At 76.2% G+C, this 57,671-nt stretch carries 26 protein-coding genes and 5 pseudogenes (1 of these 31 running past the window's edge); 17 read left to right on the top strand and 14 right to left on the bottom strand.

Going from position 1 to position 57,671, the window contains the following annotated elements:
- From ACH4SE_RS15950 to ACH4SE_RS15935, 4 genes and pseudogenes are all read left to right on the top strand, one after another.
- Positions 1 to 725: the 3' portion of a hypothetical protein gene (locus ACH4SE_RS15950; protein ID WP_398543971.1), read on the top strand. The gene continues 106 nt to the left of window position 1, outside the view; the window shows 725 of its 831 coding nt (coding positions 107–831); its start codon lies beyond the left edge, outside the window; the stop codon is at positions 723 to 725.
- Between the two features lie 533 nt (positions 726 to 1,258).
- Complete coding sequence (locus ACH4SE_RS15945) at positions 1,259 to 2,221, top strand: threonine/serine dehydratase (protein WP_398543970.1); 963 nt, start codon at positions 1,259 to 1,261, stop codon at positions 2,219 to 2,221.
- Positions 2,222 to 2,663: 442 nt separating this feature from the next.
- Positions 2,664 to 3,725, top strand: a pseudogene (locus tag ACH4SE_RS15940) (silent information regulator protein Sir2); the annotation flags it as partial.
- Between the two features lie 751 nt (positions 3,726 to 4,476).
- Positions 4,477 to 4,671 (top strand): DUF6191 domain-containing protein, encoded by a 195-nt coding sequence (locus tag ACH4SE_RS15935; protein WP_398543969.1) that lies wholly within the window; start codon positions 4,477 to 4,479, stop codon positions 4,669 to 4,671.
- Positions 4,672 to 4,679: 8 nt separating this feature from the next.
- On the opposite strand, the gene ACH4SE_RS15930 is transcribed toward ACH4SE_RS15935, so the two are convergent.
- Positions 4,680 to 5,576, bottom strand: a complete 897-nt coding sequence (locus ACH4SE_RS15930) for an SMP-30/gluconolactonase/LRE family protein (RefSeq protein WP_398543968.1) — start codon at positions 5,574 to 5,576, stop codon at positions 4,680 to 4,682.
- A 201-nt stretch (positions 5,577 to 5,777) separates the two neighbouring features.
- On the opposite strand from ACH4SE_RS15930, the gene ACH4SE_RS15925 reads away from it, so the two are divergent.
- Entirely contained in the window at positions 5,778 to 6,839 is a 1,062-nt protein-coding gene (locus tag ACH4SE_RS15925; RefSeq protein ID WP_398543967.1) for an NAD-dependent epimerase/dehydratase family protein, read from the top strand.
- Positions 6,840 to 7,544: 705 nt separating this feature from the next.
- Here ACH4SE_RS15925 and ACH4SE_RS15920 read toward each other — a convergent pair.
- Both ACH4SE_RS15920 and ACH4SE_RS15915 read right to left on the bottom strand, forming a co-directional pair.
- The gene (locus tag ACH4SE_RS15920; protein ID WP_398543966.1) at positions 7,545 to 8,663 is read right to left on the bottom strand and encodes a sensor histidine kinase; all 1,119 of its coding nucleotides are present in this window, start codon (positions 8,661 to 8,663) and stop codon (positions 7,545 to 7,547) included.
- Positions 8,664 to 8,929: 266 nt separating this feature from the next.
- Positions 8,930 to 9,652 (bottom strand): annotated as a pseudogene (locus tag ACH4SE_RS15915) (response regulator transcription factor); the annotation flags it as partial.
- A gap of 229 nt (positions 9,653 to 9,881) precedes the next feature.
- Here ACH4SE_RS15915 and ACH4SE_RS15910 point away from each other — a divergent pair.
- The 3 genes and pseudogenes from ACH4SE_RS15910 to ACH4SE_RS15900 form a co-directional block, all read left to right on the top strand.
- Positions 9,882 to 10,532: pseudogene (locus ACH4SE_RS15910) on the top strand (glycosyltransferase family 2 protein); the annotation flags it as partial.
- A gap of 356 nt (positions 10,533 to 10,888) precedes the next feature.
- A pseudogene (locus ACH4SE_RS15905) lies at positions 10,889 to 11,494 on the top strand (DUF2064 domain-containing protein); the annotation flags it as partial.
- 266 nt (positions 11,495 to 11,760) lie between these two features.
- The gene (locus ACH4SE_RS15900; RefSeq protein WP_398543965.1) at positions 11,761 to 12,426 is read left to right on the top strand and encodes a methyltransferase domain-containing protein; all 666 of its coding nucleotides are present in this window, start codon (positions 11,761 to 11,763) and stop codon (positions 12,424 to 12,426) included.
- A 468-nt stretch (positions 12,427 to 12,894) separates the two neighbouring features.
- Here the strand turns inward: ACH4SE_RS15900 and ACH4SE_RS15895 are convergent, their stop codons facing one another.
- Positions 12,895 to 13,344 carry a hypothetical protein gene (locus ACH4SE_RS15895; protein ID WP_398543964.1) on the bottom strand — a complete coding sequence of 150 codons (450 nt, stop codon included), beginning with the start codon at positions 13,342 to 13,344 and terminating at the stop codon, positions 12,895 to 12,897.
- Positions 13,345 to 13,511: 167 nt separating this feature from the next.
- Positions 13,512 to 14,699, bottom strand: a complete 1,188-nt coding sequence (locus tag ACH4SE_RS15890) for a molybdopterin-dependent oxidoreductase (protein ID WP_398543963.1) — start codon at positions 14,697 to 14,699, stop codon at positions 13,512 to 13,514.
- 608 nt (positions 14,700 to 15,307) lie between these two features.
- Between ACH4SE_RS15890 and ACH4SE_RS15885 the strand changes: the two are divergent.
- Positions 15,308 to 16,093, top strand: a pseudogene (locus ACH4SE_RS15885) (glycosyltransferase 87 family protein); the annotation flags it as partial.
- Between the two features lie 217 nt (positions 16,094 to 16,310).
- Here the strand turns inward: ACH4SE_RS15885 and ACH4SE_RS15880 are convergent.
- The 7 genes from ACH4SE_RS15880 to ACH4SE_RS15850 all read right to left on the bottom strand — a co-directional run bounded on the left by ACH4SE_RS15880 (position 16,311) and on the right by ACH4SE_RS15850 (position 25,722).
- Complete coding sequence (locus tag ACH4SE_RS15880; RefSeq protein ID WP_398543962.1) at positions 16,311 to 16,910, bottom strand: GTP-binding protein; 600 nt, start codon at positions 16,908 to 16,910, stop codon at positions 16,311 to 16,313.
- Positions 16,891 to 17,262 (bottom strand): DUF742 domain-containing protein, encoded by a 372-nt coding sequence (locus ACH4SE_RS15875; RefSeq protein WP_398543961.1) that lies wholly within the window; start codon positions 17,260 to 17,262, stop codon positions 16,891 to 16,893. The genes ACH4SE_RS15880 and ACH4SE_RS15875 overlap by 20 nt, the downstream gene beginning before the upstream one ends.
- Complete coding sequence (locus tag ACH4SE_RS15870; RefSeq protein WP_398543960.1) at positions 17,255 to 17,686, bottom strand: roadblock/LC7 domain-containing protein; 432 nt, start codon at positions 17,684 to 17,686, stop codon at positions 17,255 to 17,257. Before ACH4SE_RS15870 ends, ACH4SE_RS15875 begins: the two co-directional genes overlap by 8 nt.
- Complete coding sequence (locus ACH4SE_RS15865) at positions 17,679 to 20,564, bottom strand: nitrate- and nitrite sensing domain-containing protein (protein ID WP_398543959.1); 2,886 nt, start codon at positions 20,562 to 20,564, stop codon at positions 17,679 to 17,681. The genes ACH4SE_RS15870 and ACH4SE_RS15865 overlap by 8 nt, the downstream gene beginning before the upstream one ends.
- Positions 20,565 to 20,904: 340 nt before the next feature.
- Positions 20,905 to 22,089: an NAD(P)/FAD-dependent oxidoreductase gene (locus tag ACH4SE_RS15860; protein WP_398543958.1), complete on the bottom strand. Its 1,185-nt coding sequence runs from the start codon at positions 22,087 to 22,089 to the stop codon at positions 20,905 to 20,907.
- A gap of 142 nt (positions 22,090 to 22,231) precedes the next feature.
- Positions 22,232 to 23,770: an amino acid adenylation domain-containing protein gene (locus ACH4SE_RS15855; RefSeq protein WP_398543957.1), complete on the bottom strand. Its 1,539-nt coding sequence runs from the start codon at positions 23,768 to 23,770 to the stop codon at positions 22,232 to 22,234.
- Positions 23,767 to 25,722 (bottom strand): beta-ketoacyl synthase N-terminal-like domain-containing protein, encoded by a 1,956-nt coding sequence (locus ACH4SE_RS15850; protein WP_398543956.1) that lies wholly within the window; start codon positions 25,720 to 25,722, stop codon positions 23,767 to 23,769. Before ACH4SE_RS15850 ends, ACH4SE_RS15855 begins: the two co-directional genes overlap by 4 nt.
- A gap of 695 nt (positions 25,723 to 26,417) precedes the next feature.
- On the opposite strand from ACH4SE_RS15850, the gene ACH4SE_RS15845 reads away from it, so the two are divergent.
- Positions 26,418 to 27,386 carry a GAF domain-containing protein gene (locus tag ACH4SE_RS15845; RefSeq protein WP_398543955.1) on the top strand — a complete coding sequence of 323 codons (969 nt, stop codon included), beginning with the start codon at positions 26,418 to 26,420 and terminating at the stop codon, positions 27,384 to 27,386.
- Positions 27,387 to 27,492: 106 nt separating this feature from the next.
- Here ACH4SE_RS15845 and ACH4SE_RS15840 read toward each other — a convergent pair whose 3' ends face one another.
- Entirely contained in the window at positions 27,493 to 29,589 is a 2,097-nt protein-coding gene (locus ACH4SE_RS15840; protein ID WP_398543954.1) for an acyl-CoA dehydrogenase family protein, read from the bottom strand.
- Positions 29,590 to 29,774: 185 nt separating this feature from the next.
- Between ACH4SE_RS15840 and ACH4SE_RS15835 the strand changes: the two genes are divergently transcribed.
- The 5 genes from ACH4SE_RS15835 (at position 29,775) to ACH4SE_RS15815 (ending at position 35,069) form a co-directional block, all read left to right on the top strand.
- Complete coding sequence (locus ACH4SE_RS15835) at positions 29,775 to 30,509, top strand: thioesterase II family protein (protein ID WP_398543953.1); 735 nt, start codon at positions 29,775 to 29,777, stop codon at positions 30,507 to 30,509.
- Positions 30,510 to 30,787: 278 nt separating this feature from the next.
- A complete protein-coding gene (locus tag ACH4SE_RS15830; RefSeq protein ID WP_398543952.1) occupies positions 30,788 to 31,924 on the top strand; it encodes an acyl-CoA dehydrogenase family protein in 1,137 nt (378 codons plus the stop codon).
- The gene (locus ACH4SE_RS15825; protein WP_398543951.1) at positions 31,921 to 33,402 is read left to right on the top strand and encodes an amino acid adenylation domain-containing protein; all 1,482 of its coding nucleotides are present in this window, start codon (positions 31,921 to 31,923) and stop codon (positions 33,400 to 33,402) included. The genes ACH4SE_RS15830 and ACH4SE_RS15825 overlap by 4 nt, the downstream gene beginning before the upstream one ends.
- 42 nt (positions 33,403 to 33,444) lie before the next feature.
- Entirely contained in the window at positions 33,445 to 33,717 is a 273-nt protein-coding gene (locus tag ACH4SE_RS15820) for an acyl carrier protein (RefSeq protein WP_398543950.1), read from the top strand.
- 5 nt (positions 33,718 to 33,722) lie between these two features.
- Positions 33,723 to 35,069: an NAD(P)/FAD-dependent oxidoreductase gene (locus tag ACH4SE_RS15815; RefSeq protein ID WP_398543949.1), complete on the top strand. Its 1,347-nt coding sequence runs from the start codon at positions 33,723 to 33,725 to the stop codon at positions 35,067 to 35,069.
- 15 nt (positions 35,070 to 35,084) lie between these two features.
- Here the strand turns inward: ACH4SE_RS15815 and ACH4SE_RS15810 are convergent, their stop codons facing one another.
- The gene (locus tag ACH4SE_RS15810) at positions 35,085 to 35,798 is read right to left on the bottom strand and encodes a 4'-phosphopantetheinyl transferase family protein (protein ID WP_398543948.1); all 714 of its coding nucleotides are present in this window, start codon (positions 35,796 to 35,798) and stop codon (positions 35,085 to 35,087) included.
- A gap of 76 nt (positions 35,799 to 35,874) precedes the next feature.
- Here ACH4SE_RS15810 and ACH4SE_RS15805 point away from each other — a divergent pair, with 76 nt between their 5' ends.
- Both ACH4SE_RS15805 and ACH4SE_RS15800 read left to right on the top strand, forming a co-directional pair.
- Complete coding sequence (locus tag ACH4SE_RS15805) at positions 35,875 to 50,901, top strand: SDR family NAD(P)-dependent oxidoreductase (protein WP_398543947.1); 15,027 nt, start codon at positions 35,875 to 35,877, stop codon at positions 50,899 to 50,901.
- Positions 50,902 to 50,908: 7 nt separating this feature from the next.
- On the top strand, positions 50,909 to 57,529 hold the full coding sequence (locus tag ACH4SE_RS15800) for an SDR family NAD(P)-dependent oxidoreductase (protein ID WP_398543946.1): 6,621 nt from the start codon (positions 50,909 to 50,911) through the stop codon (positions 57,527 to 57,529).
- Positions 57,530 to 57,671 lie beyond the last annotated feature (142 nt).

Genomic DNA, 57,671 nt, shown 5'->3' with positions numbered 1-57,671 from the left:
CGCACGGCAGCTGCGCCGACGCCCGCGGCACGCTGCTGTTCTGCGAGGACTTCGAGGCCCTGCCGCGCGGCGCCACCACCGGGCACGGCTGGGGGGTGAACGCGCAGAACGGCACCGTGGCCGTGGAGCGGGACACCGCGCACGGCCGGGACCACCGGCCCGGCCAGGTGCTGCACGTGCACACCGAGGGCAACGGGCACGCGTTCGTCGAGGTCGGCGGCCTGTCGGCGCCCGGCAACAGCTTCTACGGCCGGATGCGGGTCCGTGTCGACGCGCTCCCGTCAGCCCCCGACTGGGCCCACTTCACGCTCGTGGAGGCCACCGGCACGGGCGACGGCAGCGTGGTCCGCCCCGTCGGCGGCCAGTACGTGCCCACCGTGGACGGCGGTACGGACCTGTGGGGCGTCGGCTCCGACGGCGGGCCGACCGGCGACTGGACGGACTGGCAGGAGACCTCCCCCGCCCGGGCCGGCCGCTGGACCTGCGTCGAATGGCGGCTCGACGCGTCCGACAACCAGGTCTCCGTCTGGTTCGACGGCCGTCCCCACCCCGACCTCACCGTCGACACCACCGACCACGGCGGCAACCCGGTGGACTTCGTCCTCCCCCGCGTCGACACCGTCCGCATGGGCTGGCAGCTCTACCAGCCCGGCCCCACCCCGTCCTCCTATGACCTCCGCCTGGACGACCTGGCCCTGTCCACCCACCGCCTGGGGTGCGTGTAGCCACGACCCGCCCGCGGGGCGCGGCAATTCGGTGGAGCCCGGCTCCCGCGCGGCGCTAGCGTGGTGACGGCCGTGCGGGACCGCTTCCGGCAAGGAGAAGCCGTTGTACACCTCGTGAGACACCCCTGGCGCTGAACCCGTCGCGCGTCGCGCCTTCGCGCCGCGCTGCCTTTCGCTGCGGTCTCTCATGGAAACGGTGTGTCCCTGTGTCCACGATCCCCTCGGCGGGTGTGCCCGCCCGCCTGCTGAACCTCCTTCGCTGCTGCCCCGCTTGCGCCTCCGTCGGACGCAAGCGCCGGGATCCCGGCGGCCGGCCGGCGTGGCAGTCGCCGTACGGGCCGGCCCCGCACCGGGCGCCCCGTGACCGCTGGGTGCGGGCGGCGGTGCCGGGCGCCTCCCGGCCCGCGGTGCGGCGCGGGCACGTGTGCGGCCGGTGCGACTGAGGACGGCGGCCACCGGATCCGCCCGGACGGGGCGGGGTGAACGGGCCGGCCCGTTCACCCCGGACGGGCGGGCGCCTACGCTGCCGTGGCATGCGGCAGACACGTCTCGACCTCGGCCGGATCCGGGCGGCCCGGGCGGTCATCGATCCCGTCTTCCTCGACACCCCGCTCTACCGCTGTGACGCGCTGGAGCCCGTCCTGGGGTGCGCGGTGAGCGTCAAGCTCGAAACGGCGAATCCGGTGCGCAGCTTCAAGGGACGCGGTACGGAGCTGGTCGCGAGCACGCTCGCGGGGGAGGGGGCGCGGGCCGCGGTGTGCGCCAGTGCGGGGAATCTCGGGCAGGCCCTCGCCTGGTCCGGCGGGCGCCGGGGGCTGGACGTCACCGTGGTCGCGTCCCGCTTCGCGACCGCGGCGAAGCTGGACCGCATCCGCGCGCTGGGCGCCGCGCTCGAACTCGTCGACGGCGACCACGAGATGGCGCGCGAGCGTGCCGCGGACATCGCGCGCGTGGAGGGCGTACGGCTCGTCGAGGACAGCCTCGACGTCGCGACGTGCGAGGGCGCGGCGACCATCGGCCTGGAACTGGCCGCCCACGCCGAGCCGTTCGACGCCGTCCTGGTCGCGCTCGGCGGCGGGGCGATGGCCACCGGCGTCGGTCACGTGCTGAAGTCCCTGGCGCCCGGCACCGAGGTGATCTGCGTGCAGCCGCTGGGCGCACCGGCGCTGACGCTGTCGTGGCGGCAGCGGCGCGTCGTCACCACCCGCACGGCCGTCACCGTCGCCGACGGCGTCGCGGGACGTTTCCCCCTCGCGGAGGTCCTGGACGACCTCCTCCTCGTCGCCGACGACGCCGTGCTGGTCCGCGAGGCGTCGATCGTCGCCGGCGTGCGGGCGCTCTTCGAGCACGCCGGCCTGGTCGTCGAGCCTTCCGCCGCGCTCGGCGTCGCGGCGGTCCTGGAGGATCCCGGCCGCTTCGCCGGCCGGCACGTGGCCGTGATCGTGTGCGGCGGCAACGTCGACATGGCCGCCTACCGCGGCTGGGTGGGCGTCTAGCCGCCCGTACGCACGGGGGCCGCCACCGCCGCGGCCCCGGTCCTCCGCGCTCCGCCTCCTCCTGGCGCCGTAGCCGCCGGGTCCGTTGACGAGGCAGCAAGCGCTTGCTACGTTGTCAGCCGCTCACCGCGCTTGCGCGGCAACGGGCAGGCAGGCACTGCCTTTTCGCGCGCAACCTGCGTTAGTAATCGCTTTCATGCACGCTGATCCGAGCTGCCCGCGTACGTTCCGGGCGGCTCACCCCCCACGCACCTTTCGGACGAGAGGTATCAGCACCGTGAAACACACCAGCACATCCCCCACCGGCGCCCCCCGTGCGCGTGACGTCCGCACCAGGGCCGCGGCCGGGGTCGCCGCCGCGGGCCTCGCGGCAGCGGGGCTGCTCGCCCTGCACCCCGGCGTGTCCCAGGCGGCGCCGGCGCAGCCGCAGCTCAACGCCAACGCGCTGTACGTCGCCCCGGGCGGCACCGACAGCGCCGCCGGCACGCAGTCGGCGCCGACCACCCTCACGTCGGCGATCAGCCGGATCACCGCGGGCGGCACCATCTACATGCGCGGCGGGACGTACAGCTACGCGCAGACCGTCACCATCGCCGACGGCAACAACGGCTCCGCCGGCGCCCTCAAGGAGCTGTCGGCCTACCCCGGCGAGAAGCCGGTGCTGGACTTCTCCGCGCAGAGCGAGGACCCCGCCAACCGCGGGCTCCAGCTCATGGCGTCGTACTGGCACGTCTACGGGCTCACCGTGCAGCGCGCCGGGGACAACGGCATCTACGTCGGCGGCAGCAACAACGTCATCGAGCGCACGGTGACGGCCTTCAACCGCGACTCCGGCCTCCAGCTCGGCCGGATCGCGTCCACCACCCCGCAGAGCAAGTGGCCGTCGAACAACCTCGTCATCAGCGCGGAGTCGCACGACAACGCCGACAGCGACGGCGAGGACGCGGACGGTTTCGCCTCCAAGCTCACCACCGGCACGGGCAACGTCTTCCGCTACGACGTGTCGCACAACAACATCGACGACGGCTGGGACCTCTACACCAAGACCGACACCGGCCCCATCGGCCCGGTCACGATCGAGGACTCGCTCAGCTACGACAACGGCACCCTCTCCAACGGCGGCCAGGCCGGCAGCGGAGACCGCAACGGCTTCAAGCTGGGCGGCGAGGACATCCCCGTCGACCACGTCGTGCTGCGCAACATCGCCTACCACAACGGCCACCACGGCTTCACGTACAACAGCAACCCGGGCCACATGACGGTCACGGGCAACGTGAGCATCGACAACACCGAGCGCAACTACTCCTTCGACGCGGGCACCTCGGTCTTCCGGAGCAACACCTCCTGCCGCAGTGGCAGCGGCAGCAACGACAAGACCGTGGGCGACGCCGACAGCTCCAACCAGTTCTGGAGCGGCACCAACGGCTCGCGCTGCTCCTCCTACGACGGCGCCCTCACCTGGTCCTTCGCCTCCGACGGCTCCCTCGTCGTGACCTTCGGCGGCCAGACCCCGCCCACCACCACCCCGCCGACGACGCCTCCCACCACGCCGCCGACGACGCCCCCGACCACCCCGCCGACCACGCCGCCGACGACCCCGCCCACCGGCGGCACGCTGCTCAGCGACGACTTCGAGGACGGCGACGCGAGCGGCTGGACCACCACCGGCGGCTCGTGGGCGGTCCGCTCGGCCGGCTCGCACGTCCTCACCCAGTCCACCGTGGCCGGCACCGCGGTCGCGCTGGCCGGCTCGCCGGGCTGGACGGCGCAGAGCGTGCAGGCCTCCGTCAAGCCCACCCTCTTCGACGGCTCCGGCGAGTACGTCGCCGTCGTGGCCCGCGCGCAGGACGCCTCCGACTACTACGCGCTCGTGCTGCGCGACGCGAACAAGGCCGAGATCCGCCGCGTCTCGGGCGGTACGGCCAAGGTGCTGGCCAGTGTCTCCTTCACCGTCGACACCGGCACCGCGTACACCGTGCGGCTGTCGGCCCAGGGCGGCACGCTCACCGGTTACGTCAACGGCGCGGCCGTGGTGAGCGCGAGCGACAGCACGTACGCGTCCGGGAAGGCCGGCCTGAGCACGTACCAGGGCACCGCCGACTTCGACAACGTCGTGGTCACCTCAGAGTAGCCGCACGGTCGCACCGCGTACGGGTGGCCGGGCCGCGGGAGTTGCGGCCCGGCCGTCCGCGCGTGCGGGGGCGTAGCCTGAGGTGGACAGCGCCTGCTGCCGGCCGGCCCGCGGGAGGTTCCGCATGTTCAACATCCTGGACGACCTGTTCGCCCCGTCCCGCAAGCACACCGACGACGAGCGCAACCGCCTGGAGCTGTTCCGCGACGAGGAGGGCAACGGCGACCCCGCCCGCGGCCCGATAGACCTCTCGTCCGGCAAGGTCGTGGTGCGCGCCCCGCGCACCTCCCCGGAGGAAGCCCCGGCGGGCGGGGCGTAACCGCGTGGTCACGCAGCGGCGAAGTGGTGCGCGGGAAGTCCCGGCACCGCCACCTCGCGGTACAACACCGCGCCGGACAGCGGCCGGCGCGCCAGCTGCCCGCCGCTCAGCCCGCGGGTGGCGGACGTGACGAACATCGTCCGCAGGTCCGGCCCGCCGAAGGCGATGCTCGTCGGCCGCCGCACGGGCAGGTCGACGCGTTCGCGCACGGTGCCGTCCGGTGCGAAACGCGTGACGTGGCTGCCGTCCCAGAAGGCGCACCACACGTCGCCGGCCGCGTCCACCCGCAGCCCGTCCGGGACCCCGTCCAGCGCGGTGGTGTCGGCGAGGACCTCGCGGGTGCCGAGCGCGCCGGTCGCGGCGTCGAAGGCGTAGCGGTACACGCGGTCGCGGCCGGAGTCGACGACGTACATCCACCGGCCGTCCGGCGACCAGTCGATGCCGTTGGCGCACCGGAATCCGCCGTCGGCCGTGCGGTAGGTGCCGTCGCCGTCCAGGACGTGCAGCCGCCCGTCCGGGCCCGAGGCGTCGTCCTCCAGGGTGCCGGACCAGAAGCGCCCCGCCGGGTCGACGGCGCCGTCGTTGAAGCGGCACGACGGGCGGTCCGGCTCGGGGTCGGCCAGCAGCCGCAGGGCGCCGGTACGCAGGTCCAGCAGGTGCCAGCCCGTACGCAGGGCCGCGACCAGCACGTCCGGTTCCGCGGTCAGCCCGAGGCAGCCCACGTCGGCGCCCACCCGCGTCACCCGCGCGGCACCGGCGCCCTCGGTCCGGCTCAGCACCTCGCCCGCGACGATGTCCACCCAGTGCAGCGTGCGGACGCGCGCGTCCCACAACGGCCCCTCGCCCAGCCGGTGCCGTCCGTCCGAGAAGACGCCGACCCCGCCGGGCCCCGCGGTGCTGCTCACGAGACGGCTCCCCTCCGCCGGGCACGATCGCGCCGGTAGTCCGGACAACGGCGTACGCTATCCGACCCGTTCGCTGCGGCGTCCCGCGGCCCCGGCCGGGGACGGACCTGACCTGCCCCGGCCGGGGGCGGATCTGACGGAAGGCTTACGGGCGGGCGCCGGGCGGCCCGGAGCGCGGGGCGGGCGCCTAGCGTCGCCGGTATGCGCGTCCTCGTCACCGGCGGAGCCGGGTTCATCGGCTCCCATATCGTCACCGCCCTCGCGGCGGAGGGCCACGAGCCGCTCGTGCTCGACGCCCTGCTGCCCGCCGTCCACCCCCGCAGGCCCGAGATCCCCGCGGGCGCGGCGTTCCGGCACGGCGACGTCCGCGACGCCGACCAGGTACGGGCCGCGCTGCGCGGCGTCGACGCCGTCTGCCACCAGGCCGCCATGGTCGGCCTCGGCTCGGGCGTCCACGACGCCCCCGCGTACGTCTCCTGCAACGACCTCGGCACCGCCGTCCTGCTGGCCGGCATGGCCGAGGCGGGCGTACGGCGGCTGCTCCTCGCCGGGTCCATGGTCGTGTACGGCGAAGGCCGCTACACCTGCCCCGAGCACGGGCCCGTCCGCGCCGCGCCGCGCCGGGCGGCGGACCTCGACGCCGGCCGCTTTGAACCGCCCTGCCCGCGGTGCGGTGCGCCGCTGCTGCCCGGCCTGGTCGCGGAGGACGCGCCCGTCGACCCGCGCAACGTCTACGCGGCGACGAAACTCGCGCAGGAGCACCTCGCCGGTTCCTGGGCCCGCGCCACCGGGGGCCGGGCGGTCGCCCTGCGCTACCACAACGTGTACGGGCCCGGCATGCCGCGCGACACCCCCTACGCGGGTGTCGCGTCCTTCTTCCGCTCCGCGCTGGCCCGCGGCCGGGCGCCGCGCGTCTACGAGGACGGCGGCCAGCGGCGGGACTTCGTCCACGTCACGGATGTCGCGCGGGCCAACGTCGCCGCGCTCGCGGCGCTCGACGACCGCCCGGCCGGTGCGTGCACCCCGTACAACATCGGCAGCGGCTCGCCCCGAACGGTGGGCGAACTCGCCGCCGCCCTCGCCTCCGCGGCCGGCGGGCCGCCCCCGCTGACCACCGGCGAGTACCGGCTCGGCGACGTCCGCCACATCACGGCGGACTCCGCCGCCGCCCGCCGCGACCTCGCGTGGGCCCCGCGGGTCGCCTTCGCGGCGGGCGTCTCCGCATTCGCCGCGGCCGCGCCCCGGGAGCCGGCCGGCGGATGAGCCTGCCCGCCGGGAGCGGAGGAGGAGGTCGCCGCGGGGCGCCTCCGGCGCGGGCCTTGGCCGGCGCTGGCGGTGCGAGGGCGCGGTGTGCGCGGCGGGTGGGCGGACGCGCGGTTCGCCGCGGGGCGCGGCGCTGCGGGGCGCGGCCTGCGGTGGGGGCGCGCGGGGCCCCGTGTCGCTTCGGGGGCGTTGACCCCCTAGTGGGCGGGCGCGGGGTTCGCCGCGGGGCGCGGCGCTGCGGGGCGCGGCCTGCGGTGGGGGCGCGCGGTCCCTGTATCGCTTCGGGGGCGTTGACGGCCCTGGTGGGCGGTCGCGGGGTTCGCCGCGGGGAGCGGCGCTGCGGGGCGCGGCCTGCGGCGGGCCCGGCCGGGTCCCTGTGTCGCTTCGGGGGCGTTGACGGCCCTGGTGGACGGGCGCGGGGTTCGCCGCGGGGCGCGGCACTGCGGGGCGCGGCCTGCGGCGGGGGCGCGCGGGGCCCCGTGTCGCTTCGGGGGCGTTGACGGCCCTGGTGGGCGGGCGCGGGGTTCGCCGCAAGCCGCGGCACCGCGGGGCGCGCGGGTCCCCGGGTTCCTCCGGGACGGGACGGCCATGGTCGCGGGGCACCGGCGCTGGGAGGCACACGGGACCCACCGCAGGGGCTGTCCGGGGCGGGCGGCGGCGCGGGGCGTCCCGGTCCTCCGGGGCGTGCCCGCGGGGGCCGGCCGGTCAGGCGAGCGGGGGGCCCAGGGGGAGGGCGACGTCGAAGCGGCAGCCGCCGGGGACGTTGTGCACGTCGGCGCGGCCCGCGTGCGCCTCGACGATGCCGCGGACGATCGCCAGGCCCAGGCCCGCCCCGGACGGCGGGGTCCTGGCGGGGCTGCCCCGCCACCCCGTGTCGAAGACCCGCGGCAGGTCCTGCTCGGGAATCCCCCCGCACGCGTCCGTCACGGACAGCAGCGCCGTTCCGTCCCGGTGGCTCACGGACACCGCCACGGTGCCGTCCGGCGGCGTGTGCCGGATCGCGTTGCTCAGCAGATTCGCCAGCACCCGCGTCATCTCCTTGCCGTCCACCTCGACCGGCACATGGGCGATGCGGTCGCCCACCAGCCGCACACCGCGCTCGCGCGCCAGCGGATCCGCGCCCAGCATCGCGTCCGCGGCGAGGTCGCGCAGCGACACCCGGCTCGGGGTGAGCGTGAGGGCGCCCGCGTGGATGCGGGACAGCTCGAAGAGGTCGCCGACCATGCCGTTGAGCCGCTCGACCTCGGTGCGGATCTGCCGGTGGTAGCGGGCCGGGTCGTCCGCCATGCCGTCCTCCAGCGCCTCGGCCATCGCACGCAGGCCGGCGAGCGGGGTGCGCAGGTCGTGCGAGATCCACGCGACGAGCTCGCGGCGCGACACCTCCAGGGCGCGCTCCCGCTCGCGCGAGGCGGCGAGCCGGTCGCTGGTGGCGGCCAGTTCGCGGGTGAGCGCGGCGAGTTCCGCGGTGGCCGGGACGGGCGGGGCGGCGAAGCTGCCGCCGTCCCCGAAGGCGCGGGCGGCGAGCGTCAGCGCCCGGCTGCGGGCGACCACCCAGCGGCCCATGAGCAGCGCGGTCGCGAGCGACACGACCGCGGCCATGGCCGCGACGAGCGTGACGACCCGCAGGTCGTGCGGCGACAGGAACATCGCCTGCGCCACGGCCAGCGTGCCGCCCAGCATCGTCGTGACGGCGACGACCGCGACGACCGCGAGCGACACGGCGACGGAGCGGTGCCGTACGAGCCGCAGCGCGACCGCTCCCGAGAGCCCGGCGCATGCGGCGCCGCCCAGCGCGAAGAGGGCGATGAGCGCGATGTCCTTCACGACGCCGTCCCCTCGGCGCGGGACCCCTCGGCGCGGGGCGGCCCGGGTACGGCGGGCGGCGCCGCCTCGCCGCCCGGGGCGGAGGCGGGCGTCCGGTCTCCGCCGGCCCGTGCGGCGCCGTCGCCGGCGGGGTCCGGGGCGTACCGGTTCGCCGCCGGCTGTCCGAGCGGGTCGGCGGGGGTCAGGGGGCCCTCCCGGCCGTCGGCAGCCGGGGGCCCCGGGGGCAGAAGGGTCGCGGGGAGGGTTCGCCCGGTGGGCGCCTCCGCCTCCGGGCCGGGCCCGTCCGGGGGGTCGAACCGGTAGCCCACGCCCCACACCGTGCGGATCAGGCGGGGGGACGCCGGGTCGTCCTCGATCTTGGCGCGGAGGCGGCGGACGTGCACGGTCACCGTGGACAGGTCGCCGAATTCCCAGCCCCACACCACCCGCATCAGCTCCTCGCGGCTGTGGGCGCGGCCGGGGTGGGCCAGGAACCAGGCGAGCAGGTCGAACTCGCGGAGGGTGAGGGTCAGTTCGGCCGGGCCCTTCGCGGCCCGCCGGGCCCCCGTGTCGACGGTGAGCCCGGCCGCGCGCAGTACCCCCGCGGGGCCCGCCGGGCCGGTCGGGCCGGTACGGGCGCGACGGAGCACGGAGTCCACCCGCAGCACCAGCTCGCGCGGGCTGAAGGGCTTCGTGACGTAGTCGTCCGCGCCCATTTCGAGGCCGGCGATACGGTCCTCCTCGTCGCCCCGCGCGGTCAGCATGATCACCGGCAGCGGGCGCTCGGCCCGCAGCCGCCGGCACACCTCCAGGCCGTCGATGCCCGGCAGCATCAGGTCAAGGACGACGAGATCCACCGCCCCGGCGGCGGCCTCGGCGAGGGCGGCGGGGCCGTCCGGGACGTGCACGGCGGTGTGGCCGGCCCGGCGCAGGTAGCCGGTGACGACCTCCGCGACGGTCGGGTCGTCGTCGACGACCAGGATCCGGGCGGGTGCTGCTGGCGTACTCATGCCCTCCAGCCTCGCACCGGGGCGCCCGGGGCGGCCGCCCCGGGAGGGCCGGGCCGCCCGGTGTCCGTGTTTCGTAAGGAGTCCGTGTCCGCTATGTCCGCCGGGAGTTCCTACGGTGGCTGGCGTGACATCTCATCGCCTGGACGACGCCCCGGGCCTCGCGCCCGCGCCCGCGGCCGCCACGGACGCTGCCACGGACGCCGCTGCGGACACTCCTGCGGGCGTCGCCGTGGACGTCGTCCTTCCCTGTCTCGACGAGGCCGGGGCGCTGCCCTGGGTCCTCGCCCGTATCCCCGCCGGCTGGCGCGCCCTCGTGGTCGACAACGGCTCGCGCGACGGATCGCCGGAGATCGCCCGCCGCCTGGGCGCGGTCGTCGTCCCGGAGCCGAGACGCGGCTACGGCGCCGCCTGCGACGCCGGGCTGCGCGCCGCGACCGCCGACATCGTGTGCTTCTGCGACTGCGACGCGAGCCTCGACCCCGGCCTGCTCACCGGCTTCGTCCGGGAGGTCGCCGGCGGCGAGGCCGATCTCGTGCTCGGCCGTCGCCGCCCGGCGGCCAGGGGTGCCTGGCCCGTTCACGCCCGCGCGGCCAACCTCGCCCTCTCCGTCCTCCTCCACCGCCGCACGGGCCTGCGGCTGCACGACCTCGGCCCGCTGCGCGCCGCCCGCCGCGACGCCCTCCTCGCCCTCGCGCTGACGGACCGCCGCAGCGGCTACCCCCTCCAGACGGTGGTCCGCGCCGCCGACGCGGGCTGGCGCGTACGCGAGCGCGACGTCCCCTACCTCACCCGCGAGGGCCGGTCCAAGGTGACCGGCACCTGGCGTGGCACCTGGCACGCCGTACGCGACATGCGCGCGGTCCTGGCGGAGCCCCCGCACACGGCCTGCCCGCCGCTCCCTCGGCAGGCGGCCGCGGACGCGCACCGCACCGGGACGGCGGCGCCGCGGACCGGGGCGGACGGGACGCCGCCGGGCCTCACGGCCCCCGGGACGCCGGGCGGTCACGTGGGCGGCGGCGCCGGACCGGCCGGGGTGGCCGCGTCTGCCGGGCCGGAGGCGGGGCGTGGGGCGGCGGTCGGTGGCGGGCGGCGGGAAGGCGGCAGCGGGAGTGAGGGTGTGTCGGCCGGGTCCGGGCCCGGGGCATCGGGGGCCGCGCGCGCGGTGACCGGCGGGGCGCGGGAGGAGGGCGGCGGCGCGGCGCGGGCGGGTCGTGGTGCGGGGGGAGGGGGCGGGCGGTGACGGATCTCGTGGTGATCGCCAAGGAACCCGTCGCCGGGCGGGTGAAGACGCGGCTCACACCGGACTTCTCGGCCGGTGAGGCCGCGGCACTCGCGGCGGCCGCTCTCGCCGACACCTTCGCCGCGGTGGCGGCGACTCCGGCGCGGCGGCGGGTGCTGGTGCTCGACGGGCGGCCGGGACCGTGGGTGCCGGACGGCTTCGCCGTCGTCCCGCAGTGCGCGGGCGGGCTGGACGCACGGCTGGCCGCGGCCTTCGACGCGTGTGCCGGGCCCGCGCTGCTGATCGGCATGGACACCCCGCAGGTGACGCCCGCGCTGCTGCGTACGGGCACGGACTTCGGGGCGTACGACGCGTGGTTCGGCCCCGCCGCGGACGGCGGCTTCTGGGCCCTGGGCCTCGCCGCCCCCGACCCCGCGCTGCTGCTCGGCGTACCGATGTCCGTGGGGTGGACCGGCGCGGTACTGGAAGCGCGCCTCCGCACGGCGGGCCTGCGAACCGGCCGCCTCCCGGTTCTGCGGGACGTCGACACGGCCGCGGACGCCGCGGCGGTCGCGGCCCTGTGCCCTGACGGCCACTTCGCCGCGCTGCACGCCCGGTTGACGGGAAGCCGGCTCACGCCCCCGGGCCCCGCGCCGGCCCCACCCCCGCGAGCCGCGGGTGCCGGGGCGGACGCGGGCGCGCCTCCCGCGGGTCCGGCGGGGGAGGGGTGCGGTGGGGTGGTGGACTCCGGGCTCTTTCCGGACGGTTCGGTTGCTGCGGTGGACGGCTGCGTTCCCTCGGGGCGGCCGGGGGCGGGCGGCCCCGCGGGGCGCCGGGCGCCGGGTGCGCCGGACGGCAGCCGGTGGTGAGCGTGGGGGAAGGCGTTGCCGTGGGGGCGCGGCGCGCGGTGGCCGGCGGCGCCTGGGGCGAGGACGCGTACGAGCGGGCGCTGCGGGCGGGCGGGGGGCCGTTGTTCCTGCGGCGGGGGGACGGGTGGCTGCTGCCGCTGGAGGTCGAACGGTGGCTCGCGGACGCGGACGCCGCCGACGAGAGCGTGCTGCGGCGCTGCCGGGGTGCCGTCCTGGACATCGGGTGCGGCCCCGGACGGCTGGTGGCGGCGCTGGCGGGGCGGGGCCGCCCGGTCCTGGGGGTGGACGTCAGCTCCGCGGCCGTGCGCCGGACGGTGCTGCGCGGCGGGGCCGCGCTCTGCCGCTCCGTCTTCCACCCGCTGCCGGGTGAGGGCCGCTGGGCGACCGCCCTGCTGCTGGACGGCAACATCGGCATCGGCGGCGACCCCGCGGCACTGCTCGCCCGCGTCGCCGAACTCCTCGCGCCCGGCGGCCGGCTGGTCGCCGAGGCCGCCCCGGTGGAGGTGGACGAGCGCTGCGAGGTCCGCCTCGACGGCGGACGCGGCGACCTGGGCGCCCCCTTCCCCTGGGCCCGCCTGGGCCCCGCCGCCCTGTGCCGTACGGCCCACGCCGCCGGCTGGACCACGGCCCGCACCTGGCGCACGGCGGACCGCCACTTCGCCGAACTCCGCCCGCCGGGGGCCTGAGCGCCGTTCCGCGGCCCCCGGCGGGCGTGCGGCGACAGCCACCACACCTCGCGGCGTGGTCGGGCTCGTCCGCACATGGCCCCGGCGCCCGGCGCCCGCCGTCCGGGCCGGGTCCACGCGGGCGCCCGGGGCCACCGCCCGGATCCGCGTGCCGCGCGCGGCGAGCTTGCGGCCCCCGTCCTCGGCGGCGTCGGTGTCGGCGCGGCCCGGCGGCCCGGCGGCCCGGTGGAGGACAGCGGGAGACAGGGCGGCGCGGGGCGCCCGGCCCACTTGCCCGCGGCCCCCCGCGGCGAGGAGGGCGGCGGGCCCGTTCCCCGCGCGGCGGCGGCCGGTGGCGGGGTGCGCGGGGTTCGGGGCGCACCGTCGGTACGGCGGGTGACCGGTGTCCGGGCTGCCGTGCCGAACCCCGGTGACGGCACGGCGTTTTCCGCGCGGCGCGGCGGCGAGGGACCCCCGGCGCCGGCGGGGTCAGGGTTGGCGGGGTGGCTCGCCGTTTCTGCGGGCCGCCCGGCGGGCGCGCAGGGTCGCCGTGGCCGCCGCCGCGAGGGCCGTCAGCGCCGTCACCGCCAGCAGCGCGAGCACATTGCGCCCGTAGGGCAGCGGCAGCACCGAGGGGTTCGCCGGGTGCCCGGGGCGGAGCAGCGCCGGGAGGGCCACCAGCAGCAGGGCGCCGCCGGTGAGCAGTGCGCCGCGGACCGCCGTCCGCGCGGGCAGCCGCGCCACGAGCACGCCCGCCGCCAGGACGAGCGGGGCGATCACGGCGTCGTGCAGCAGCGCGGCGCCGGCCAGCCACTCCAGGACGGGGTAGGGGTCGCGGAGTTGCGCGAGGTGCCAGCCGCCGACGGCGAGCAGGAGGAGGCCGGGGACCGCCAGCCCGGCGCGCACCCGGGACAGGCCGGGGCGGTGGGCGCCCGGCAACCGCCCCGGCCGTCCCCGACGCCTCCGCGCTCCGGCGGCGTACCGGGCGAGGGCGACGGCCCCGGTCCCGCGGCGCCGGGGCGCCGGGCGCCGGGTGCCGGGCGCGTCCCCGGGGGGTGCGGCCGCGGGTGGTACGGGGTGGCCGCCGCGGGCCGGGCGGCGCGGTCTCACCGGACCTCCAGCCGCGCGACCCACTTCGTCTGGAGGACTCCGGGGCGGTTCGGGGCGATGATGCGGGCCGGGTAGCCGTGGTCCGGGGCGAGGGGGGCGCCGTTCAGGCGCAGGGCGAGCAGGGTCAGCGGGTCCCACGCGTAGGGGGCGCCCATGTCCATGACGCGGTAGGCGCCGTGCCGTTCCAGCGAGACGACCCGCACCGCGGAACCCGGCGGGGCGCCGGCGCGGCGCAGCAGGTCCCGGATGCGGACGCCCTCCCAGTGGGCGTTCACGCTCCAGCCCTCGACGCAGGCGATGGGCAGCCGTGCCGCGGACTGCGGGAGGGCGGCCAGTTCGGGCAGCGTCAGCCGCAACGGCGTGGCCCCGCCGGTCACTTCGAGGTGCCAGCCGCGTAGGGCCGCGGGCGTCACCCCGGCGGCCGCGGCGGTCCTGTTGACGGGCAGGCGCTGCGGTCCGTGGCCCGGGTGGCGGGGCGCCAGCAGGTCCAGCGGGGCGAGCGGGGTGAACGACTGGCCGGCGGTCGTCAGCGTCACCGCGCCCACGGCCACGCCCAGGCCGGCGAGCAGGGCCCGGCGGTCGGGGCCGTCGCGCTCCTCGCCGGGCAGCGCCAGGGTGCCGGGGGAGCGGCGGGTCCAGTGCGCGGCGATCTGCGGCGCCTTCGCCGCCAGGTGCAGCAGCAGCGCACCGGCCAGCACGTAGGCCACCGCGTAGTGCACGGGCACGAAGGAGAAGGGCCAGGGGTACCACTGGACGGTGTTCAGCAGCCCGCTGAAGACCTCCAGCATCGCGGCCGCCACCAGCACGGCGACGGAGAGCCGTTCCAGCGCGTGGGGCACCGAGCGCACGGGCGGCCACGCGAAGAGCCGCGGGTAGACCGTCCACAGCTTCGCGAGCAGCAGCGGTATCGCGGCGGTTCCGGTGGCGACGTGCAGGCCCTGCGTGACGCGGTAGCCCCACACGGGGCGGGCCGGCAGGCGGCCGAAGAGCCAGCCGGGCGGGTGCTGGAGGAAGTGGCTGACCAGGCCGGTGACGAAGCACACCAGCAGCGCGCCCCCCAGCCACCGGCCGATCGCGGTGGCCGTCCGGGGGTCGTGCAGCCGCCCGGTGAAGGCGGGCAGCGGGGTGTCGCGCAGCCGGGAGAACGGGGTGCGCGGCCGCGGGGTTCGGGTCGTCGTCCTCATGCCGCCATGCAACCCCCGCGCGGTGGCCCGCGGGCCGGACGGACACCTTACGAATCGCGGACGCCCGCCCCTGTCCCCCGCTCACGGGGCCCGCGCGGTGCCACGGTGATCAGGTGACCACCCCCGCCGACACCCCACGCCCCGAGCCCGCGGCCCCTGCCCCGGCCCGTCCGGCCCCCGGCCCGGACGGCGCCGCGACGACCGCGCGCACCCCGGCCGCGACCCCCGCCCCCGGCGGGACGGAGCCCGCGGCGCGGCGTTCCGCCGTCCGCGGCCGCATCCTCCTCGTCCTCCTGCCGCTCGCCGCGCTCTGCGCGGGGGTCGTCTGGACGCTGCGGGCCGGGGGTACCGGGTACGCCAACGGGAGCACGCTCCTGACGTGGCGTTACGCGGCCTGCTGGGGGCTCTTCTGTGTCGCGTCGGCCGCTCTGCGGGCCGTGCCGCGGCACCGCGCGGCGGCGCTCGTGCTCGCCGGGGGAGTGGCTGTCGCGCTCGCCGGGACGGTCGCGCCGCCGCGGACGAGTACGGACCTCTACCGCTACGCGTGGGACGGGCGGGTGCAGGCGGCCGGGATCTCGCCCTACGACCACGCGCCCGCCGATCCCGCCATGGGCGCCCTGCGGGACGGCTGGCTCTTCCCGGCGCGGGCGCACTGCGGGGAGCGCGGGCTGGCGAAGCTGCCCGGCGGGGGGTGCACGCGGATCAACCGGCCGCGGGTGCACACGGTCTACCCGCCCACGGCCGAGCTGTACTTCCTCGCGGTGCACGCCGTGTCCCCGCACGGCGTGCGCTACAAGGCGCTCCAGGCCGGCGGCGCGGGGCTGTCGGTGGTGACCACGGTGCTGCTGCTGCGCGTCCTGCGGCGGCGCGGCGATCCGCGCCTGGCGGCGTACTGGGCGTGGTGCCCGGCGGTGCCGGTGGAGGCGGTGAACAACGCGCACGCCGACGTGCTCGCCGCTGCGCTGTCCGTCGCGGCGCTCGGCCTCGCGGTGCGGCGCCGCGGTGCGGGCGCGGGCGTGCTGGGCGCGGCGATCGCCGCGAAGCTGCTCCCGGCGGTGCTGCTGCCCGGCGCGCTGTCGGGTGTGCGCCGGTGGCGGGACGCGGCGCTGACGGTGGGCGCGGCGGCGGGCGTGACGGCCGCGCTGTACGTGCCGTACCTCGCGGTGTCGCGCTCCTCCGTGCTGGGCTACCTCGGCGGCTACGCGCAGGAGGAGGGCTACGACGACGCGGCCGCGGGCCACCGCTACGCGCTGCTGCGGCTGGTGCTGCCGGACGCGTGGGCGCTGCCCGCGGTCGCGGTGGTCATGGCGGTGGTGGCCGCCCGTGCCGTACGCCGCGGGGATCCGGCGCGGCCGTGGCGGGGGGCGCTGACCGTCACGGGCACGGCGTTCCTGCTCATGACGCCCGGCTACTCGTGGTACGCGCTGCTGGTGGTCGCGCTCGTGGCGCTGGACGGGCGCTGGGAGTGGCTGGGCGTGGCGGTCGCGGGGGCGGCCGCGTACCTGCTGACGGCGCACTTTTCCGACACGTGCGCGTACGCCTACGGGGCCGCCGCCGTGCTGGCGGCGGCCGGGGCGGCGGCGCGGCGGGCGGCGCGCCGGAACGGGGGGTTCAGGCGCCCGGGCCCTGGGCGGGCAGGCGGGCGGCGGCCTGGTCGCGGGCCGCTTCCAGGACCGCGAGCAGCAGCTCCTTGCTGGAGGAGCGGTTACGCACGTCGCACAGCACGACGGGCGTCGTGGGGTCCAGGTCCAGCGCGGTGCGTACCTGCTCGCTGGAGCAGTCGCGCCGGCCGTTGAAGCAGTTGACGCCGATCGCGAAGGGGATGTCGCGCGACTCGAAGAAGTCGATCGCGGCGAACGACGCCTCCAGCCGCCGGGTGTCCGCGAGGACGACGGCCGCCAGCGCGCCGGTGGCCAGGTCGTCCCACATGAACCAGAAGCGGTCCTGCCCGGGTGTGCCGAACAGGTAGAGGACCAGCTCGGGGGCGATGGTGATGCGCCCGAAGTCCATGGCGACGGTGGTCGACACCTTGCCCTCGATGCCGGACAGGTCGTCCACGCCGAGGCTGACCGTCGTCATGCGTTCCTCGGTCTCCAGCGGAGGCACCTCGCTGACCGAGCCCACCAGGGTCGTCTTGCCGGCACCGAAGCCGCCCGCTATGAGGATCTTCAGTGCGGTCGGCATGACCGGTTCAGAGCCGACGGATAGCATTCATCACCTTTTCAATGATTTCCACGCTGGGTCGGTCCTCCTGCCCTGGCGGGGCCTGGACCAGGATGAGCGAGGCGTGCAGGAGATCCCCGCAGAGGATCTTCACCACGCTCACCGGCAGGTCGAGGTGCGCGGCGATCTCGGCTATCGCCACCGCGCGGTTGCGGCAGAGCTCCAGGATCTGCACCGATTCCGGTTCCAGGTGCCCCTGGCCGGGATCGTCCACATACCGCGCGGCGACCAGCGTGATCAGTGAGAAGTTGTGCCTACTGTGCCGGGTGCGCCCACCGGTGATGGCATAAGGCCGCAGGTGGCGTCCCGTCTCCTCGTCGTGCCACCGTGGCTCACGCATCCTGGACGAGACCGCCGGGCTGGCTCGGTACCCGAGGCGCTGCGCTCAGGTACTGGCCGACCTGCTTGACGAGGGTGCCCATCTCGAAGGCCATCACCCCGACGTCCACACTCTCCGACGCGATCGCCGCCAGGCGGGCGCCGCGGCCCGCCGCGGTGACGAAGAGGAAGGCCCGCTCCATCTGGATGACCGTCTGCTGCACCTCGCCGCCCTGGAAGTGGCGCGCCACCCCGCGGGCGAGGCTGTGCATGCCGGAACCGACCGCCGACAGGTGCTCCGCGTCGTCCCGGCGCAGGTCCTTGGACTTCCCGATGAGCAGACCGTCCCCGGACAGCACGATGGCGCAGCGGATTTCCGGAACGCGGTCCACGAGCGTGTCGAGGAGCCAGTCCAGTTGAGGTCCGGGCTGTACGTGCTCAGTCATTGAAGTCTCCCTCCCATTGGCCGGCACCCGAATCCCATTGGTTGCCACCCGACCTCCACGAATCCTCCGGCGGCCTGGCCGCGCCGCCCGGCTCGCTCGCCTCGGGCGTCCTCGCCCGCTGCAGTCCCTGCTGTATCGCGATCATCGCGCGCGCCGACGCCTCCGGCGAGATGCCGCCCGGCTGGCCGTCGCCGCCGCGCTGACCGCCGCCGGCACCGTTGCCGACGCCGTTGCCCTCCATCTCCGTGGCCTCCCTGCGCAGTTGCTGGGCCAGGCTCGCACCCCGGGTCCGCTGCGGCAGCACCGGGGGGGTCGTCAGATGGCGGTGCGGGTCGCTGGCGCCGCCCGGCGCCGCCGCGGCGGCCTGGGGCCGCACGGGAGGAGCGGGAACGGGTCCGGTGCTCGGGCTCAGGCCCGCGCCCCGGCCGCCCGCGAGTCCTCCCGCGGGGGTGGCCATGGGCGGTGCGGCGGGCGGCGCCGCGTACTGGCCGCCGCGCGGCGCCCCGGCCGGGTAGCCGCCGCGGTCCGGGCCGCCGGGCGCGTCGTTGCGCACGGCGCTGCCCCGGATCGTCTCCGGCCGCTGCTGGGGCATCGGCTGGGGCATCGGCTGCGGCTGGGGCTGGGGTTCGGTCCGCCGCGGCTCGCTGCGGTACGGCTGCGTCGGGTGCTCCTGGCCCGCCGACTGGCGGTGCGCCGGGTGCTCCTCGGGTGCCACCCAGCCGGTGGCCGCGGGGCCGGTGGCGGGGGTGCCGGCGGATATGCCGGGCGCGGGGAACTCCGCGGTGGCCGGCAGCAGTCCGGCGCCGCCGTACTCGGGGAAGCCGCTGTGGTCGGGGATCCGGGTGTGGGTGAGCGGCATGCCGTCGTCGCGCGCGCCCACCGCGACCGCGCCGACCAGGTCGCCCGGCGCCGACGGGCCGGAGGCGCCCGCCGAGCTGCCGACGGCCGGGGTGGCCGGCTCGCGGCGGCCGGCGTCCATGGCCATCATGCCGCTCGCGCTGGCCGCCGACTTCAGCTGCTCCAGGACCGGCGAATCCAGCTCCTCCAGCAGCGCGCTCGGCAGCAGGACGACGACCATCGTGCCGCCGTACACCGAGTCGCGCAGCTCGACCTTGATGCCGTGCCGCTCGGCGAGCCGGGCGACGACGAAGTGGCCGAGCCGCGGGTCCTCGCTGAGCGCCCGCATGTCGAGCTTGGGCGGGTGCGCGAGCAGCGCGTTGGCGTGGTCGATGACGTCCTGCGGCATGCCCAGGCCGTGGTCCTCGATGTGCACGACCAGGCCTTTGGCCACCTGTGTGGCGCTCACCGACACCTGGGTGTCCGGCGGGGAGAAGGCGGTGCCGTTCTCGATCAGCTCGGCCAGCAGGTGGGTGACGTCGGCGACGGCCCGTCCGGCGAGGGCCATCGGCCGCTCGGCGGGCAGGTTCTTCACCCGGACCCTGGTGTACTGCTCGGTCTCCGCGACGGCGCTGCGCAGCACGTCGATGATGGAGACCGGGGTGGTCATCCGCCGGTTGGGCGGCGAACCGCTCAGGATCACCAGGCTCTCGGCGTGCCGCCGGACGCGGGTCGCGAGGTGGTCGACCGCGAAGATGTCCTTCAGCAGGTCGGAGTCCTCGTGCTTGCGCTCCAGGTCGTCCAGCAGCGAGATCAGCCGGTGGATGAGGCTCTGGGTGCGGCGTATGAGCTGGCCGAAGACCTTCTCGCCGCCCTCCCGGCCGAGGGACTGCCGCAGCATGTGGTCGGCGGCGACCCGGCCCAGCCGGTCGATGGACGCGGCGAGCTTCTGCACCTCCTCGGCGGAGTCCGGGCCCTGCGGCGGCTGCATGGCCGTCGGGTCCAGCCGCTCGCCGGCCTCGATCCGGGCCATGAGCCGCGGCAGCCACTGCCGGGACAGCTCGTCGGCGTGCGTCTGGAGCACGGCCAGCCGCCGGGCCAGCACCTTGCGGTCGCGCAGCGACAGGTACGCGCCGCCGGCCAGCGCCGCGAGGGTCGCCAGCGAGCCGAGCAGCAGGCCCAGCAGGGCGTTGTCGGCGCGGTGCGAGGCGGCGTCGGACAGGTCGCCCAGGGCGTCCGTGGTGAGCGTCTGGAGGTTGCCGGACACGGTGGTCGCGGCGGTGGTCCAGGCGGAGACGGAGCCGGGCAGCGCGCTGCCGTGGGAGGCGGCGACGGCGTCCTCGATCTGGGTGAGCGAGGTGAAGCTGACGCTCTCGGTGATCCGTGCGTAGCTCGCGGCGTCGCCGGCCGGCAGGTCGGCCGCGTTCATACCGGCGCGCAGCGCGCGCTGAACGGCCAGGGCGTCGGTGAACTGCTGCCGGGTGGCGGCGTCCAGCTTGCCGGTGGGCGCCGCGGCGGACAGCAGCGCGTCCTCGCGGGCGAGCATCTCGGCGATCTGCGCGACCGAGGCGGTGGGGGCCGCGCCACGCGCGAAGTCCCCGTCGTCGCTGCGCAGCGAGGCGTTGAGCAGGCTGATGCCGTCGGAGACCGTGCTGGTGAAGTACTGGAAGGCGTCGGCCGTCGACAGGGTCTTGCCGTCGATCGAGTTGCGGCGCTCGGGCAGGAAGACCAGGGCGTCGTCGAGGGCCTTCGCGGACGCGCGGCTCGCGCTGTCGAGTGCGGAGGGTGACGTCCGGCGGTACTCCTGGACCGCCGTGTCGGTCCGCGTGCGCGCGTCGTCGAGGTCCTTGCGGGCCGCGTCGGTGTGCCCCGCCTGCCAGATCGCCGTGAAGCGGCGCTCGGCCTGGAGCCGCGCGAGCACGGTCTGGGCGGGGCGGGCGACGGCGGACGCGCGGTCCGCCTCGGAGCTGAACTGGCTGTGCCCGTCGACGAGTCCGGTCGCGACATACCCCCACAGTCCGCACAGGCAGACGGCGGGCACGACCAGAGGCAGGGCGAACGAGAATCGCGAAGATCTACGCGGGGCGGACCGGTGACGCGTCAACCGGTCGCGGGAGCCTGGCATCTGATTCCTCGTACGGCAGCGGAGCGCTGGTGTTCTTCGGGGGGTTATGCAAGAAAAATGCCGAATCTTTCCGGCGCGGCACCTTGACTCACCGTCACCGAAGTGGGCTAACGCGGTGACCCTACCAGGATCATGGCGGAGCGTCAGCGTCTGCCTCTGGCAACTACCGGATGACCGAAACCCTCCATCCCGATGTTCGAACAGGGCGGCAAAGCCCCGTGCCGCCCGCTATGAGCAGTCACAGGGGTCCCACCCGTCACAGCAGTGACAGAAGTCTAGGCGTGTACAGCGCGCTCGCGGAGACGATTCCGGCGACCATGTCGAAGTAGATGGAGGTCAGTTCGGCGTCGGTCTGCACCGCCCGGAGCAGCGACATCCGCTGCTCGTGCGGGGCCAGCTGCGCCACCGCGAGCGTCGCCTCGTACCCGGGGGTGAGAGTTTCGTCACGCTCGGAGCCGAACTCCCTTAGGGCGGCGTCGAGTTGAGCCGGATCGCCGGTGAGCTTCCCGGCCACGTGCCGCACCAGCGACTCGGCCTGGAGGAAGGCGTCGCTGATGCCACGCGCGGTGATCGAGTCCTTGTGGTGCCCGGCGTCCCCCACCAGCGCCCAGCCGGCGCCGGCCGCCTGCCGGAAGTAGTTCTGCTGGTCCCCGGTGCCCCGCAGCCGCTCGGCCGGCTCCCGGCCGCCCAGCCGCTCGTGCAGCGCGGGCGCGGTCGTGCGCACGTGCTCCCGGTAGTGCCGCATCGCGTCGGTGCGCACCTCGGTGAAGCGCGGCTGCGGGAAGTAGGCGAGGACGAGCGTGAGGCCGTCGTTGGTGGGCACCGCGGCCGTCCAGCTGCCCGGCGCCTCGTAGAGCTCCAGATCGGCCGGGACCCCGTCGAAGTACGTGTAGTACGCGCAGGTGAGCAGCGGGTCGGCGACGGTGAGGGGGGCCCCGGCCAGCCGGGCGACGGTCGAGCGCATGCCGTCCGCGCCGACCACCAGCGGGGCCTGCTCGGTGAACGGCACCTCGCCGTGACGCCCCTCGACGCCGGTCACGCGCCCGGCCGCGTCCCGCAGCAGGCCCGTCACCCGGCAGTCCTCGCGCAGCTCGACGCCCGCCGCGACGGCCGCGCGCGCGAGGATCGCGTCCAGCACGTAGCGGCGCGGGGCGTACCCCGCGCGCTGGCCGTCCACGCCGCGCGCGCAGCCCTCCAGGTGGATGTCGGCGATCTCGTAGACCACGTTCTCCAGCGGCGGGCAGCCTGTCGCGCGCACCTCGTCCAGCAGCCCCCAGCGGGCCAGCGCGGCGACGCCCGGCTGGTGCAGCAGGTGGGTGGACAGGGTGTCGGTACCGGTCTGCCCCTTGTCGAGGAGCAGCACCCGGTAACCGGCGCGGGCCAGCAGCATGGCGGTGGGCGCGCCGGCACAGCGCGCGCCCACCACGATGGCGTCGAACATGGTGCCTCATCACAGACGTCGGAACGGGGGACGTGGTCTTGCCCGGACTCGGCCCGCCGACGGCACTGTCGGCGGGCCCTTCTTCCCATGACGTCGCCAGGACCTCCTGGCGGCTGCCGGCGGCGTCCGCGCCGCCGGCCGCTCAGCCGGTGCGCCCCAGCGCGGCGCCCAGCGCCCGGCGGTCGATCTTGCCGTTGGCGTTGAGCGGCAGGCTGTCCAGCACCGAGATGCGGCGCGGCAGCATGTACGGCGGCAGCTGGCCGGTGAGCCCGGCGTACAGCGCGTCCGAGCCGAGCCCGGTGCCCGTGACGGCCGCGTGCAGCTCCGGCTCGCCGTCCTCGGTGGGCAGCGCCAGCACCACGGCCTCGCGCACCCCCGGCTGCCGCCGCAGCACCGCCTCCACCTCGCCCAGCTCGATGCGGTGCCCGCGGACCTTGACCTGGTGGTCGACACGGCCCAGGTGGACCAGCACGCCGTTCTGCACCGCGACCCGGTCGCCGGTGCGGTACCAGTGCCGGCCGGTCAGCTCCCCGCCGGTGAAGGGTTCCTGGCCGGGCGTGAGGAAGCGGCCCGGGTTGTTGCCGGGGTCCTGGTAGCCGGGGAAGCGCAGGTCGCCGCGGACGCACAGCTCGCCGCTGTCGGCGGGGGAGCCGTCCTCGTCGAGCAGCACGAAGTCCAGGCCCCGGTGGATCGTGCCGATGGGGGCCGTGCCGTTCGGGGTCCGCGGCCAGTCGGCGGGGTCGGCCGGAAGCTCGTAGGAGGTGCAGGAGATGGTCAGCTCGGTCGGACCGTACAGCACCTCGATGCGGCTGTCCGGGGCCGCCGCCTTCCACTCGCGGGCGGCCGCCAGCGGCAGCGCCTCGCCGCCGAAGATGCTCCACCGCAGCGTGGGCATGCTGCCCGGGCCGAGGGTGCCGAGCCGGGAGGCGAAGGTGATGAGCGAGGGCACCGAGAACCAGTGCGTGAGCCGCAGGTTGTTGACGGTGCGCGCGGGCGACAGCAGCTGCCCGCGGGCGGGCACCACGAGCGTGCCGCCGTCCTGCCAGGCCACGAACAGGTCGTGCACGGAGCCGTCGAAGGTCAGCTCGAAGGTCTGCGACAGCCGGCTGCCCGGCCCGATCCCGTACCGCCCGGCGAAGCGGTCGAGGTAGCCGGCGATGTTGCGGTGCAGGATCGGCACGCCCTTGGGGGCGCCCGTCGAGCCCGAGGTGTAGATGAGGTACGCCACGTCGTCCGGGCCCGCGGGCAGCGCGGGAAGGTCCGGGGCCGGCTCCTTGGCGAGCACCTCCAGCTCGCCGGGCCCGATGCGGGTCACCGGCACGCCGGGATCGGTGCCGTCCGCCGACGGGTCGGCCACCACCACGTCCAGGTCCGCGGCGGCCGCGATCTGCCCCGTCCGCGCCTGCGGGTGCTCCGGGTTGAGCGGCACCACGGTGGCGCCCAGCCGCAGCGCGGCCAGGTACCCGGCGTAGGCCGTCACCGAGCGGCCGGCGAGGAGGCCGACGCGGCGCGGCGCGGTGCCCCCGGCGTGCGCGACCAGGTGGGCGGCGAGGCGCTCGGCCAGGTCGCGCAGCTCGCCGTAGCTCAGCCGGTCCTCGCCCACCTCCAGCGCGGTGACGTCGTATCCGAACTCCGCCGCGGAGCGGGCGAAGCGGTCGTACGCGGTCCGTTCCCCGCTCATCTGGCCCCGGCCTCCAGCCCACGGGTCCACTGCCGCAGCTCGCCGACGGTGCGCAGCCGGCCGAACTCGTCCGGGTCGACCTCCCGGCTGGAGCGCTTGGACAGCTCGACGAGGATGCGCAGCCGGGCGAGCGAGTCGATGCCGATCTCGTTGAGCGTCGAGCCGTCGTCGAAGACGGTCCTGGCGTGCTCGCGCAGCATCCACGCCGCCAGGTCACCGCCGCCGCTGCCGCCCGCGCTGTGCTCCTCGCCGGGCCAGTAGCGCTGCGTCTGCCAGGGGTAGTGGGGGAGCGGGACGTAGCGGCCCGGTGTGCCGAAGACCTTCTGCCAGTCCAGCTCCTCGCCCCAGCGGTAGCGCTCGGCGAGCCCGGACAGCGGCTGGCCGCCCAGTCCCGGCAGCCCGGACAGCGCCGCCGTCATCTGCTCGTGGGTGGACCCGACGACGGCCATCCGGTGCTCCAGGTGCTGGCGGCGGACGGCGGCGCTGAAGCAGATGTCGCGCAGCGCGTGGCGCGAGCCCTCGCCCCACGGCGCGAGGTAGTCGGCGTAGGAGCGGGCCAGCGCCGTGAGCGCCTCCGGGCTACGCGCGGAGAGCACCAGGAGGTAGGGCGCGCCGGGCATCGGCTCGGGGGGCGCGGGCGTGGCGGCCGGCTCCATCTGGCGCAGCACCACGTGGGCGTTGAGCGCCGAGGAGCCCTGGCCGGAGACGCCCGCGACGGCCGGGCGGCCGCGGTCCGGCAGCTCGCGCAGCGAGACCGGCACCTCCAGCGGCAGGCTCGCCCAGTCGACGCGCGGATTGGGGGTGCTCATGTTGAGGCTCGCGGGCACCTGGCCGTGCTCCAGGCACAGCACCGCCTTGATGAGCCCGGCCAGCCCGCCGGCCGCCTCGGCGTGCCCGATGTTGGTCTTGAGCGAGCCGACCAGCAGCGGCCGCTCGGGGGGCCGCCCCTCGCCGAGGACCTGCCCGAGCGCGGTCAGCTCCAGCGGGTCGAGGGCGGGCGAGCCCGAGCCGTGCGCCTCGACGAAGTCGACGTCGCAGGGGGCGATCCCGGCGTCCTCGTAGGCCCAGCGCAGCACCGCCTGCTGGCCCTCCAGCGAGGGGTTGAGGACGCTGTCGCTGGTGCGGCCGTCGTTGCCGACCGCGCTGCCGCTGATGACGGCCCGGATGCGGTCGCCGTCGGCGAGCGCGTCGCCGAGCCGCTTGAGGACGACCACCGCGACGGCGTCGCTCGGCGCGTGGCCGTCGGCCCCGGCGTCGCCGAACTTGCTGCGGCCGTCCCCGGACATCGCGCCGGCCTGGCTCATCACGAGGCCCTCGTCGGGGCGCAGCGCGAGGTTGACGGCGGCGGCGAGCGCGAGCGGCGTCTCGCCGGAGCGCAGGCTCTGGACCGCCTGGTGCACCGCGACCAGCGCGGAGGAGCACGCGGTGTCCACCACCACGCTCGGCCCGCGGAAGTCGAAGACGTAGCTCAGCCGGGCCGGCAGCAGGGAGCGGAAGTTGTGGAGCTGGGCGGCCGTCGCCGCCTGCGGCCCCTGGCGCAGGGCGTTCTCCAGGTAGTCCGCGCGCGCGTTGCCGACGAAGACGCCCGTCCGGGATCCGGCGAGCAGGTCGGGGCGCTGGCCGGCGTCCTCCAGCGCCTCGTACGCGGTCATGAGCAGCAGCCGCTGCTGCGGGTCGAGTTCGACGGCCTCGGTGGTGGACATGTTGAAGAATCCGGCGTCGAAGTCGGCGACGTCGCCGAGGTATCCGGCCCGGCGGCTGGAGATCCGGCCGGGCTGCGGGACCGCCGAGTGCAGCGCGTCGACGTCATACCGGTCGGGTGGTGTCTCGCCGGTGGCGTCCACCTCGTTGCGCAGCAGTGCCCACAGTGCGTCCGTCCCCGTGGCACCCGGGAGGCGGCAGGACATACCGATGACTGCCACGGACCGCGCGTCCACGTCCGACCTGATCATGGGGAAACTCCTTCAATGCTTCGCCACCATCTGTGTGGGGTGACGGAGTTGACCTTGCCTTAGGGCCTCGGAGCGACTGAACGCGGCCTTACCGCCGCCGGGCGGCGGTGACGCCGCCGTCCGCCGGCCCGCATAAGGCCCAGGCGCACGGTGCGGAGTCCGGGGGGACATCGCGTATGCCCGGCTGGCCGAAAAGGTCCTGACCCTGTCTCCGACGGGAGGCCCACAGCTCGGACCACACCTGCCCCACCCCACCGTGCCCTTTCTAGCTGGAAATCGGACATATGGCTCGCGACGGCCTGTGGCGACAGCCGCCTCAGTCCACCCCCGTCAGCGGATCCGGAACGCTGCCGTCCAGGCCCGCCGGTGCGCGGTCACCGCATGATTGTCGTACGTAGCCTCGCATCTGCTCGGTTGTCGCTCAAGGAATGGCGGGAAGTGATCGGCGAAGGTTGAAACCTGCAAGTGTTTGGACATACTCCAGAGTTGGGCATATGCGCCCGGCCCGCTGGTCGGGGGCACAGTCACCCGACGGCAGTATCCGGTCACGCTGGGTGCCCGGTACGGTCGACTGGGGCACGTGATGCGGACAATATCGGAAGGGGTGATCCGTCGGCGCGGCTCTTCTGCTTTGATCTGGTGCCATGGATCCCTTGTCCTCCGATCAGGCCCGACTCGCGGGCGAGCAGCGGAAGTTGAGACTGCAGATTCTCGGCCTAAACACCGTCGACGCGGAGGCCACCTTCGACCGCGTCGCCAGGCTGGCGGCCACGTTCACGCAGTCGCCCCTGGCCATGGTCAACTTCATCAACGACGAACAGCAGATGTTCCGCGGGATGTACGTCCCGAACGGCGCCGACGACGAGGCCCCCGGTCAGGGCGGCATCGTCTTCGACCTGAGCAACATGGCGCGGGAGGCCCCCGGCGACTACGGCTTCTGCCCGCACGTGGTGGCGCAGGGCTCCCAGCTCGCCCTGGAAGACGTCTTCGACTACCCGCGGTTCAAGGGCAACCCGCTGGTCAACGACATGGGCGTGCGCTCCTACCTGGGCACCCCGCTGGTCGACAACACCGGCATGATCCTCGGCACGGTCTGCGTCGCCGACACCAAGCCGCGCGCGTGGGACCGCAAGCTGCGCGCCGGCATGCAGGAGCTGTCCGAGACGCTGCTGTCGGAGTTCAAGCTGCGCGACAGCCTGCTCGCCCAGCAGCAGGAGCTCTTCGCGGTCTTCGACGGCGCGCCCTTCCCGATCATGCTCACCGAGGGCGCCGAGCACCTGCTGCGCTACGCCAACGGCCGGCAGGGCGCCGCCTTCGGCATGGTCCCGCAGTTCAGCCCCGGCCGGCAGGTGCTGCCCGGACTGGACTCCGTGGGCGTGTTCAACGCGATGGACGAGGCCTTCCGCTCGGGCTCGCCCACGATGATCAACCAGGCGTCCGTCATGACGTACGACGACCCGGCGCCGCAGACCTTCAACTTCCTGTGCACGCCCGTGCGGACGTCCCCCGGCGCGTCCATCAGCGGCGTCCTGACGGTCGCGATGAACACCACCGGGCAGGCGCACACCGGCCCCGAGCAGCAGGCGTTCGCGGCCAACGTGCAGGAGCGTTTCGAGCGGCTGGGCGCCGGCGGTCTGCCGGGCGCCCCCAGCTACGGCATGTGAGCCGGCGCCCCGCCCCGCCGCGTGCGGCGGGTGCGGCCGCGTCACCGGCGTGTGACGCGGCCGCGGGGCGCCCGGGGCGGGCCCGGGGGACAGGGATGAGCCCGCCTCAGCTCAGGCCGAGACTGCGGGCGATGAGCCCGCGCTGCACGTCGTTGGTCCCGCCGCCCAGGAACGCCAGGACGGCCACCCGCAGCCCCTCCTCGACGGCGCCCGCGCCCGGGGCGTCCGGCGCGCTGAGGGCCGCGGCGGGGCCGAGGACGTCCAGGCCGTCCCGGCCGACGCGCTCCACCGTCTCCGCGGCGAGCACGCCGGCCAGCGCCGACGCCAGCCGGGCGGTGTGCACCGCGCCTGTCTCGGCCTTCTCCGCCGCGTCGGCGAGCAGCACCTGCACCGCCTGCACCGAGGCCGCCATCGCGTCCAGCAGCGCCCGCCGCTGCGATCCGGGCGGGCCCACCGTCCCCTCGGGGTCGGCGCGGACGGCGGCCAGCACCTCGTCGAGCTGGCGGCGTGACATTCCGGCCAGTTCACTTGCGAGCAGCAACCGTTCGTGGGCGAGCGTGTCCGTGATGACCTGCCAGCCGCGGTTGACGGGACCCACCCGCGCGCTGTCGTCCACCCGGACGTCCTCGAACCGCACCGTGCTGCACACCTGTCCGGACAGCGCCTGGTGCGGCTCCGTCCTGATCCCCGGGGCCGCCATCGGGACCATGAACATGCTGATGCCGGCGAGCGGCAGCGCGGCCTGCGGATCGGTGCGCACGGCCAGCCAGATGTACTCCGCCGTGTGGGCGTTGCCGATCCACGACTTCGTGCCGTTGATCACCCAGCCGTCGCCGTCCCGTACCGCGGTCGTGGTGAGCGCGGCCAGGTCCGAGCCCGCCTCGGGCTCGCTGTAGCCCAGGCAGAAGGTCAGCCGGCCCTCCCGGATACGGGGCAGGTGCTCGGCCTTCTGCTCGGGCGTGCCGTACTTCACCAGCGGCGCGCCGACCACCGAGACGGCGGCCACCGGCACCCCCACCGGCAGCTGGTGGTAGGCGATCTCGTTCTGCAGCGCCATCTGCTCGGAGACCCCGGCGTCGCGCCCGCCGTCCGCGGCCGGCCAGACCATGCCGAGCCACTGCCGCGCGGCCAGCTCCGCCACCAGCGCCGGGTCCTCGCCCTTGGTCAGCAGCCCGCCGGCGCCGCGGTTCGCGGCGCAGAAGGCGCGGACCTGCTCGCGCATCCGGGCCGCCCGCGCGTTCGTGTCGGCCGCGGGCAGCGCCGAACCGGCCGCCAGCATGTCGGCGGCGGTGCCGTACGGCGGCGGCAGGGCGGGCAGCAGCGCGATGTCGGCGTGCACCCGGCGGAAGAGCCAGGCGGCCTCGTCCTCCTCGAAGTAGGCGTTCGCACCGAGGTTGTGGTGGGCGTGCACCTGGGCGCGCGGGGCGCAGCCGGCCGCGTGGTGCACCGCCAGCTCGGTGGCCAGCGCGGCGTCGCCGTCGCCCGCCGCGTGCCGCCGCACCGCGTCCGCGAGGAGCAGCTCGCCCGCGGTGAGCTCGATCTCGCGGGCCGCCGCGCGCTGCTGGACCGCGCCGAAGCCGCCGATGGCCCGGCCGAACTGGCGGCGGACCTTGGCGTGCGCCAGGGAGCGGTCGTGGGTGCGCCGGGCCGCGGCCGTCGCCCGTAGCGCCAGCGCCAGCCGCAGCAGCGAGAACGCCCGCGCGGCCGCCTCGGGGGCCACGTCCACGACCGCCTCCGGTTCCCCCAGCCGCAGCCGCGCCCAGGGGGGAACGGCCAGGCCGGGCAGCGGCACCGCGAAGTCGACCGGCCGTACGGCCGCCGGGCCGCCGCCCCGCGGCAGCACCAGGACGTGCGTGGCGGCCGTCCCGGCCTCGGCGAAGGGCACCTCCACCGTGTCCGGGCCGCCCGCCGCGACCAGGATCCGCACCTCGCCGGCGGCGATGCCGTCCGCGATCCGCGGCGCCGGCGCGAGCAGCCCGGCGGCGGCGAAGGCATCCATGACCGGCAGCGGGCAGCCGGCCGCGCCCGTGGCGCGGACCAGGGCCGCGGCTCCGGTGACGCCACCACCGCCGGGCCCGTGCGGGCCGAACCAGCCGCCGTCCGCGGCCAGTTCCCACAACCGGGCCAGCGCGGCGCCCTCCGCCCGGTCCGGGAAATGCCACTGCCGGGTCAGTAGTCCGGTGATTTCTTCCGTGCCGACCATTCGCCCGTCCCGCCTGCGCCAGTCCGCTGCCGTGGAATTCCGACCGTAGGGACGGCGCCGGTGCCGGGCAATGCGGGGCCGGGAAAATAGGGGCCGGATAGGGGTCCGCGGCATTAATACGGCGGATAGGGTCTCAGCAGGCCGGAGAATCGGCTGTTTTGTGATGCGCGGGAAAGGTGAGGGCAGTGACAGATATCGACAGCGGCAGCTGGGTCCGCAGCTACCGCCCGGCGTCCGGCGGCGTGCGCCTGTTCTGCTTCCCGCACGCGGGCGGCTCCGCCAGCTACTTCTACCCCTGGTCGCGGTCGCTGCGGGACGTCGAGGTGCTGGCCCTGCAGTACCCCGGCCGCCAGGACCGCGGCGCCGAGCCGTACCTCCGCAACGTCCCCGAGCTGGCCGACCGCATCCACGAGGCGCTGGCCCCGCAGCTCGACGAGCCCTACGCCTTCTTCGGCCACAGCATGGGCGCCGTCCTCGCCTTCGAGGTCGCCGCCCGGGTCGCGCGGGACGGGCTGCCGGGGCCGGTGCACCTGTTCGCCTCCGGCCGCCGGGCGCCCTCCCGGACGCGGTACGAGGACCTGCACCGGGCGAGCACGGCCACGCTGGTCGCGGAGATGCGCGCGCTGGGCGGCACCGACCCCCGCGTGCTGGCCGACCCGGACCTGCTGGAACTCGTGCTGCCGACCGTCCGCGCCGACTACACCGCCGTCGAGACCTACCGCTACGCTCCCACGCCGCCGCTGAGCTGCGACGTCACGGTGCTGATCGGTGACACCGACCCCAAGGTGAACCTCGACGACGCCCAGGCCTGGGCGCAGCACACCCGCGGCCGCTTCTGCCTGCGCACCTTCCCGGGCGGCCACTTCTACCTGGAGGAGTGCCAGGCCGGGGTGCTCGACGTGATCACGTCGGCGCTCTGAGGGCCGCCCGCCGGCCGCGCGGGTCCACGCGCGGGAGCCGCGGTCCCGTCGCCGGACGCTACGGGGAACATTCTGCCGCGGCCACCCCTAGCCTACCCCTAGCCGGGTCCTCCCCTTTAAGGGTGCGGTAAGGGTTGGGATTCCTGCCATTGGAAACTAGCGTTGCCGGGTGTGTCGGACCAGAAATACACAAGTCGCGGCACCTTCATTTTTCTGGGTACGGCAATCGAGGTGGGATTGAATTGGCGACTGAATACGCACCGGAAAACGCCTGACCGATGGACTTCGAGCTGTCACCGACTCAAGTCGAGCGCCGCGCCGCCATCACCGCCGCCGTCGCCAAGCGCCTGGCCGGGCACACGACGACCACGGATCCGGAGCAGGTGCGCCTGGCGTGGAAGAACATCGCCGGCAGCGGCCTGACCGGGCTGTGCCTGCCCCCCGAGTACGGCGGGTCGGGCCTCGGCGCGCTGGACACCGCGCTGGCCCTGGAGGCGTTCGGCGCGGCCTGCTCCGACATGGGCCTGGTCTTCGGTATCGCCGCGCACCTGCTGTCGTGCGCCGTGCCCGTCTGGGAGTTCGGGTCCGAGGGCGCCCGGGAGCTGCTCGCGGGCATGGCCGCGGGCGACGTGATCGCCGGCAACGCCATGACCGAGGACGAGGCGGGCTCCGACGTCGGCCGCATCCGGACCACCGCCACGCCCGCGGACGGCGGCTACGTGCTCGACGGGCAGAAGTCCTTCGTCAGCAACGCGCCCGTAGCGGACGTCTTCGTCACCTACGCCGTCACCGACCCGGCGGCGGGCTTCCTGGGCATCTCCGCCTTCGCCGTGCCGCGCGACCTCGCCGGCATCACCGTCGGGGAGCCGCTGCCGAAGATGGGCCTGGACGGCTGCCTCGCGGCGCGGGTGACCTTCGACGGCTGCTTCGTCCCGGAGCGCTACCGGCTCGGGGCCGAGGGCAGCGGCGGGGCGATCTTCCAGCACTCCATGGCGTGGGAGCGCGGCTGCCTGTTCGCCGCGTACCTCGGCCTGATGGAGCGCCAGCTCGCCGATTGCGTACGGCACACCACCGAGCGGCGGCAGTTCGGGCGGAAGATCGCCGGCTTCCAGGCCGTCTCGCACCGTGTCGCCCGCATGCGGCAGCGGCTGGAGAGCGCGCGGCTGCTGCTCTACCGCGCCTGCTGGCTGCTCGACGCGGGCCGCACCGACGTCACGGCCATCGCGATGGCGAAGACCGCCGTGTCCGAGGCCGCGGTCGCCAACAGCCTCGACGCGGTGCAGCTGTTCGGCTCGGCCGGCTACCTCGCCGGCGCCGGGATCGACCAGCAGCTGCGTGACTGCCTGCCCACCACGATCTTCTCCGGGACGACCGAGATCCAGCTCGAACTCATCGCGAGGGAGACCGGGTTGTGACCCTCCACCAGCTCGTGGTCGACGCCGCCGCGCGCCGGCCCGGCGCCCTCGCCGTGGCCGGCCCGGACGGCGGCCTCACCTACGCCGAACTCGACGCGGCCGCCGACGCGATGGCCGCCCGGCTCGCCCGGCAGGGCGTCCGGCGCGGCGACCGGGTCGTGCTGTGGGCGGCCAAGAGCCCCGCGGTGGTCGCCGCGATGCAGGCGGTGCTGCGGCTCGGCGCCGCGTACGTACCCGTCGACGGCAGCAGCCCCGTGCACCGGGTCGCCACCATCGCCCGGGACTGCGCGGCGCGGGCGGTCGTGACGACCGCCGACCGGATATCGCGGCTGTCCGGCGAACTGGAGCCCGGCGTCGCCGTCGACGACCTCGACGCGCCCCTGGACCCCGCGCCCCCCGTCAACACCGCGACGGAGCCCGGCGACCTGGCGTACATCCTCTACACCTCCGGCTCCACCGGCACCCCCAAGGGCGTGTGCCTGACCCACCGCAACGCGCTGGCCTTCGTCGAATGGGCCCACGAGGTACTGCGACCGGACGGCGACGACCGGTTCGCCAACCACGCCCCCTTCGCCTTCGACCTGTCGGTGCTCGACCTCTACGTCGCCTTCCGCGCCGGCGCCTCGGTCCACCTCGTGCCGGCGGAGCTGTCCTTCGCCCCGGCCCAGCTCGTCGACCACCTGCACGCCCAGGGCATCACCGTCTGGTACTCGGTGCCCTCCGCGCTCGCGGTGATGATGCGCTACGGCGGGCTGCTCGACCGCCCCGCCCCCGAGGCGCTGCACACCGTGCTCTTCGCGGGCGAGCCCTTCCCGATCGGCCAGCTGCGCGACCTGGCCGCCTGGACCGGCGCGCGGCTGATGAACCTCTACGGGCCGACCGAGACCAACGTGTGCACCTTCCACGAGGTCACCAAGGCCGACCTCGACCGCGACCGGCCCGTCCCCATCGGCATCCCCGCGAGCGGCGACCGGGTCCGGGCGGTCCGCGACGACGGCAGCACGGCCGGCGTCGGCGAGGAGGGCGAGCTCGTCGTGGACGGCCCGACGGTGATGGCCGGCTACTGGGGCCACCCGCCGCAGGAGGGCACCTACCGCACCGGCGACCTGGTGCGGGTCCTGCCCGGCGGGGCCTTCGACTACGTCGGGCGGCGCGACCACATGGTCAAGATCCGCGGCCACCGCGTCGAACTCGGCGAGGTCGAGGCCGTACTGGAGAACCACCCGGACGTCGCGGAGGCCGCCGCGGTCGCGGCCGGCGAAGGCGTCGACACCCGGCTGGTGGTCTTCGCGGCCCCGCAGCCGGGCAGCGAACTCGGCGCCCTCGCCCTGCGCCGCCATCTCTCCCAGCACCTGCCGCGCTACATGGTCGCGGACGAGGTGCGGATCCTGACGCCGCTGCCCAGGAACGGCAACGGCAAGATCGACCGCCCGGCGCTGGTGACGCGCGCCGGACGGCCGGAGGCGAAGAACCCATGAACCCGTGCACCACGACCACCTCCCGGCGGAAGGGACGGCGCAATGACACCCGATGAGGTCAAGCAGCGCATTACGGCCTTCATCAGCGAGACCTTTCTCGACGGCGACCCGAAGAACGAGTTGACCGAGTCCACCCCGCTCCTGGAGTGGGAGGTCCTCAACTCGATGAACAGCGCGCTCCTGCTGAACTTCCTGCGCGAGGAGCTGCGCGTGGACGTACCGCTGTCGTCGATCAACGCGGCGAACTTCCGAGACATCGCCGCCATCACCAAGCTCGTGTCCGGCCTGCTGCCCGCCCAGACGGAAGGTGTCTGAGAACGATGAGTACCGACTACGACGTCGTGATCGTCGGCGGTGGCCCCGCCGGCTCCAGTGCCGCGTCCTACCTCGCCAAGGCCGGGATGTCGGTCGCCGTGTTCGAGGGCGCCAACTTCCCCCGTCCGCACGTGGGCGAGTCGCTCGTGCCGGCCACCACCCGGGTGCTGCTGGAGACCGGCGCCATGCCGAAGATCGAGGCGGCGGGCTTCCCGCGCAAGTACGGCGCCGCGTGGACGTCCTCCATGCCGCGCAACGTCAGCGGCGCGGCCACGACCACCTTCACCCACGAACTGGGCACCGCCGACATCCTGTTCAGCGAGCGCGACCAGGAGGGCGTGGACCGCGATTACACCTTCCACGTCGACCGCAGCAAGTTCGACCTCATCCTGCTCAAGCACGCCGAGAGCCTGGGCGCCAAGGTCTTCCAGGGCGTGCGCGCGATGCGGGTGGACTTCTCCGACCCCGACCAGGTCTCGCTGGCCGTCAAGGTGGGCCCCAAGGAGATCGACGTCACCGCGAAGATGGTGATCGACGCCTCCGGCCGGCAGACCCTGCTCGGCCGCCAGCTCGGGCTCAAGGAGCCCGACCCGGTCTTCGACCAGTACGCCATCCACGGCTGGTTCGAGGGACTGGACCGCTCCGCGGTCGCCAACAGCCCCGAGAAGGTCGACTACATCTACATCCACTTCCTGCCGATCAGCGACACCTGGGTCTGGCAGATCCCGATCACCGACACCGTCACCAGCATCGGCGTCGTGACGCAGAAGTCGCAGTTCGCCAAGGCCAACATGGACCGCGAGAAGTTCTTCTGGAGCTTCCTGGAGAGCCGTCCGGACCTCTACGAGGCCCTCCAGAAGACCACCCAGGTCAAGGACTTCACCGTCGAGGCCGACTACAGCTACGCGATGACGGAGCTGACCGGCGACCGCTTCGTGCTGCTCGGCGACGCCGCGCGGTTCGTCGACCCGATCTTCTCCAGCGGTGTCAGCGTCGCGCTCAACAGCGCCCGGCTGGCCTGCGCGGACATCGTCAAGGCCAACGAGACCGGCGACTTCTCCAAGGCGGCCTTCGAGGGCTACGAGAAGAAGATCCGCAGCGGCGTGCGCAACTGGTACCAGTTCATCTCGGTCTACTACCGGCTGAACATCCTCTTCACCACCTTCGTGGCCGACCCCCGCTACCGGCTGGACGTCGTCCGGCTGCTCCAGGGCGACGTCTACGACGGCGACGAGCCGGAGGTGCTGCGCGTCATGCGGGAGACGGTCATCGCCGTCGAGAACGACCCGACGCACCTGTGGCACTCGTACCTGGGCACCCTGCGCGCACCGGTCCTCGCACCGACGGTGTAGCCGCCGGTACCCGGTTCAGCCCCGCGGCTCCACCGCCCGGCCCCCGCCAGGGGGCCGGTCCGGGCCCGCGGGGAGCGCGAGCGTGCGGGCCACCGCCCGTACGCCGGGCGCCCGCACCGCGACCGAGGCGAGTACGTCGTCCGGCGCGGGCAGATCGGCCAGCGACCACGCGGACAGGTCACCGCACCCCTCGGGAAGGGACACCACAGCGCCATGGGCCGTCGTGACGATGCCGCGCAGGTGCGTGGCCAGTCCGCTGCCGAGGGCCTTGGCCACCGCCTCCTTGCGGGTCCAGAAGCGCAGCAGCTGCGCGTCCCGCCGCTCCGGCGGCAGCCCGTCCACGGCCTCGCGCTCGCCGGCCGCGAGCGCGGTCCGGGCGAGGGCCCCGCGGTCGGGCAGCGGCCGCAGCCGCTCGACGTCCACACCGACCGGGGCGTCCCACGCAAGCGCGGCCGCGACCACGCCGTCGGCGTGGCTGAGGCTCACGTGCAGGCCGCCGGGATCGACGACCAGCGGGCGCCCCCGCGGGTCGCGCTCCCAGGCCTGCTGCTCCGGCGGACATGACGTGTACGCCGCGACGAGCTGCCGGCCGACGCGATGCGCGGCGGCGCGCGTCCCGCGGTAGACCGCGGCGCGCTCCTGCAGACCGTCCGGCGGCCCGCCGGGCGGATCGCCCGCCGCCACCCAGACGACGACGTAGCCGGACCCCGCGAGGTGCGGCTCACCCATCGGTCGCCCCCTTCGGTATCCCCCGGGGATCCGATGCCGAATTGCGGATGATCATTGTAGAGCAAGGAATTCTTCAATGGCTGAACGACCGCTGACGAGCCCGACCACTCCGCAGGCCGAACCGATCGCCGTCGTCGGCATCGGCTGCCGCTATCCCGGCGGGGTCCGCGACTTCGACTCCTTCGGCGCCACCCTGAGGGCCGCGAGCCCCGTCTTCACCGAGGTCCCCGCGACCCGCTGGAGCCGCGAGGCCGCGCGCCAGGACGAAGGCACCACCCACCGGGGCGGCTTCCTGGAGGACATCGACCGCTTCGACGCCGCCTACTTCGGGATCGCGCCCCGCGAGGCGGGCGCGATGGACCCCCAGCAGCGGCTGCTGCTCGAAGTGGCGTGGGAGGCGATGAGCGACTCCGGGCGCCCCGCCGACGCCTGGCGCGGCACCCGTACCGGGGCGTACTTCGGCCTCTTCGCCCACGACTACGCGACGCTGCACAGCAAGACGCTCGGCGTCCAGGGCATCGGCCCGCACTACGGCAGCGGCAACGAGTTCAGCTTCGCGGCCGGCCGGCTCGCCTACACCTTCGACCTGCGCGGGCCCATGGCCTCGCTCAGCGTCGCGTGCTCCTCCTCGCTGCTGGCGGTGCACCTGGCGAGCCAGAGCCTGCGCTCGGGCGAGACCGACGTCGTGCTGGCCGGCGGCGCCAACCTCATGATGTCGCCCGAACTGACCGTCTTCATGAACCGCATCGGCGCGATCTCGCCGACCGGCCGCTGCCGCCCCTTCGCGGCCGACGCCGACGGCATCCTGCGCTCGGAGGGCTGCGGCGTCGTCGTCCTCAAGCGGCTGTCCGACGCACTCGCCGACAAGGACCGGATCTACGCCGTCCTGCGCGCCTCCGGCGCCAACCACGACGGCCGCAGCCTCGGCATCACCGCCCCCAACGGCGCCGCCCAGGCCGAACTGCTGCGCTCCACCCTCGGCACCGCCGGGCTCGCCGCCTCCGACCTCGACTACGTGGAGGCGCACGGCACCGGCACCCCGCTCGGCGACCAGGTCGAGCTGATGGCGCTGAACGAGGTCTACGGGCGCGAGCGCGAGCCGGGCCTGCGGCCCCTCTACGTCGGCTCCAACAAGGGCGTCTTCGGCCACACCGACGGCGCCGCCGGCGTCGCGGGCCTGCTCAAGGGCCTGTGGGTGATCGGCTCCCAGGAGGTGCCCGCCCAGCCCGACCCCGGCCGGCTCACCTCCGCCGTGCCGTGGGACCGCGGCGCCATGGCGGTGCCCGTCAGCCCCGTCGACCTCGCCGGCACCGGCCGCCCGCTGCGGGTCGGCGTCAGCTCGTCCGGGCTCAGCGGCACCAACGTCCACGTCATCGCCGAGGGCGTCGCCCCCGCGGCCGCCCCGCCGGAGGCCCCCGCGGGCCCGTACGTCCTGCTCGCCTCCGCCTTCCACGAGGAGGGCCTCGCCGGGCAGCTCGCCGGGATGCGCGAGCGGCTCGCCGCCGAGGGGGACCGGCCCGGCGACCTGCTCGCCTCCGCCGCGACCCGGCGCACCCACGAGCGGCACCGCTTCGCCGCCGTCGCGTCGACCCCGCAGGAGCTGCTGGCGGCGCTGGCCGAGGCCGACGCCGACGCCGACGCCGACGCCGACAACGCCGGCACCGCAGCCGGGGCCGAGGGTGCCTGCACCGGCACCGCCGACCACGAGAACGCCCCCGAGCCGGTCTTCGTCTACTCCGGCCAGGGCGCCCAGTGGGCGGGCATGGCCGTCGACCTCTACGAGGCCTCGCCCGTCGTCCGGGACGTCCTCGACGAGTACGACGCCCTGATCCGGCAGGACCTGCCCTGGTCGCTCGTCGAGGAGCTGCGGCGCACCGAGGGCAGCCGCCTCGACCGCACCGACTACGCCCAGCCCGCGCTGCTCGCCGTCCAGTCGGCGGTCACGGAGTGGCTCGCCTCGGCCGGGATCCGGCCCGCGGCCGTCCTCGGCCACAGCGTCGGGGAGATCGCCGCCGCGCACGCCGCCGGGGTGCTCACCCGCGGCGAGGCCGTCACGCTGGCCGTCCGGCGCGGGCAGATCCTCCAGGAGACGGCGGGCCGCGGCGCGATGCTCGCCGTCCGCGCCGGCCAGGAGGCAGCGCAGGCCCTGCTGGCCGAGACCGGGCTGCCGGTCGTCGTCGCCGCCGTCAACGGCCCCGAGGCGGTCGTCCTCAGCGGGCCCGCGGACGCCGTCGACCAGGCCGCCGCCGCCGCCGAGGCACGCGGCCTGCGGTGCAAGAGGCTGGCCGGCGGCTACGCCTTCCACAGCCCCGTGGTCGCCGGGTGCGGTCCGCTGCTGCGGGACGCGCTCGCCGGTCTGGCGCCCGCCGCGCCCGCCGTGCGGCTGCTGTCCAGCGTGCTGCCCGGCGAGGACGGCGTCACCTTCGACGCCGCCTACTGGGAGCGCAACCTCACCGACGCCGTGCTGCTGTGGCCCGCCGTCGACGCGCTGCTCGCCGAGGGCGAGCGGGCCCTCGTCGAGATCGGCCCGCACCCCACCCTGACCCGCCAGCTCACCGACGCCGTACGCCACCGGCGCCGCCGCGGGCCGGTCGCCGCGACGCTGCGCCGCGCGGAGGACGGGCTCCTCGCCCTGCACCGCACGGCGGCCCGGCTGCACGTCGCCGGCGTCGAGGTGGACTGGTCCCGCCTGACCGGCACCCCCGGGCGCTACCGCACCCTGCCCGCGCCCTCGTGGGGCGGCGGCCGCCACTGGCTCCCTGGCGTCGAGCCCGGCGACCAGGGCGGGCCGGCGGCCGGGGTCCCGGCCCAGGTACGGCTGAGCCTGCTGGACGACACCGGGCGCGTCATCGGCGAGATGCTCGCCCACCCCGCGAACGGCGCCGCCGCGGACGTCGGCCCGGTGAACGGGCGGGCCCACGCCAACGGCGCGGGCCACGTGGACGGAGCGCCCGGGGCGACCGGCGCGGGCGGCGGAGTCCCGGCGGACGCAGCCGTCCCCGACGGAACCGACAACGGCGCCGCCCCCGCTCCCGGCGGGCGGGCGCGGGGGAACGGCGGGCTGCTGCGGCGCGTCGAGGAGCACGTCGCCGCGGTGCTCGGCTTCGCCGAGGGGGAGAAGCCCGCCCGCAGGCGCGGGCTGTTCGACCAGGGGCTCGACTCCCTCACCGCCGTCGAACTGCGCGACCGGCTCGCCGCCGACTTCGGCGTCGAGCTGCCCACCACCATCGTCTTCGAGCAGCCGACCGTCGAGGCGCTGACGGCGTACCTGGCCGCGGCCGCCCCCCAGGACGACCCCGCGCAGGACGCCGCCCCGGCGGCCCCCGGCGGCGGCGCCGAGACGGACGACGGCGCGGTCGCCGTCGTCGGCATGGCGTGCCGGCTGCCCGGCGCGAATTCGCCCGAGCAGTTCTGGGCGATGCTCACCGAGGGCCGCGACGCCGTCCGCGACCTGCCCGCCGCGCGCCGCGCCGACCCGATGTGGGCCGAGGTCACGCCGGATGTGCCGCTGCGCGGCGGCTTCCTCGACGACGTCACCGGTTTCGACGCTCCCTTCTTCCGCGTCTCGCCGCGCGAGGCGAAGGCGCTCGACCCGCAGCACCGGCTGCTGCTGGAGGTCGCCTGGGAGGCGATGGAGGACGCGGGCACGCCGCCCGCCGCGCAGGCCGGCAAGGACGTCGGCGTCTACTTCGGCCTCAACACCGCCGACTACCAGCAGCTGCTGACACGCGACATGGCCGACGTCGACCACTTCTACGGCACCGGTACGACCTTCGCCGCGGCCGTGGGCCGGCTGTCGTACTTCCTCGGGCTGAGCGGCCCGAGCATCGCCGTGGACACCGCGTGCTCCTCCTCGCTGACCGCCGTGCACCTGGCCTGCCAGGGCCTGCGCGAGGGGGACTGCGAGGTCGCCGTCGTCGGCGGCGCCAACGTCATCGCCGCGCCCACCGTGTCGGTGTCCATGGCGGGCGCGGGCGCGCTGGCCCCGGACGGGCGCTGCAAGACCTTCGACGAGGCCGCGGACGGCTACGGCCGCGGCGAGGGCGCGGCCGCGCTCGTGCTCAAGCCGCTGTCCGCCGCCCGGCGCGACGGCGACCGCGTCTACGCCGTGATCCGCGGCTCGGCCGTCAACCAGGACGGCGCCAGCGGCGGGATGACGGTGCCCAACGCCTCCGCGCAGGTCGCCGTCATCCGGCGCGCGGTGCAGGCCGCGGGCTGGGCGCCGCGCGACGTGGACTACGTCGAGGCGCACGGCACCGGCACCCCGCTGGGTGACCCGATCGAGGTGCGCGCGCTCGCCGAGGCGCTCGGTTCCGGGCGCGGCAGCGACGAGAACCTGCTGATCGGCGCCGCCAAGGCGAGCGTCGGGCACCTGGAGGCCGCCGCCGGTGTCACCGGCCTGCTCAAGGTCGTGCTCGCCGTGCACCGCGGCGAGCTGCCGCCCCAGCCGCTGAACCGGCCCTCCTCGCACATCGACTGGGACACCCTCCCGGTCTCCGTCGTGACCTCGCGCCGCGCCTGGCCCGAGCGCGACCACCCGCGGCGCGCGGGCGTCAGCGCCTTCGGCTTCACCGGCAGCAACGCGCACGTCGTCGTCGAGCAGCCGCCCGCGGCTCCGGCGCCCGCCCCGCTGCCGCCGCGCCGCGCCCCGTACGTCCTGATGGTCACCGCGGCGGCCGAACCCGCGCTGCGGCAGGCCGCCGGGCGCCTCGCCGCCCGGCTGCGGGCGGCCCCCGCGGAGGTCGACGACATCGTCTTCACCTCCGCCCACCGCCGCTCCTGGCTCGGCCACCGCCTCGCCGTGACCGGCCGGGACGCGGAGGCGCTGGCCGCCGCCCTGGAGACCGCCGCCCGCGGCGGCAGCACGCCCGCCGCCCGGACCGGCCAGGTGCCGGACGGTGTGGAGCGCGCCACCGGCTTCTTCTACGGGGCCGAGCCGCCGTCCGCGGCCCTGCGCGAGCAGCTCGCCGCGATACCGGACTACGCCGACGCGCTGCGCTCCTGCGCCGAGCGGCTGGCCGTACTGACCGGCGCGCAGGTCGACCCGTTCGGCGAGCCGCCCGCGGCGCTGCCGGCCGCGTACCTGCTGTGCCACCACGTCGCCGCCGCCCGGATGTGGGCGGCCGTCGGGCTCGCCACCGACGCCGTGACCGGCCAGGGCGCGGGCGAGCTGGGTGCCGCCTGGGCCGCGGGCCGGCTCGGCCTCGACGACGCGCTGCGGCTGTCCGCCGGGCAGGAGTCCGGCGCCCCGCTGCGCCCCGCCCGCGTCCCCGAACTCCCCGCCGACGGCGAGGCCCCCGCCGCCAAGCCCGGCGACCTCGCCGCCCGCGCCCGCCGCGGGGCGCCCGCCGCCCTGTCGGCGACCCTGGCCGGCGACCTGGCGGCCGAGGGCGTGGACGTCCTCCTCGACGTCCTGCCGCGCGACCTGCCGGAAGAACTGGCCGCGCTCGCCGCGCCCGTCGGGGCCGGCGACCCGCTGGAGCGGCTCGCGGCGACCGCGGCCGCGCTGTTCGCGGCCGGCGCCGTGCCCGCCCCGGCGGCCTCCGCACGGCCGCCGGTGAGCCTGCCCGCCTACCCGTGGCAGCACGAGCGGCACTGGTACCGCGAGGCCGCCGAACTCCCCGGCGGCCGGCCGCGCGTCCCCTGGGTGCTGTCCGCGGCGAGCGCGACCGGCCTGCGGGCCCGCGCCACCGCCCTCGCCGGGACCGCGGCCGCCCCGGGCACCGACCCGGCGGCCGTGGGCGCGGCGCTCGCCGCGCTGCCCGGCGGCACGCACCGCGCCGTCGTGCTGGCCGCCGACGCCAAGGGCTTCGGCGACGGGCTCGCCGCCCTCACCGAGGGCCGCACCTGCGCGCAGCTCCACCAGGGCTCGGCGGGAGCGGCGAAGATCGCCCTGGTCTTCCCCGGCCAGGGCGCCCAGTGGCCCGGGATGGCGCGCGAACTGATGGCCGCCGAGCCCGCGTTCGCCGCGCAGATGCGCGAATGCGCCGAGGCCCTGGCGGAGTTCACCGACTGGTCGCTCGCCGACGTCGTCGCCGGGGAGCCCGGCGCCGCGTCGCTCGACCGCGTCGACGTCGTGCAGCCCGCCCTGTTCGCCGTGATGGTCTCGCTCGCCGCGCTCTGGCGTGCCTACGGGGTCGAACCCGCCGCCGTCGTCGGCCACTCGCAGGGCGAGATCGCCGCCGCCTACGTGGCCGGGGCGCTGTCGCTGCGGGACGCCGCCCGGGTGGTGGCGCTGCGCAGCGCCGAGCTGGCGCACATGTCCGGGCAGGGCGGCATGGCCTCGGTCGCGCTCGGCGAGGACGCGGTCACCGCGATCCTTGAGCGCTTCGCCGGCCGCCTGTCGGTCGCCGCGATCAACGGCCCGGCCAGCACGGTGGTCGCGGGCGACGTGGACGCGCTGGAGGAGATGGCCGGCGTGTGCGAGCGCGGCGGCATCCGCTTCCGCCGGGTCGACGTCGACTACGCCTCGCACTCGCCGCACGTGGAGCAGATCCGCGACCGGCTCGGCGAGGTCCTCGCGGGCATCACGCCCCGGCCGGCGCGCGTGCCGTTCTACTCCTCCGCCACCGGCGGGCTGCTCGACACCGCCCAGCTCGGCTCGGACTACTGGTACTACAGCCTGCGCGAGCGCGTCCGCTTCCAGGAGGCGGTCGGCGCGCTGCTCGCCGACGGGCACACCCTGCTCGTCGAGGCCAGCCCGCACCCGGTCCTCACCCCCGCGGTCGAGGAGACCGCCGAGCAGGCGGGCGGCGGCGCGCGCGCCCTGGGCACGCTGCGCCGCGACGACGGCGGCACCGGCCGCTTCCACGCCGCCCTCGCCGACGCCTACGCGCTGGGCGCGCCCGTCGACTGGCGGCCCGCCTTCGCCGGGCGCGAGCCGGAGCCCACCGACGTCCCGGACCTCGCGGGCCGTGAACTCGACGCCTGGCGCTACCGCGTCGAATGGCAGCCCGCCGCCGCACCGGCAGGCGCCGCGCCCGCCGGCCGCTGGCTGGTCCTGGCCCCCGCGGAAGGCGACGGGCAGGCGCTCGCCCAGGCCGTCGGCCCGGTCCTCGCCGCGGGCGGCGCGGACGTCGTCCCGCTCGTCCTGGACGCGGCGCGCGACGGCCGCGAGCACCTCGCAGAGCTGCTGCGCGGCGCGGACGCCGCGCAGGCCGCGGGCGTGCTGTCGCTGCTCGCGCTGGACGGGCGCCCGCACACCGCCTCCGCCGACGTGCCGTCCGGCACGGCCGCGACGCTCGCCCTCGTGCAGGCGCTCGGCGACGCCGCCGCCGACGTGCCCGTGTGGTGCGTCACCACCGGCGCGGTGGCCGCCGAGGGCGGCGACCTGACCGCGCCCGAGCAGGCCCAGGTGTGGGGCATGGCCCGGGTCGCGGGCCTGGAGGCCCCGCAGCGCTGGGGCGGACTGGTCGACCTGCCCGCCGCGCCCGGCGCCGGGCACCTCGCCGCGCTGTGCGCGGTGCTGGGCGGCGGCCTGGGCGCCGAGGACCACGTGGCCGTACGCGACAGCGGCGTGCTCGTCCGGCGCCTGGTGCGCGACCCGGTGGCCGACCGCCCCGCCCCGCGCAGCTGGCAGCCCGGCGGCAGCGTCCTCGTGACCGGCGGCACCGGGCGGCTCGGCCGGCGGCTGGCCCGCTGGCTCGCGGCCTGCGGCGCCGAGCACGTCGTCCTGGCGAGCCTGCGCGGCCCCGACGCCCCGGGCGCCGCCGAACTGCAGACCGAACTCGCCCGCGCCGGCGCGGCGGTGACGCTCACCGCCGCCGACGCCGCCGACCCTGCCGCGATGGCCGCCCTGCTGGAGGAGGCCCGCGCCGCCGGGCGCCCGGTGCGCACGGTGCTGCACGCGGCCGTCGTCCCCGAGCCCGGCCCGCTCGCGGGCACCTCGCTCGCCCAGCTCGCACACACGCTGCGGGCCAAGGCGACCGGCGCGCGCGTCCTGGACGAGCTGCTGGACGGGGAACTCGGGGCGGAACTGGACGCCTTCGTGCTCTTCTCCTCCGTCGCGGGCGTGTGGGGCGCCGCCGAGAACGGCGCCTTCGCCGCCGCCGACGGCTACCTCGAAGCCCTCGCCGCGCGCCGCCGCGCCCGCGGCCGTACCGGCACGGCGGTGGCCTGGAGCTTCTGGAACGCCTTCGGCGACGACGCCGGGGACGCCGAGGTGCAGGAGATGTTCACCAGCCAGTCCGAGCGCCAGGGCCTGCCGCTGCTGGACCCGGCGCAGGCGCTGGCGGCGCTGCGGCAGGTGCTCGACCGGGACGAGCCGTCCGTGGCCGTCGCCGACGTCGAGTGGGACCGCTTCGCGCCGCTCTACACCGCCGCCCGCTCCCGCCCCCTCCTCGACACGCTCCCGGAGGTCCAGGGCGCCGCGCCGCAGGGCGACGCCGGGGCCGGGGACAGCGCGCTGGCCCAGCTGCTCGCCCGCACCCCGGAGTCGGAGCGCGAGTGGGCGGTGCTCGACCTGGTCCGCACCGAGGCCGCGGCCGTGCTCGGCTACGCCAAGGCCGCCGACGTCGACCCCGACCGGCCCTTCACCGAGATGGGCTCCGACTCCGTCACCGCCGTGGAGTTCCGCACCCGGCTGAACACGGCGACCGGGCTCACGCTGCCCGCGTCCGTCGCCTTCGACTACCCGACCGCCGCGGCCGTCGCCGGCTGCCTGCTGGAGCTGGCGCCCGGCGCCGCGGCCGCGCAGGAGGCGGCCGTCGCGTCCGAGAACACCTTCGGCGTGGACGAGCCGATGGCGATCGTGGGCATGTCCTGCCGGCTGCCCGGCGGGGTGACCACCCCGGACGAGTACTGGCAGCTGCTGGCCGAGGGCCGCGACGCCGTCTCCGGCTTCCCCGAGGACCGCGGCTGGGACCTGGGCGGGCTGTTCGACGCCGACCCGGACCGGCTCGGCAAGTCCTACGTCAGCGAGAGCGGCTTCCTGCACGACGCGGGCGACTTCGACGCCGAGTTCTTCGGCATCTCGCCGCGCGAGGCCGTCACCATGGACCCGCGGCAGCGGCTGCTGCTGGAGGGCGCCTGGGAGCTGTTCGAGAACGCCGGGATCGACCCGCAGAGCCTGCGCGGCAGCCGTACCGGCGTGTTCGTCGGCGCCGGACCCACCGACTACGCGACCGGCGCGCCGCTGGCGCCCGCGAGCGCCGAGGGATACGCCGTCACGGGCAGCACGCCGGCCGTCATCTCGGGCCGCGTGTCGTACTTCTTCGGGCTGGAGGGCCCGGCCGTCACGGTCGACACCGCGTGCTCGTCGGCCCTGGTGTCGCTGCACATGGCCTGCCAGGCGCTGCGCTCGGGCGAGTGCACGATGGCGGTGGCCGGCGGAGTGGCGGTGATCTCCAGCCCGAAGGTCTTCGTCGAGTTCAGCCGGCAGCGCGCGCTGTCCGAGGACGGGCGGTGCAAGGCCTTCGCCGAGGCCGCCGACGGCACCGGCTTCGCCGAGGGGATGGGCCTGCTGCTGGTCATGCCGCTGTCCGAGGCGCGCCGCCGGGGCCACGAGGTGCTCGCGGTCATCCGCGGCTCCGCGATGAACCAGGACGGCGCCTCCAACGGCCTGACCGCGCCCAACGGCCCCTCCCAGCAGCGGGTGATCCGGCAGGCCGTCGCCAACGCGGGCCTGGCGCTGCGGGACGTCGACGTGGTCGAGGCGCACGGCACCGGCACCACGCTGGGCGACCCGATCGAGGCGCAGGCACTGCTGGCGACCTACGGGCAGGACCGCCCGGCCGGCCGGCCGCTGCTGCTCGGCTCCGGCAAGTCCAACATCGGCCACACGCAGGCCGCGGCCGGCGCGGTCGGGGTGCTGAAGATGGTGCTGTCGATGCGGCACGGCACCGTGCCCGCGACGCTGCACGTCGACGAGCCCAGCAGCAAGGTCGACTGGACGGCCGGTGCGGTCGAGCTGGCCGTGAAGGCGCAGCCGTGGCCCGCCGACGACCACCCGCGGCGCGCGGGCGTGTCCTCCTTCGGTGTCAGCGGCACCAACGTCCACCTCATCCTCGAACAGCCGCCCGCCGAACCGGCGCAGGAGCCGCCGGCCCGCGAAGCCCCCGCCGCCCCGCCCGTGCTGTGGCCCGTGTCGGCGGCCTCCGCCGCCGCGCTGCGGCAGCAGGCCGGGAAGCTGGCCGAGGCGCTCGCGGCCGGACCCGGCGCCGCCGGGCCGCTGCCCCGCGACGTCGGCTGGAGCCTGGCCGCGACCCGTGCCGCGCTGCCGCACCGCGCGGTGGTGCTCGGTGACGCGGCCGCGGACCACACCGCCCGGCTCGCCCGGCTGGCGGAGGGCGAGCCCGACCCCGGGCTGGTGCACGGCACCGCGCGCCGCAAGCCGCGCGTCGTCTTCGTCTTCCCCGGCCAGGGTTCCCAGTGGACCGGCATGGCCGCCGAACTCCTCGACACCTCACCGGAGTTCGCTAACTACATCCGCGAGTGCGAGCAGGCCCTCGCCCCGTACACCGACTGGTCGCTGACGGGCGTGCTGCGGCAGGCCGAGGGGGCGCCCGGGCTGGAGCGGGTCGACGTCGTGCAGCCCGCGCTCTTCGCGGTGATGGTGTCGCTGGCCCGGCTGTGGCAGCACTACGGGGTGAGCCCGGCGGCCGTCGTCGGCCACTCGCAGGGCGAGATCGCCGCCGCGTACGTGGCGGGGGCGCTGTCGCTGGAGGACGCCGCGCGGATCGTCGCCGTACGCTCGCTGGCGATCACACGGCTCACCGGCTCGTCCGGCATGGCCTCGCTCCAGACCGACGAGCAGCAGGCCGCCGAACTCCTCGCCCCCTCCGGGGGACGGCTCACGATCGCGACCGTCAACAGCCCCTCCCAGGTCGTCGTCGCCGGCGACACCGGGGACCTCGACGCGCTGACGGCGGAGTGCGAGCGGCGCGGCATCCGCATCCGGCGGATCGAGGTCACCTACGCCTCCCACTCGCCGCAGGTCGAGCCGATGCGCGAGGACCTGCTGGCCAGGCTCAAGGGCATCGCCCCGCAGCGCGCCCGCATCCCCTTCTACAGCGCGGTGACCGGCGAACCGCTCGACACCACCGAGCTGGACGCCGGCTACTGGTTCCGCAACCTGCGCGAGCCCGTCCTCTTCGCGCGCGCCACCCGGGCGCTGCTGGACAACGGCTTCAGCATGTTCGTCGAGGTCACCCCGCACCCCGTGCTCACCGCCGCGGTCATGGACACCGCGGTGTCCGCCGACGGCGCCGCCGAGCCCGTCACCATCGGCTCGCTGCGCCGCGACGAGGGCGGCATGGCCCGCTTCACCGCCTCCCTCGCCGAGGCCTGGGCCAACGGCGCCGAACTGGACTGGGGCAGGCTGCTGCCCGGCGGCCGCTCCGTGCCGCTGCCGACCTACGCCTTCGACCGCCAGCGCTTCTGGCTGGAGGACGAGCGCGCCGCCGTCGACCCCTCCGACCTCGGCGTGGGCGCCCCCGACCACCCGCTGCTCGGCGCCGCCGTCGAGCTCGCCGACACCGGCGGCCTGGTCCTCACCGGCAGGCTCTCCGCCGCCACCCGCCCCTGGCTCGCCGACCACGCCGTGAACGGCGTGGCCCTGCTGCCCGGCACCGGATTCGCCGAACTCGCCCTGCGCGCGGGCGCCGAGGCCGGCTGCCCACGGGTCGAGGAGCTGACGCTGGAGGCGCCGCTGCTGCTGCGCGGCACCGAGGCCGTACGCCTCCAGCTCGTGGTGGGAGGCCCCGACGGCACCGGGCAGCGCACCCTCGCCGTCTACTCCCGGCCCGACGGCCAGGACGGCGAGTGGACGCGGCACGCCTCCGCGCTGCTGGCCGAGCCCGGCGGCCCCGAGGCCGCCCCGCTCGCCGCGTGGCCGCCGCCCGGCGCCGAACCGGTCGCGATGGACCAGGAGTCCTTCTACGCCGCCGGGGCCGAGGCCGGCTACACCTACGGCCCGTCCTTCCAGGGCCTGTCCCGCGCCTGGCTGCGCGGCGACGAGGTCTACGCCGAGGTGGCGCCGCCCGCGAACGTGCAGGACGAGGCCGGCCGCTACGGCATGCACCCGGCCCTGCTCGACGCCGCCCTGCACGCCATGGTCCTCGCACCGGACGACGGCAAGGACGACGGCAAGGGCGACGGCAAGGGCCGCACCGTGCGGCTCCCCTTCAGCCTCGCGGGCGTCCAGCTCTTCGCGTCCGGCGCCCGCACCCTGCGCGTGCGCATCACCCCGGCCGGCCAGGGCGCGGTGGCGCTCACCGCCGCCGACGAGACCGGCACGCCCGTCCTCGCGGTCGAACGCCTCGTCACCCGGCCGGTGTCGGCCGAGGCCCTGGCCACGGCCGCGAGCCCCACCGGGCGCTCGCTCTTCCGGCTCGACTGGGTGCCGCTCCCGACGCCCAAGGCGAGCGCGGCCGGCGACTGGGCGCTCGCCGGCGAGGACGCCTTCGGCCTGGCCGGCGCGCTGCCGGCCGCCGGGGTCGCCCTCACCGCCCACCCGGACCTGGCCGCGCTGCTGGCCGCCCTGGACGGCGGCGCCCCGGCGCCCCGGATCGCCCTGCTGCCCTGCGCCAAGGAGCCCGGCGCCGCGCTGCCCGGCGCGGTGCTCGACCTGACCGCCTCCGTGCTCGGCGACCTCCAGGCGTGGCTGGACAGCGAGCGGACGGCCGACACCCGGCTCGTCGTCGTCACCCGCCGCGCCTTCCCGGCGGGCGAGGGCGACGAGGTGTACGACCCCGCGGCCTCCCCGGTGTGGGGCCTGGTCCGCTCGGCGCAGGCCGAGAACCCGGGCCGGATCGTGCTCGTCGACCTGGACGGCGACAACCCCGCCGACTGCTCCGCGGCCCTCGCCCACGCCCTCGCCGGTGACGAGCCGCAGCTCGCGGTCCGGGGCGGCGCGCTGCTCGTCCCGCGGCTCGCCGCGACCGGCACCCCGCAGGGACGGCTGACCCCGCCGCTCGGCGGCCGCTGGCGGCTCGAACCGGACCCGGCCGGCGTCCTGGACGCCATGACTGCCGTCCCCTGCCCCGAGACCGGGGAACCCCTCGGGCCCGACCAGGTGCGCATCCGGGTCCGCGCTGCCGGGATCGCCTTCCACGACCTGCTCGTCGCCCTCGGACTCCCGCCGGACGACGGCCTGTTCATCGGCGGTGAGGGAGCGGGCGTCGTCGCGGCGGTCGGCTCCGGCGTGACCGGGCTGAAGCCCGGCGACCGGGTGCTCGGCCTGATGCCGCGCGCCTTCGCCACCGAGACGGTCACCGACCACCGGTGGGTCGTGCCGATGCCCGCGGGCTGGACGTTCGAGCAGGCGGCCGCGGTGCCGTCCGCGTACCTGACCGCCTACTTCGCCCTCACCGCGATCGCGGACCTGCGCGCCGGGCAGCGTGTCCTGATCCACGCGGCAGCCGGCGGCGTCGGCACCGCGGCCGTACGGATCGCGCGGCACCTGGGTGCCGAGGTCTTCGCCACCGCGAGCCCCGGCAAGCACGACACGCTGCGGCTCATGGGCCTGGACGACGAGCACATCGCGTCCTCGCGGGACGCCGCGTTCGCTGCGAAGATCCTCGCCGCCACCGGCGGCACGGGCGTGGACACCGTCCTCAACTCGCTGACCGGCGACCTCGTCGGCGCGGGCCTGCGGGTGCTGCCGAACGGCGGGCACTTCGTGGAGCTGGGCAAGACCGACCGGCGCGACGCCGCCCAGGTCGCCGCCGAGCACCCGGGGGTGGCCTACACACCGGTCGACCTGGTGCCCGACATGAGCCCGCAGGCCGTACGGGCCACGCTCGCCGAGGTCGTCGGACTGCTGCGGGACGGCGCCCTGGCACCGCTGCCCGTCCGCAGCTGGGACGTGCGTGACGCGCCCGCCGCCTTCCGCCACATGGCGCAGGCCAAGCACGTCGGCAAGCTCGTCCTGACGATCCCGCCCGCGCCCGACCCCGAGGGCACCGTCCTGGTCACCGGCGGCACCGGAACGCTCGGCGCCCTGGTCGCCAAGCACCTCGCCGGCGCGTGGGGCATGCGCCACCTGGTGCTGGCGAGCCGGCAGGGCCCGGACGCGCCGGGCGCGGCCGGACTGCTGGCGGAGCTGGCGGAACTCGGCGCCGAGGCACGGGTCGCCGCGTGCGACATCGCCGACCGCGCCGCGCTCGCCGCGCTGCTCGACGGCCTGCCCGCCGAGCACCCGCTCACCGGCGTGGTGCACACCGCGGGCGTGCTGGACGACACCGTGCTCGGCTCGCTCACCCCCGAGCGGCTCGCGCCCGTGCTGCGGCCCAAGGTCGACGCCGCCGTCCACCTCGACGAGCTGACCGCGGACCTCGACCTCGGCATGTTCGCGATGTACTCCTCCGCCGCCGGCCTGCTCGGCAACCCGGGCCAGGCCAACTACGGCGCCGCGAACGTCTTCCTGGACACCCTCGCGGCCGTCCGCCGCTCGCGCGGCCAGGCGGGCAGCTCGCTCGCCTGGGGCCTGTGGGCCAACGACAGCGCACTGACCGGCCAGATGAACGTCCAGGACCGGGACCGGCTCTCCCGGTCCGGCGCCCAGGCCATGTCCGCCGCCGAGGGCCTCGCCCTCTTCGACCAGGGCGTCCGGGCGGCCGAGGCCCTGGTGGTGACGGCCCACATCGACCGCGAGGCGCTGCGCGCCCAGGACGCCGCGGGCACGCTGCCGCCGGTCATGCGGCTGCTGGCGCCGCGCCGCACCCGGCCCGAGCGCGCCGCCGCCCCCGGGGGCGCCGCCCCCGCGGGCGGGGCCGAGCAGTTCGCCGGGATGACGGCGGGCGAGCGGCGGCAGGCGCTCGTGGTGCTGGTCAGGAAGCAGTCCGCCGCGGTGCTGGGCCACGGCTCGGCGTCCGCGCTGGACGTCGACCGCGGCTTCGTCGAGATGGGCTTCGACTCGCTCACCGCCGTCGAACTGCGCAACCGGCTCGCGAGCGCGACCGGTCTGCGGCTGCCCGCGACCGTCATCTTCGACTGCCCGACGCCCACCGACCTCGCCCGCCGGCTGGACGACATGCTCGCCCCGGCCGGCGAGGCGCCGGCGGACGAGCCCGAAGCCGTGCCCGACACGGCGGCGGACGACGACGGCCTGGTCGACGACATGGACGTGGACGAGCTGATCCGCGCCGTGAACTCCGGAGAGTGAGGTTCCGATGAGTGCATCCATCGAAGAGGTCACCAAGGCGCTGCGCGCATCGGTCAAGGAGACCCGGCGGCTGCGGGCGCGCAACGACGAGCTGGAGGCGACCCTCCGCGAGCCCGTCGCGATCGTCGCGATGTCCTGCCGGCTGCCCGGCGGTGTCACCTCGCCCGACGAGCTGTGGCGGCTGCTGTCCGAGGGCCGCGACGCCGTCGCCGGCTTCCCGCAGGACCGCGGCTGGGACCTGGGCGGGCTGTACGACCCCGACCCGGACCACCTCGGCACCAGCTACGTCCGCGAGGGCGGCTTCCTGACCGACGTGGCGGGCTTCGACGCGGAGTTCTTCGGGATCTCGCCGCGCGAGGCGCTCGCCATGGACCCCCGGCAGCGGCTGCTGCTGGAGGGCACCTGGGAGCTGTTCGAGTCCGCCGGGATCGATCCGCAGACCCTGCGCGGCAGCCGTACCGGCGTCTTCGTCGGCGCCGGGCCCTCGGACTACCCGCACGGGATGGAGGGCTACGCCGTCGCGGGGACGACCCCGAGCATCCTGTCCGGCCGGGTGAGCTACGTCTTCGGTCTTGAGGGCCCGGCGGTGACGGTCGACACCGCGTGCTCGTCGTCGCTGGTCACGCTGCACATGGCCTGCCAGGCCCTGCGCTCGGGCGAGTGCACGATGGCGGTGGCGGGCGGCGTGACCGTCATGTCGAGCCCGCGCGTCATCGTCGAGTTCAGCCGGCAGCGCGCGCTGTCCGAGGACGGGCGGTGCAAGGCCTTCGCCGAGGCCGCGGACGGCTTCGGCTTCGCCGAGGGCCTCGGCCTGCTGCTGGTCGAACCGCTGTCCCGGGCCCGCCGGCTCGGCCACGAGGTGCTCGCGGTCATCCGCGGCTCGGCCGTCAACCAGGACGGCGCCTCCAGCGGCCTGACCGCGCCCAACGGCCCCTCCCAGGAACGGGTGATCCGGCAGGCCGTCGCCTCCGCCGGGCTCGCGCTGCGGGACGTCGACGTGGTCGAGGCGCACGGCACCGGCACCACGCTCGGCGACCCCATCGAGGCGCAGGCGCTGCTGGCGACCTACGGGCAGGAGCGCCCCGACGGCAGGCCGCTGCTGCTGGGGTCGGTGAAGTCCAACATCGGCCACACCCAGGCGACCGCGGGCGCGGCCGGTGTGATGAAGATGGTGCTGTCCATGCGGCACGGCACCGTGCCCGCCACGCTGCACGTCGACGAGCCGAGCCGGCACGTCGACTGGCAGGCCGGCGACGTCGAGCTGGCCGTGAAGGCGCAGCCGTGGCCCGACGCCGGGCACCCGCGGCGCGCGGGCGTGTCCTCCTTCGGCGTCAGCGGCACCAACGCCCACCTCATCCTCGAACAGGCCCCCGCCGCCGAGGAGCCGGCCCCCGCCGCGGAACCCGCCCGCCCCGCGGACGCCGAACCGCCCGTCGTGGCCTGGCTGCTGTCCGGGCGCGGCGAGCGCGGCCTGCGCGGCCAGGCCGCCCGGCTCGCCGACTTCGCCGCCGCCCACCCCGCGCTGGACGCCCGCGACACCGCCGCCGCCCTGGCCCGGCGCGCCGCCCTCACCCACCGCGCCGTGGTGCTCGGCCCCGACCGGGACGCCCTGCTCGCCGGGCTGCACGCGCTGGCCGAGGGACGGCCCGCGCCCGGCGTGGTGCTCGGCGCCGCCCGCAGCCGCTCCACCGAGGCCGTCTTCGTCTTCCCCGGGCAGGGCTCCCAGTGGGAGGGCATGGCGCTCGGGCTGCTGGACACCGCACCGGTGTTCCGTGACCGGCTCGCCGCCTGCGACACCGCCCTCGCCCCCTACACCGGCTGGTCGGTGCGCGACGTGCTGCGCGGCGCGCCCGGCGCCCCCGGCCTGGAGCGGGTGGACGTCGTCCAGCCGGTCCTGTTCGCCGTCATGGTGTCGCTGGCCGCGCTGTGGGAGCACGCGGGGATCGCGCCCGCGGCCGTCGTCGGCCACTCGCAGGGCGAGATCGCCGCGGCCTGCGTCGCGGGCGCGCTCTCGCTGGAGGACGCGGCCCGGATCGTGGCGCTGCGCAGCCGCGCCATCGTGGCACTGGCCGGGCAGGGCGCGATGGCCTCGCTGGGCCTCGGCCGCGCCGAGGCGGAGGCGGCGCTCGCCCCGTGGGCGGGCCGGCTCGCGATCGGCGTCGTCAACGGGCCCGGCTCCGTGGTCGTCTCCGGCGACACCGACGCGGTCGCCGAACTCGTCGGCACCTACGCCGACTCCGACGTCCGGGTGCGGCGGCTGCCCGTCGACTACGCCTCCCACTCGCCGCACGTCGAGCGCATCCGCGACGAACTGCTCACGCAGCTCGCGGGCGTCACCCCCGTCCCCTCGCGCATCCCCTTCTACTCCGCGGTGACCGGCGGCCAGCTCGACACGACCGCGCTCGACACGGAGTACTGGTACCGCAACCTGCGCCGGCCCGTGCGCTTCGACGAGGTCACCCGCACGCTCACCGAGCGCGGCTACGAGCTGTTCGTCGAGACCAGCCCGCACCCGGTGCTGACGATGGGCCTGGAGGAGACCGTCGCGGCCGCGGACGCCACCGCGCTCGTCCTCGGCACCCTGCACCGCGACCGCGGCGGCCTGGACGACTTCCTCGGCTCCGTCGCGCAGGCCCACACCGGCGGCGTGCCCGTCGCCTGGGACCGGCTGCTCGGCACTGGCGCCGCCCGCGTCGACCTGCCGCCCTACGCCTTCCAGCGGCAGCGCTTCTGGCAGGACCAGGAGCAGCCCACCGGCGACGCGCTCGGCCGGGCCGGGCTGCGCGCGGGCGAGCACCCGATGCTCGGCGCCGCGATCGACGCCGCCGACAACGGCGCCGTCGTCCTCTCCGGGCGGCTGTCGCCGCAGACCCACGGATGGCTCGCCGACCACGCCGTCCAGGACCAGGTGCTGCTGCCGGGGACCGCCTTCGTCGAGCTCGCGCTGCGCGCCGCCGCCGAGACCGGCTGCTCCGGCGTGACCGAACTGGCGCTGGAGGCCCCGATGTCGGTCCCGCCGGAGGGCGCCGTCCAGGTCCAGGTCGTCGCCGCGGCCGCGGACGAGGCGGGCAGCCGCCGGGTGACCGTCTACTCGCGGCCCGAGGACGCCTCCTTCGACGGCGAGTGGACCTCGCACGCCGCCGGTGAACTGAGCGGCCCGCCGCTCCCCGCGGACGCGGCCGACCTCGCCGTCTGGCCGCCCGCCGGGGCCGAACCGCTGCCCACCGAGGGGCTGTACGAGGACTACGCCGAGCGCGGCTACGCCTACGGCGCCGCCTTCCGCGGCATCCGCCGGGCCTGGCGGCGCGGGGACGAGGTCTTCGCCGAGGTCGGCCTCGCCGCCGCCCAGCGCGGCGAGGCCGGACGCTACGGCGTCCACCCGGCGCTCCTGGACGCCGCGATGCAGGCGGCCGGCATCCTCATGGCGCAGGAGGACGGGCCCGCGCGGATGTGGCTGCCCTTCCTCTTCGGCGAGGTCGCCCTCACCGCCCCCGGCCTGGCCGACCTCCGCGTCCGCGTGCGCCGCCTGGGCCCCGACCGCATCGCCCTGACCGCCGCCGACCTCGACGGCCGCCCCGTCGTCTCGGTCGGCGAGCTGGTCGTCCGGCCGGTGACCCCCGAGCAGCTCCGCGCGGCCGGCGGCGGCGCACTGCGTGACGCCCTCTTCCGCGTCGACTGGGTGCCGGTCGCACCGGCCGGCACCGCGGCCGCCCGGCAGCGCTGGGCCGTCCTGGGCACGGACGAGGAGGCGTCGTCCGTCACCGCCCGCCTCACGGCCGCCGGCCAGGACGCCGGGACGTACGCCGGCCTCGACGCCCTGCGCGCCGCGGTCGCCGCCGGGAGCCCCGCACCGGCCACCGTGGTGTGGTGCGTGCCGGGCACCCCCGCGGGCACCGGGGCGTCCGCCCCGGCCGGCAGCGCGGACACCGCCGCGCGTCTGCGCGAGGTGACCGCCGCCGCACTCGGCGTGCTCCAGGACAAGGCGGCCGACGACGTGCTCGGCGCCGCACGGCTGGTCGTCAGGACGCGGGGGGCGGTCGCGGCGGAGGCCGGCGCGGGCGTCGGGGACCTCGCGGGGGCCGCGGTGTGGGGGCTGGTGCGCTCGGCGCAGACCGAGCACCCGGACGCCTTCGTGCTGGTCGACGACGACACCGCTGAGGCCGCGTCCGGTGAGCTGTGGGCGGCCGCCGCCGGGTCCGGAGAGCCGCAGCTCGCCGTCCGCGGCGGAGCCCTGCTCGCCCCGCGGCTGGCGCGGGCCGCGTCCGGCGAGGGCCTGGTGCCGCCCGCGGGGGCGGCGGCATGGCGGCTGGAGTGCACCGGCACCCGCACGCTGGAGGGACTGACGCTCGCCGCGTGCGAGCCGCCCGCGGCCGAGCTGGGCCCGCGCGAGGTACGGGTGGCGGTGCGCGCCGCGGGGCTCAACTTCCACGACGTCGTCGTGGCGCTCGGGCTCATCCCGGACGAGGCCGACCTCGGAGGCGAGGGGGCGGGCACCGTGACGGCCGTCGGCAGCGAGGTCACGCGCCTCGCGCCCGGCGACCGCGTGCTCGGGCTGCTGACGCACGCGTTCGGGCCGGTCGCGGTGACCGACGAGCGGCTGCTCGCACCGGTCCCCGAGGACTGGTCGTTCGAGCAGGCCGCCTCCGTTCCGGTGGCCTTCGTCACCGCGCACTACGCGCTGTCCGACCTGGCCGGGCTGGAGGCCGGCGAGTCGGTGCTCGTGCACGCCGCCGCGGGCGGCGTCGGCATGGCCGCCGTGCAGCTCGCCCGGCACCGCGGGGCGGAGGTCTTCGCGACGGCGAGCCCGGCCAAGTGGCCGGTGCTGAGGGCGGCGGGGCTGGACGACGCGCACATCGCGTCCAGCCGCACGCTCGACTTCGAGTCCCGCTTCACCGCGCAGGCGGGGGAGCGCGGCATCGACGTCGTCCTCGACTCGCTGTCCGGCGACTTCGTCGACGCCTCGCTGCGGCTGGTGCGGCCCGGCGGCCGCTTCGTCGAGATGGGCAGGACCGACGTCCGGGACGCCGCCGTGGTCGCCGCCGCCCACCCGGGCGTCGGCTACCGGGCGTTCGTGCTGGACGACGCGGGGGTGGACCGTATCGGCGCGATGCTCGCCGAGGTCATGGACCTCTTCCGGGCCGGCGCGCTGGAGCTGCCGCCGCTCACGACGTTCGACGTGCGGCACGCGATCGGCGCCTTCCGGCACATGAGCCAGGCCCGGCACGTCGGCAAGATCGTGCTGACGGTGCCCCGGCAGCCGGACCCGGAGGGCACGGTGCTGGTCACCGGCGGCACGGGCACCCTCGGCGGCCTCGTCGCCCGGCACCTCGCCGCCCGCGGCGCCCGGCACTTCCTGCTGCTGAGCCGCAGCGGGCCGGCGGCACCCGGCGCGGAGGACCTGCGCGCCGCGCTCGCCGGACTCGGCGCCACCGCCGACATCGTGGCCTGCGACGCCGGCGACCGGACGGAGCTGGCGCGGGTGCTGGCCGCCGTACCGAAGGCGCGTCCGCTGACGTCCGTGGTGCACACCGCGGGCGTGCTGGACGACGGCGTCCTGGCCTCGCTCACCCCGGAGCGGATCGGCACCGTGCTGCGGCCCAAGGCCGACGCGGCGCTGCACCTGCACGAACTCACCGCGGGTGCGGACCTCGCCGACTTCGTGCTCTTCTCCTCCGGCGCGGGCCTGACCGGCGCCCCCGCGCAGGGCAACTACGCGGCCGCCAACACCGTACTGGACGCGCTCGCCCAGCACCGGCGGTCGCTGGGCCTGCCCGCGACCTCCGTCGCGTGGGGCCTGTGGGCGCAGACCAGCGGACTCACGGCGACCATCACCCACTCCAGCCGGGCCCGGATGTCCGGCTACTACACCGCCCTGCCCACCCCGCAGGCGCTGGACCTCTTCGACGCCGCCCGCGGCTCGGCGGAGGCGCTGCTGCTCGCGACCGGCATCCGCACCAACCGGCTGCGCGACCTCGCCCGCGACGGCGCCCTCCCGGCGCTGTGGCGCGGCCTGGTCAGCACGCCGGTGCAGCCGCGGGCGGTCGCGGCCGAGCCGGGCACCGGCGTGGCGCGGCAGCTGGCCCCGCTGAACGAGGCGGAGCGGCACGCCTTCCTGCTCCAGCTCGTCCGCTCGCACGCGGTGGTCGCCCTCGGCGGCGGCGACGCGGAGGCCCTGGACCCCGACAGCGCCTTCCGGGACGCCGGGTTCGACTCGCTCACGGCGGTGGACCTGCGCAACCGGCTGGCCGCCGCCACCGGCTGCACCTTCCCGGCCACGCTGGTCTTCGACCACCCGACCCCGGCCGAGCTGGCCCGCCACCTGCGCGGCAAGCTCACCCCGGAGGAGGGGCCGCAGGAGCCCGCCGAGCCCGTACTCGAGGAGATCGAGAGCCTGGAGCAGGCCCTGCTGCGGTCCGCGCCGGACGAGGAGCTGCGCGGCCGGATCACCCGGCGGCTGCGGTCGCTGCTGAGCCGCTGGGACGACGCCGGGCCGCAGGGCGCGCCGGCCGCCCCCGGCGACGGGGGGGACGGTACGGAGCTGGCCCTGGACACCGCCACCGACGAGGAGCTGTTTGCCCTCCTCGACGGCGACCTGACGGAGGAGGACCTCCCCGGGCGGCGGGACTGACGCACGGCGGGGGGGGGGGGGGGGGGGGGGCCCCCCCCCGCCCCCCCCCGGCGGGGCCCCCCCCCCCCCCCCCGCGGCGCCCCGGGCCCCCCCCCCCCCGCCCGCGGGGGGGGGGGGGGGGGGGGGGGGGGGGCCGGGGGGG

Source organism: Streptomyces sp. NPDC020983, from assembly GCF_044333485.1.
GTDB lineage: Bacteria > Actinomycetota > Actinomycetes > Streptomycetales > Streptomycetaceae > Actinacidiphila.
The sequence above is the reverse complement of the archived record's forward strand: the minus strand, read 5'-3'. Positions and strand labels throughout refer to the sequence as shown.

Excerpts from the sequence above, each read along its gene's own strand:
- ACH4SE_RS15945 (WP_398543970.1), top strand. The coding sequence starts at position 1,259 with ATGCGGCAGACACGTCTCGACCTCGGCCGGATCCGGGCGGCCCGGGCG.
- ACH4SE_RS15935 (WP_398543969.1), top strand. The coding sequence starts at position 4,477 with ATGTTCAACATCCTGGACGACCTGTTCGCCCCGTCCCGCAAGCACACC.
- ACH4SE_RS15925 (WP_398543967.1), top strand. The coding sequence starts at position 5,778 with ATGCGCGTCCTCGTCACCGGCGGAGCCGGGTTCATCGGCTCCCATATC.
- ACH4SE_RS15890 (WP_398543963.1), bottom strand. The coding sequence starts at position 14,699 with ATGAGGACGACGACCCGAACCCCGCGGCCGCGCACCCCGTTCTCCCGG.
- ACH4SE_RS15880 (WP_398543962.1), bottom strand. The coding sequence starts at position 16,910 with ATGCTATCCGTCGGCTCTGAACCGGTCATGCCGACCGCACTGAAGATC.
- ACH4SE_RS15875 (WP_398543961.1), bottom strand. The coding sequence starts at position 17,262 with ATGCGTGAGCCACGGTGGCACGACGAGGAGACGGGACGCCACCTGCGG.
- ACH4SE_RS15870 (WP_398543960.1), bottom strand. The coding sequence starts at position 17,686 with ATGACTGAGCACGTACAGCCCGGACCTCAACTGGACTGGCTCCTCGAC.
- ACH4SE_RS15860 (WP_398543958.1), bottom strand. The coding sequence starts at position 22,089 with ATGTTCGACGCCATCGTGGTGGGCGCGCGCTGTGCCGGCGCGCCCACC.
- ACH4SE_RS15855 (WP_398543957.1), bottom strand. The coding sequence starts at position 23,770 with ATGAGCGGGGAACGGACCGCGTACGACCGCTTCGCCCGCTCCGCGGCG.
- ACH4SE_RS15850 (WP_398543956.1), bottom strand. The coding sequence starts at position 25,722 with ATGATCAGGTCGGACGTGGACGCGCGGTCCGTGGCAGTCATCGGTATG.
- ACH4SE_RS15840 (WP_398543954.1), bottom strand. The coding sequence starts at position 29,589 with ATGGTCGGCACGGAAGAAATCACCGGACTACTGACCCGGCAGTGGCAT.
- ACH4SE_RS15830 (WP_398543952.1), top strand. The coding sequence starts at position 30,788 with ATGGACTTCGAGCTGTCACCGACTCAAGTCGAGCGCCGCGCCGCCATC.
- ACH4SE_RS15820 (WP_398543950.1), top strand. The coding sequence starts at position 33,445 with ATGACACCCGATGAGGTCAAGCAGCGCATTACGGCCTTCATCAGCGAG.
- ACH4SE_RS15815 (WP_398543949.1), top strand. The coding sequence starts at position 33,723 with ATGAGTACCGACTACGACGTCGTGATCGTCGGCGGTGGCCCCGCCGGC.
- ACH4SE_RS15810 (WP_398543948.1), bottom strand. The coding sequence starts at position 35,798 with ATGGGTGAGCCGCACCTCGCGGGGTCCGGCTACGTCGTCGTCTGGGTG.
- ACH4SE_RS15805 (WP_398543947.1), top strand. The coding sequence starts at position 35,875 with ATGGCTGAACGACCGCTGACGAGCCCGACCACTCCGCAGGCCGAACCG.
- ACH4SE_RS15800 (WP_398543946.1), top strand. The coding sequence starts at position 50,909 with ATGAGTGCATCCATCGAAGAGGTCACCAAGGCGCTGCGCGCATCGGTC.